The sequence below is a fragment of the Mizugakiibacter sp. genome (assembly GCF_039680435.1).
In the GTDB taxonomy this organism is placed as follows: Bacteria; Pseudomonadota; Gammaproteobacteria; order Xanthomonadales; family Rhodanobacteraceae; genus Mizugakiibacter.
In genome coordinates this window covers 1-43,560 of record NZ_JBDKSX010000109.1, presented here as the reverse complement: position 1 = coordinate 43,560, position 43,560 = coordinate 1, and the positions used below count along the sequence as shown (strand labels likewise).

Genomic DNA, 43,560 nt, shown 5'->3' with positions numbered 1-43,560 from the left:
GCTGCATCGCTTCGTTCGGCGGCGTTGCGCTGGTGGGCTGAAGCCCACCCTACATTCCGAGCGGTGGCGTCGCCGCCGCGCTCACATGTCGTGCTTGGCGACCTCGAAGCCGCGGCGCTTGTACTCGCTCCAGCGCGCGCGCGAACCTTCGCGCTCGGCGGGATCGGCGGCGACCACTTCCAGCACGCGCTCGTAGCGGCCCTCGGCGCAGGCGTCGCGCAGGTTGATCACCAGCGGACGGTCGAATGCGTCGAAGCCGGGCGGCACGATCAGCACCGCGGTGTCCGCATCGTCCTCGTCGCCGGCGATCTGGTGCGGGATGAAGGCGTCCTCGTCGAACGCCCACAGCAACTCGTCCAGCGCCTCGGCCTGCTCCAGCGAACGCACCAAAACCAGCATCGGCTGCTTCGCCGCCAGCGCCTTCTTGGCCAGCTCGCAAACCAGCCGCAGCGGCTCCGCGGCGAAGCGCGGCTTGGCGATCAGGTAGAAGTCGGCGCGCATAGGAGCGTGGAGACGGGAGACGTGAGAGATGCGGGGCAGCGGCGATCGGACGGGAGCCTACATCATCGTCGCGCCGGTTTCCGCGGTGACGACGCGTGCGGGGATGCGATGCTCCCCCGTCGCCCGTCGCCCGTCGCCCGTCGCCCGTCGCCCCTCTCCCGCTTCCCGACCTCAGCCGCAGCGATCGATCAGGAACTGCGCCAGCATCGGCACCGGGCGGCCGGTGGCGAGGCCCTTGCGGCCGTCTTCCCAGGCGGTGCCGGCGATGTCGAGGTGGGCCCAGCGCTGGCCTTCGGCGAAGCGCGCCAGGAAGCAGGCGGCGGTGATCGCGCCGGCCGGCTTGCCGCCGATGTTGGCGACGTCGGCGAAGCCGGATTCGAGCTGGGTCTGGTAGTCGTCCCACAGCGGCAGGCGCCAGCCGCGGTCGAGCGTGCGCTCGCCGGCGGCGAGCAACTGCTCGGCGAGGTCGTCGTGCTTGCTCATCAGGCCGCTGGCGTGCTTGCCCAGCGCGACCACGCAGGCGCCGGTCAGGGTCGCCGCGTCGACGATCGCCTGCGGCTGGAATTTCTGCGCGTAGCTCAGCGCGTCGCACAGGATCAGGCGGCCCTCGGCGTCGGTGTTCAGTACCTCGATGGTGATGCCGGACATGCTGGTGACGATGTCGCTGGGGCGGTAGGCGTTGCCGTCCGGCATGTTCTCCACCGACGGCACCACGCACACCAGGTTCAGCGGCAGCTTCAGCTCGGCCGCGGCGAGGAACGCGCCGAGCACGCCGGCGGCGCCGCACATGTCGAACTTCATCTCCTCCATGCCGGCGCCCGGCTTGAGGCTCAGGCCGCCGCTGTCGAAGGTGACGCCCTTGCCGACCAGCGCGTACGGCTTCTCGTCGGTCTTGCCGCCCTTCCACTGCAGCACGATCAGCTTCGGCGGGTTGGCCGAACCGCGCGCCACGCCGAGCAGCGCGCCCATGCCGAGTTTTTCCATGTCCGCGCGCTCGAGCACTTCCAGCGTCACGCCGGCGTGCGCGTCGGCGATCTTCTTCGCCTCGGCGGCGATGTGCGCCGGCGTGCAGATGTTCGGCGGCAGGTTGCCGAGTTCGCGCGCGAACTCGACGCCCTTGGCGATCGCCGCGGCTTGGGCGAGGCCGTCGCGGGCGTCGTCGCCGGCGATGAAGGCGACGTGCTCGAGGACGTTGCGCGCGCCGTTGTCCGCCTTCGGCTTGAGCGTCGCGGTGTACTTGTAGGCCGCGTGGTCGGCGGCGAGCGCGGCGGTGCGCACGCGCCAGGCGGCGTCGCGGCCGGGCACGTCGAGTGCGGTCAGCCACGAGGTCGCGCTCTTCACCGGCAGGCTCTTCAGCGCGCGCGCGGCCTCCAGGCTGATCTTCTGGAAGCGCGCGGCGTCGAACGTCTTCTGCTCGCCGAGGCCGACCACCAGCACGCGCGGCGCCTTCACCCCGGGCAGGCCGAACAGCGGCAGCGCGACGCCGGCCTTGGCGGTCAGGTCGCCGCTTTCGATCAGGCGTTTCAGCGCGCCCTGTGCGGCGCCGTCGATGCGCGCGGCGGCGCTGGACAGCACGCCGTGCTCGTACACGCCGACCACCGCGCAGGCGGTGTCGGCAAGCTCGGGGTGGGCGGAATCGAGGCTGAACTGCAGCGTCATGGGCATTTCCGGAATGAGGTCCGCCGCTGGCGGACAGGCTAGACTTGGCGCTTCGCCGCGCGCAGCGCGGCGAACCATGAAAGCGAAATACTAACGCATGCTGCGCATTCTCGACCGTTACCTGCTGCGCGAGCTCGGCCTCGGCATCCTCGCCGTGGGCGCCGTGCTGCTGCTGATCACCGTCGGCGGCACCTTCGCCGACGTGCTCGGCAAGGTCGCGGGCGGGCGCTATCCGGCCAGCGTGATGTTCCCGGTGCTCGGCCTGCGCATGGTCGACACGCTGACCTTCGTGGTGCCGCTGGCGGTGTTCCTCGGCGCGCTGCAGTCGCTGTCCCGGGTCTGGCGCGACAGCGAGATGCACGTGCTGGCCTCGTCCGGGTTCGGGCCGGGGGGGCTGCTGCGACCGGTCGGCCTGCTCGCGCTGCCGCTGGCGCTGGCGACCGCGCTGGTGTCGCTGTGGCTGGGGCCGTGGTCGGTGCGCACCGCGGACGCGCTGATCGAGCAAGCCAACCGCTCGGTCATCGCCGCGGGCCTCGAGCCCGGCCGCTTCGTCGAATTGCCCGGCAAGAGCGGCATCATCTTCGTCGACAGCATGAGCAACGACGGCACCAGGCTGGGCAAGCTGTTCGTCGAGAGCGAGCGCGCCGACGCCGACGGCAGCCAGCGCGTCGACATCGTCACCGCCAGGCGCGGCGAGCTGTACTACGAGAGCCAGGGCGGCAACCGCTTCCTCGCGCTGTTCGACGGCCACCGCTTCGAGGGCCGGCGCGGCCACGACGACTGGCGGCTGATGCGCTACGCGCGCAACGACCTCGCGCTGTCGCAGGACCAGGAGGACGTCGACGGCGACGATCCCGACCACGCGCTGCCCACGCCGGCGCTGTGGCGGCAGGACGAGCCCGGCGCGCATGCCGAGCTGGCCTGGCGCATCGGCGCGCCGTTCACCGGGCTGGTGCTGCTGGCGCTGGCGCTGCCGCTGGCGCGGCAGTCGCCGCGCGAGCCGCGCTACGGGCGCATGCTGGTCGCGATCCTCTGCTACTTCCTCTATTCCAACGTGCTGCTGCTGGCGCGCGCGGGCATCGTCAAGGGCCGACTCGACCCCGCGGTCGGGCTGTGGCCGGTGCACCTGGCGGTGTTCGCGGTCGCGGCGCTGATGCTCTGGCGCCAATACGCACCGCGCCGCGTGCGGGAGATTCGCTGATGGCGTTCGCGCTGCCGCGCCTGAAACAGGCCGACCGCCTGGTCGCCACCGGCGTGCTCGGCGCGCTGCTGCTGACCTGGGTGCTGCTGGTCGGCTTCGACAGCTTCACCCAGTTCGCGCGCCAGCTCGGCAGCATCGGCAAGAACGGCTACACGCTGGCGCAGGCGATCGGCTACATCGCGCTGACGGTGCCGCGGCGCTTCTACGAAATGTTCGGCAACGCCGCGCTGATCGGCGGCCTGCTCGGACTGGGCGGGCTCGCCGCCAGCGGCGAACTGACCGCGCTGCGCGCCGCCGGCATGTCCAAGCTGCGCATCGCCGCGGCCGGCGTCGGTACCGTCGCGGTGCTGGCGCTGGCGGTGGTGGCGCTCGGCGAGACGGTCGCGCCGGCCGGCCAGCAGCGCGCCGACGCGATCCAGTTGCAGGCGAAGGCGCGCAACCTCGGCGCATCCACGCGCACCGGCCTGTGGGCGCGCGACAACGGCAGCATCGTCAACGCCAAGGCCGCGCTGGCGCATCGCGAGCACGACCGCGTCAGCGTCGAGCTGGCCGAAGTGCGCATCTACGGCTTCGACACCGACGGCAACCTGACCGCGCTGACCACCGCGCGCCGCGCCGAGCATGCCGACGGCGTGTGGACGCTGTACGACGTCCGCGCCACCGCGTTCCACGACGGCGCCGCGCGCAGCGCGCAGGCGGCGCAGCGGCGCTGGGACTCGGGCCTCGATCCGCGCGTGCTGGCGCTGTCGGTCGCGCACCCCGAATACCTCCCCGTGCGCGACCTGCGCCGCAACATCCGCTACCTCGAGAGCAACGCCCAGAGCGCCGGCGCCTACGCCAACGCGCTGTGGGGGCGCGTGCTGTATCCGCTGAACGTGCTGGTGCTGGTGATGTGCGCGCTGCCGTTCGCGTTCGGCACGCTGCGCTCGGGCGGCCTCGGCAAGCGCGTGTTCATCGGCCTGCTGCTGAGCGTGGTGTGGTTCTTCCTGCAGAAGGCGCTGGTCAGCATGGGTGCGGTGTACGACGCGCCGCCGCTGTTGGCCAACCTGGCGCCGGCGCTGGTGCTGGCGGTGGCGGCGACGCTGTATTTCCGCAAGTTCGGTTGATCCCGCGCGAGGGACCGCAGGGTAGGCTTCAGCCCGCCGTCTCTCGCCCGTCGCCGGCACCGCGAATGCCACGGTGGGCCAAGGCCCGCCCGGCGATGGCCGTGTTTGTCAGCGCCGCAGTTCGACCGCGGTGCCGGCGAGGATGTCGTGCAGGGCGCGGCGCTGGCGGTCGATGAGCGCGACGGCGAAATCCAGCGCCCACGCCAGGGCCATCGCGACGAGCACGCCGCGCGCGTCGAGCGCGCGCCCCAGCGCCAGCAGCAGCAAGGGCGAGGCCGCCAGCGCGAAGCGCGCCAGCGCGCGGCCGGCGCCGAGCGCATCGCCGGCCGCGGTCACGCGCGTGCGCCACGGGCGCATGCCCAGCGTCTGCCCGCCGCGCGTCCACGACAGGGCGAAGTAGGTCGCGACCGCGGCGAGCTGCAGCGCGGGGTACCACCACGGCGCGGCGAGGTGCCCGCCCTGCGTCGCGATCAGCTCGCCGCCGGCGGCGAGCTGGCAGAGCAGGCCGATCGCCAGCACCAGCGCCAGCACGGCCACCAGGTCGTAGCCCAGCGCGGCGAGGCGGCGCCACAGCGGCGCGGGAACGGAGGTGGCGGGAGCGGCGGCGTTCATCGGGGGCTTCGGCGGGCTTGCGCCGCGGACGGCGGACGCGCCAGCATCGCCGGCGATGGAGACGCAAGCAAGCATCGACGCCGCCGACCGGGCCGACATCGACCTGTTCCTCGAGCGCGCCTGGTCCGAGGAGGGGCTGGCCGACCTGACCCTGGCCGCCTATCGCAGCGACCTCGAAGGCTTCGCACGCTGGCAGGCCGCGCGCGGGCGCAGCCTGGTCGACGCCGCGCGCGAGGACATCTTCCGCTACCTCGGCGAGCGCGGCGCCGCGCAGGTCAAGGCGCGCAGCAACGCGCGCCTGCTGAGCGCGCTGCGCCGCTACTACGCGCATCGCGCGCGCGTGCAGCCCGGCGCGGACAACCCGACCCTGCTGCTGCAGCCGCCCAAGCTGCCGCGCGGCCTGCCCAAGGCGCTCAGCGAGCGCGAGGTCGAGTCGCTGCTGCGCGCGCCGGACGACGCCACCCCGCTGGGCCTGCGCGACCGCACCATGTTCGAGCTGATGTACGCCTCCGGCCTGCGCGTCAGCGAGCTGGTCGGCTTGCCGCTGGCCGCGCTGAACCTGCGCCAGGGCGTGCTGCGCGTGACCGGCAAGGGCGGCAAGGAGCGGCTGGTGCCGGTCGGCGAGGTCGCGCAGGACTGGCTGCAGCGCTATCTCGCCGAGGCGCGGCCGACGCTGGCGCGCGGGCGCCTGCCGGCGGCGCTGTTCCTGTCGCGGCGCGGCGAGGGCATGACCCGGCAGATGGCGTGGTCGCTGGTGAAGAAGCACGCGCTGGCGGCCGGCATCGAATCGAAGCGCATCTCGCCGCACGTGCTGCGGCACTCGTTCGCCACCCACCTGCTGAACCACGGCGCCGACCTGCGCGTGCTGCAGATGCTGCTCGGGCACAGCTCGCTGTCGACCACGCAGATCTACACGCTGGTCGCCAAGGAAGGCCTCAAGCGCCTGCACGCGCAGCACCATCCGCGCGGCTGACCGCGCCGCGCGGCCGCGGGGCCGGCGCTCACGCCGCCAGACGCGCGCGCAGCAGCGGCTTCAGCAGCGCAAGCGCGGCGAGCAGCACGGCGCCGGCGGCGAGCGCGCCGCCCAGGCCGGCCGGCGGCGGCAGCGCGAAATGGAACAGCGCGCGCGCCGGCGCCCACGCCAAGGTCAGCGCGAGTAGCGCCGTGGCCGCGCCCAGCACCCACCACAGCGCGCGGTTGGGGCGCGCCAGCGTCGTGGTCAGCGCGCCGTCCAGCGAGCGGTTGCCGAGGATCAGCGCGACGTTGCAGGCGACCAGCGCGACGAACGCCAGCGCGCGCACCTGGCCGTCGACGAGTCCCGCGCGCAGCGCCGCCGCGTACACCGCGCCGACCAGCAGCAGCGCCAGCGCCCCCTGCAGCAGGCTCCACGCGAGCAGCACGGCGGAGAACAGCGGCGTCTCCGGCGCGCGCGGCGGGCGGCGCATGATGTCGTTCTCCTCGCGCTCGGCCTCGAACACGATCGAGCACGCCGGGTCGATCACCATCTCCAGGAACGCGATGTGCACCGGCGCCAGCACCAGCGGCGTGCCGGCCAGCAGCGGCAGCAGCGCCAGCCCGGCGATCGGCACGTGCACGGCGAGGATGTAGCCCATCGCCTTGCGCAGGTTGTCGTAGATGCGCCGGCCGAGCCGCACGGTGCGCACGATCGAGCCGAAGTCGTCGTCCAGCAGCACCAGGTCGGCGGCCTCGCGCGCCACGTCGGTGCCGCGTCCGCCCATCGCCACGCCGATATGCGCGGCCTTCAGCGACGGCGCGTCGTTGACGCCGTCGCCGGTCATCGCCACCACCTCGCCGTTGGCCTTCAGCGCCTCGACGATGCGCAGCTTCTGCTCCGGCATGATGCGCGCGAACACGCTGCACTCGCGGATGCGCTCGGTCAGCTCGAAGTCCTCCATGCGCTCGAGCTCGTCGCCGGTGATCGTGTGCGCCGCGTCGATGCCGGCCTCGGCGGCGATCGCGCGCGCGGTGGCCGGGTAGTCGCCGGTGATCATCGCCACGCGGATGCCGGCCGCGCGGCACTCGCGCACGGCGTCCGCCGCGCCGGGACGCAGCGGGTCGGCCAGGCCGACCAGGCCAACGAAGGCGAACGCGAAGTCGTGCTGCGAAGGCGGCCAGGCCTCGCCGCGGTGGCGCGCTTGCGCCACGCCGAGCACGCGCATGCCGCGGCGCGCCATGGCGTCGGCGTCGCGCAGCGCCGTGGCGGCCGCGTTCGCGTCGAGGTGGCACAGGTCGACGATCGCCTCCGGCGCGCCCTTGGCGGCGACCACGAACGTCTCCTCGTCCTCGGCGCGCCACGCCTGGGTCATCGCCAGCAGCCCGGCGTCCAGCGCGTACTCGCGCGCCAGCCGCCATTCGCCGTGCAGGTGCTCGGTGCCGGCCAGGCGCTCGCCGCCCAGCGCGTGCACGGCGCGCTCCATCGGGTCGAACGGATCCGGCACGCTGGCCAGGATCGCGTACTCGACCAGCGGGTGGAACGTTTCCGGCAGGTCGCCGTCGTCGAGCGGGGTGGGCCGGAACACCTCGCCGTCCACGCACAGCTCGGCGATGCGCATGCGGTTCTGGGTCAGCGTGCCGGTCTTGTCCGCGCACAGCACGGTGGCGGCGCCGAGCGTCTCGATGGTGGCCGCGCGCCGGGTCAGCACGCGTGCCTTCGAGATGCGCCACGCGCCCATCACCATGAACACGCTCAGCACCAGCGGGAATTCCTCCGGCAGCATCGACATGCCGAGCGCGATGCCGGCCAGCACCGCGTTCATCCAGCCGTCGCGCAAGAGGCCATACAGCAGCACGGCCAGCGTGCTGAGCGCGAGGCCGGTCAGGCCGAACGCGCGCACCACGTGGCGGGTCTGCCGGCTGAGCCGGGTCGGCGCGTGCTCGATGCGGCCCAGCGCGACGCCGATGCGGCCGATCTCGCTGCGCGCGCCGGTCGCGGTGACGCGCGCCAGGCCGTGGCCGCGCACCAGCAGCGTGCCGGAATAGACGAACGGCAGGTCGTCGCCGCCCGGCCGCGCGGCCGGCAGCTCCGCATCGGCGTCGGCGCTGCGCTTGCGCACCGGCGCGGATTCGCCGGTCAGCAGCGATTCGTCGGCGGCGAGTTCGTGGCCTTCCAGCACCCGCGCGTCGGCGGCGACGCGGTCGCCCTCGGCCAGCACCAGCAGGTCGCCGCGCACGACCTCGCGCCCGGCGATGCGCAGGCGCCGGCCCTCGCGCACCACCAGCGCGCGCGGGCTGGTCAGGTCGCGCAGCGCCTCCAGCACGCGCTCGCTGCGGTGCTCCTGCACGATCGCGATGCCGACCGAGAGGCAGGCGAACACCAGCAGCATCGCCGCCTCGCCGCGGTTGCCGAGGACGAGGTAGATCAGGCCGGCGGCGAGCAGCAGGCCGAACATCGGCTCGCGCACCACTTCCAGCACGATCCGCGGCAGCGAGCGCCGGCCGTCGCGCGGCAGTTCGTTGGGGCCTTCGTCGTGCAGGCGCGCGGCGGCCTCCCGGTCGGACAGGCCGGAGAGGTCGGGTGTCGAGAAGTCGTTCATGCGCTGCCTCCTTGGCGCGCGGTTGCGGCGGCGTCGCCGGCGCGGCCGGGCCGGCCGGACGCGGCCTGGCGCCGCGCCGCGACCGGCGTACGGGAAGCCGCCACGCGGCTCGGGTACACTTCCGCCTTGCCATGCCCCGGGTCGCACCGGCCGGGGCGTTCCTGCGAGGTCGTGCCGATGTCGAAATTCCTCCTTGCCGCTGCCCTGTGTGTGGCCGGCGCCGTGGCTGTCGCCGCCGCGGCGCAAGCGCCCGCGCCGACGAAGACGCCCGAGCAGACGGTCGCCGACGCGATCCACGCGATCGCGCCGAAGGTACAGGTCAGCGCGGTCGAGCAGGCCGGCTTGCCCGGGTTCTATCAGGTCGTTGCCGACGGACGTGTGATCTATGTCAGTACCGATGGCCGCTACCTGATCGAGGGCGACGTCTACGACCTCAAGACCCGTGCCAACATTTCCGAGGCGCGCACCGCGACGATGGTGAAGGCGGCGCTGGACGGGGTGCCGGCTTCCAAGCGGGTGATCTTCGCCCCGCAGGATCCGAAGTACCGCGTGGTCGTGTTCACCGATCCGGACTGCCCGTTCTGCCGCAAGCTGCACTCGCACATCCAGGACTTCATGAAGGCGGGGATCGCCGTCGAGTACCTCGCTTTCCCGCGCAGCGGCTTGCACACGCCGTCCTACGACAAGGCGGTGTCGGTGTGGTGCGCCAAGGACCCGCGCGACGCGCTGACCCGCGCCATGGCCGGCGAGAAGATCCCGGCGCTGACCTGCGACAACCCGGTGGCCGAGGAATACACGCTGGGCGCCAGGATCGACCTGCCCGGCACGCCGACCGTGTTCGGCGCCGACGGCCACATCCTCGGCGGCTACATGACCGCCGACGAGTTGCTGAAGAAGCTGCAGCAGGCCGACGCCATGCCGGCCAAGGCCGGCGGCTAGGGCCGCGGCCCGCGCCGCGGCGGCGCATCGGGTACCATATGGGGCTCCCATGAGCCCCCTTCGGCCCCCGGCATGATCGTCTTCGACGGCCAGAGCGCCCTTTCGCCGTTCCGTCTCGACCGCCTCAACGCCAGCCTCGCCGCCATCGAGCGCGGCGCGCGCGTGCGCGGCGCCTGGTTCACCTACTTCGTCGACGCGACGCAGGCGCCGGACGCCGCCGCGCGCGCGCGCCTGGTCGAGGTGCTGCAGGCGAAGCCGGCGGCGCCGGAGCCGGCCACGCTGTGGGTGGTGCCGCGCCTCGGCACGATCTCGCCGTGGTCGTCCAAGGCCACCGACATCCTGAAGGGCTGCGGCTTCGAGGTGAAGCGCGTCGAGCGCGGCGTGGCGTTCCTGCTCGCCGGCATGCCCGCCGCGGGCACGCCGGCGCACGCGGCGATCGCGCGCGCGCTGCACGATCCGATGACGCAGTCGGTGCTGGCTGCGCTGGCCGACGCCGAGCGCCTGTTCCTCGCCGGCAGCCCCGGGCCGCTGGGGCGCATCGCGCTGGGCGCCGACCCGGCGGCGGCGCTGGAAAGCGCCAACCGCGCGCTCGGCCTGGCGCTGGCGGCGGACGAGATCGCCTATCTCGCCGACGCCTACCGCGCGCTCGGCCGCGATCCGTCCGATGCCGAACTGATGATGTTCGCGCAGGCGAACTCCGAGCACTGCCGGCACAAGGTGTTCAACGCGAGCTGGACGGTGGACGGCGCGCCCGCGCCGGAATCGCTGTTCGCGATGATCAAGCACACCCACGCCAGCGCGCCCGCGCACACGCTGTCCGCCTACAAGGACAACGCCGCGGTGATCGAGGGCAGCGCCGGCCGGCGCTTCTTCGCCGATCCCGCCGACGGCGTCTGGCGCGCGCATGCGGAAACCATCGACTACGCGATCAAGGTCGAGACGCACAACCATCCGACCGCGATCGCGCCGTTCCCCGGCGCCTCCACCGGCGCCGGCGGCGAGATCCGCGACGAGGGCGCCACCGGCCGCGGCGGCAAGCCGAAGGCCGGGCTGAGCGGTTTCTGCGTGTCGCATCTGCGCATCCCCGGCCTGGCGCGGCCGTGGGAGGGCGAGCGCCCGCTGCCGCCGCGCATGGCCTCGGCGTTCGAGATCATGCGCGACGGCCCGCTCGGCGCCGCCGCCTTCAACAACGAGTTCGGCCGCCCCGCGCTGGGCGGCTACTTCCGCACCTTCGAGCAGGAAACCGGCGAGCCCGGCGTGCGCCGCGGCTACGACAAGCCGATCATGATCGCCGGTGGCCTGGCCAACCTGCGCCGCATGCATGTCGCCAAGGGCACGCTCGAACCGGGCGACCGGGTGGTCGTGCTGGGCGGCCCGGCGATGCTGATCGGCCTGGGCGGCGGCGCCGCCTCGTCGATGGCGTCGGGCACCAGCAGCGAGGACCTCGACTTCGCCTCGGTGCAGCGCGACAACCCGGAGATGCAGCGCCGCTGCCAGGAAGTGATCGACGCCTGCTGGGCGCGCGGCGAGGCCAACCCGATCGTCAGCATCCACGACGTCGGCGCCGGCGGCCTGTCCAACGCGATCCCCGAGATCCTGCACGACTCCGGCGTCGGCGGGCGCATCGACCTGAGCCGCATCCCCTGCGACGACCCGCACCTGTCGCCGATGCAGGTGTGGTGCAACGAATCGCAGGAGCGCTACGTGCTCGGCCTGCGCGCCGCCGACCTGCCGCTGTTCAAGGCGATCTGCGAGCGCGAGCGCTGCCCGTACGCGGTGGTCGGCACGGCCACCGCGGAACACGTGCTGCGGGTCGAGGATCCGCGCACGAGCACGGTCGTCATCGATCTGTCGCTGGACACGCTGTTCGGCAAGCCGCCGCGCATGCACCGCGACGCCACGCGCAAGAAGCCGCGCGTCGACCTGGTGCCGGATCTCTCCGGCATCACCCTCGACGAGGCCATCGCGCGCGTGCTGCGCCTGCCCGCGGTGGGCAGCAAGTCGTTCCTGATCACCATCGGCGACCGCACCGTCGGCGGCCTGTGCTCGCGCGACCCGATGGTCGGTCCGTGGCAGGTGCCGGTGGCCGACTGCGCGGTGACGCTGGCCGATTTCGAGGGCTATGCCGGCGAGGCGATGGCGATGGCCGAGCGCACGCCGGTGGCGCTGCTCGGCAGCGCCGACGCCGCAAGGCTCGCGGTCGGCGAGGCGATCACCAACCTCGCCGCCGCGCCGGTCGCCGACCTCGGCGAAGTGCGCCTGTCGGCGAACTGGATGGCCGCGGTCGGCCAGCCCGGCGAGGACGCCGCGCTGTACGACGCGGTGCAGGCGGTCGGCAAGGCGCTGTGCCCGGCGCTCGGCATCGCCATCCCGGTCGGCAAGGACTCGCTGTCGATGCAGGCCGTGTGGAACGACGGCGAGCGCGAGCAGCGCACGGTCGCGCCAGTGTCGCTGGTCGTCACCGCGTTCGCGCGCGTCGTCGACGCGCGCCGCGCGCTCACCCCGCAGCTGCGGCTCGACCAGGGCGAGTCCGAGCTTTGGCTGCTCGACCTCGGCGCCGGCCGCGACCGCCTCGGCGGCTCCGCGCTGACCCAGGCGTTCAACCGCGGCGGCGGCGTGCCGCCCGACCTCGACGATGCGCAGCGCCTGAAGGCGTTCTTCGCCGCGATCCAGCAGGCGAACCGCGACGGCCTGCTGCTGGCCTACCACGACCGCTCCGACGGCGGCGTGATCGTCAGCCTGCTGGAGATGGCCTTCGCCGGCCACGTCGGCCTGGAGATCCATCTCGACGGCTGGGCCGAGAATGCCCTGCACGCGCTGTTCAACGAGGAGCTGGGCGCGGTCGTGCAGGTGCGCACGCGCGACCACGACACGTTCGCCGCGCTGCTGGCGCAGCACGGCATCGGCGCGCTGGCGCACGTGGTCGGCCGGCCCAAGGAAAAGCTCGGCATCAAGCTGCGCCTCGGCGGCGATCCGATCGCGAAGTGGAACTGGACCCAGCTGATCACCGCGTGGAACGAAACCAGCCACGCCATGCAGCGCCGGCGCGACAACCCCGCCAGCGCGGACATGGAGCGCGTGTGGCGCACCGACGACGCCGATCCGGGACTCAGCCCCAGGCTCGCTTTCGATCCCGCCGAGGACGTCGCCGCGCCGTACGTCGGCAAGGGCGCGCGGCCGCGCGTCGCGGTGCTGCGCGACCAGGGCGTCAACGGCCAGGTCGAGATGGCGGCGGCCCTTGCCCGCGCCGGCTTCGAGGCGGTCGACGTGCACATGACCGACCTGCAGAGCGGCCGGCGCAACCTCGCCGACTTCGTCGGCTTCGCCGCGCCCGGCGGCTTCTCCTACGGCGACGTGCTCGGCGCCGGCCGCGGCTGGGCCACCTCGATCCTGTACAACGAGGCGCTGCGCACGCAGTTCGAGCTGTTCTTCGCCGATCCCGGGCGCTTCGCGCTGGGCGTGTGCAACGGCTGCCAGGCGTTGGCCGAACTGGCGCCGATCATCCCCGGCGCGGCGCACTGGCCGCGCTTCAAGCGCAACGCTTCCGAGCAGTACGAGGCGCGCCTGGTCACCGTCGAGGTGCTGGAGTCGCCGTCGATCCTCCTGCGCGGCATGGCGGGTTCGCGCATCCCGGTCGCGGTTTCGCACGGCGAGGGCCGCGTCGAGTTCGCGCACGACGCCAAGCCGACCAGGAGCGGCGCCTGCCTGCGCTATATCGACAACCGCGGCAAGCCGACCGAGAACTATCCGCTCAACCCGAACGGCTCGCCCGGCGGCTACACCGGCTTCACCGCCGCCGACGGTCGCGTCACCATCCTGATGCCGCATCCCGAGCGCGTCGCGCGCAGCGTGCAGATGAGCTGGCATCCCGACACCTGGGGCGAGGATTCGCCGTGGATGCGCATGTTCCGCAACGCGCGGGCGTGGGTGGGTTGAGCGCGGTCGCACAGCGCACCCCGGCGCGCCTGCGCGCGCTCGCCACGCTCGGCCTGCTGGCGCTGACCGCGGTGTGGGGCTCGACCTTCGTGCTGATCAAGGACGTGGTCGGGCGCATGCCGGTGGCGGATTTCCTCGCCGTGCGCTTCGCGATCGCGGCGGCGGCGATGGCGCTGCTGTTCGCGCGGCCGCTGCAGCGAATGTCGCGCCTGCAGGTCGGCCGCGCGCTGCTGCTCGGCACGGTCTACGGCGCCGGCCAGTTGCTGCAGACCTGGGGGCTGGCGCTGATCGCGCCCAGCGTCAGCGGCTTCGCCACCGGCATGTACGTGGTGTTCACGCCGATCCTCGCCACCGTGCTGCTGCGCCAGCGCATGGCCGGCGTCGTGTGGCTGGCCGTGCTGCTGGCCACCGCGGGCCTGGCGCTGCTGTCGCTGAACGGTTTCTCGGTGGACCTCGGCGTATGGCTGACGCTGGCCTCGGCGCTGCTGTACGCGCTGCACATCGTCGGCCTCGGCCAGTGGTCGCGGCCCGAGGAAGCGTTCGGCATGTCGGCGGTGCAGATGGTGGCGATCGCGCTGGTCTGCCTGCTCGCCACCGCGCCACGCGGCCCGGTGCTGCCGCCGGACCGCGCCGCCTGGATCGCCGTGCTGTACATGGCGCTGATCGCCGGCGCCGGCGCGATGCTGATGCAGACCTGGGCGCAGGCGCACCTGCCGGCGACCCGTGCCGCGATCGTGATGACCACCGAGCCGGTGTTCGCCGCCGCCTTCGCCGTCGCCTTCGGCAGCGACGTGCTGACCTGGCGCATGCTCGCCGGCGGCGCGCTGGTGCTGTCGGCGATGTACCTGGTCGAGCTGATGCCGCGCCGCCGCGACAAGGCCGACGCCGCACTCACCGCGGAGTCGGTGCATCACGAGATCTGAGCGCACGGCACGGCAGGAGCCTGCGTGCAGGCGCCCTGTTCCCCGCGCGGCGTCGTTGTAGGAGCCTGCGTGCAGGCGACCCCGGAACGTTTCGACCGGCGCCTGCGGCGCCGCCACCCTCACCCCGACCCTCTCCCGCCGGAGGCGGGAGAGGAGGGCAAGAATGGCGCGTCGCGTTCTTGCGTTACTTCGCGTGCGCGTCCTCGCCCTTTGGCATCGCTTCGCGCTTGGCGCCGAACGGGCTGTCGGGATACCACCGCGGCCACACGCCGCTCTTCGCCAGCCGTTCGCCCAGTTCGTAGTAGGCCTGCGTGTCCTCGAGGATGCCATCGAGATTCCAGTTCGGGTCGAACACGTCGTTCGGCGTGTGGTAGCGGTGCGCGGTGTAGTCCGCCGCCGCAGCCTTGCCGGCGGCCTCGCCGCCGTCCAGCAGGTCGAGGCCGGAGCTGGCCAGCATCGCCGGCACGCCGGCCTTGGCGAAGTTGAAGTGGTCGGAGCGGAAGTAGAAGCCGTTCTCCGGCGTAGTCTCGCCGGAGATCACGCGGTCCTGCGACTTCAGCACGTCGGCCAGCAGGTCCTCCAGCTGCGACTGGCCCTTGCCGATCACGGTCATGTCGCGCGCGCGGCCGACCGGCGGCAGCGCGTCGACGGCGAGGTCGGCGACGGTCTTGTCCAGCGGGAACACCGGCTTCGCCACGTAGTACTTCGAGCCGAGCAGGCCGGATTCCTCCAGCGTCGGCATGAAGAACAGCACGCTGCGTTCGGGCGGCGTCGGCTGGTGCGCGAAGGCGTCGGCGATCATCAACAGCATCGACAGGCCGGTGCCGTTGTCGACCGCGCCGCTGAACACCTGATGCCCCTCGCGCTTCGGATCCATGCCGAGGTGGTCCCAGTGCGCGGTGTAGATCACCGCCTCGTCGGGATGCGTGCTGCCCTTCACCATCGCCACCACGTTGTGCGACTCGAAGCGGCCGATGCGGTTCTTCAGCGTCAGCGAGGCGGTGGCCTGCAGCGGCACCGGCTTGAAGCCGCGCTGCGCGGCCTGTTTCTCCAGCGCGTCGAAGTCGAGGCCGGCGTCGGCGAACAGGCGCTTGGCGGCGTCGCGAGTCAGCCAGCCGGCCACCGGCAGGCGCGGCGCGGGATCGACGCTCGCGGGCAGGCCGAGCTGCGGGCCCGAGCCGCTGTTGACGACCACGCTCCACGGATAGCCCGCCGCGTCGTCGCTGGTGTGCACGACGAAGCAGGCGGCGGCGCCCTGGCGCGCGGCCTCCTCGTACTTGTACATCCAGCGGCCGTAGTAGGTCATGGCGCGGCCGTTGAACAGCTTGGGATCGCCGGTCGCGAAGCCGGGATCGTTGACCAGCACGATCACCGTCTTGCCCTTCACGTCGATGCCGGCGTAGTCGTTCCAGCCCCAGTTCGGCGCGATCGCGCCGTAGCCGAGGAACACGATCGACGAGTTCCTCAGGCTGACCGACGGTTTCGCCTGCAGCGTCTCCACCATCATGTCGGCGCGGTTGGCGAAGCGGTCGGATTTGCCCTTCGCCGTCACCGTCATCGCGACGTCGGTGTTGAGCAGTTCCGTGGAATCGGTCGGCACGGTCTGGAACCAGTCGCCGTGGTTGCCGGGCTCCAGGCCCATGCGCTTGAACTGCTCGACCAGCCAGGCGGTGGTCTTCTGTTCGCCTTCGGTGCCGGGCTTGCGGCCCTGGAAGTCGTCTGCGGCGAGCGTCCGGTCGTAGGCCCGGAACGCGTCGGCGCCGATCTGCGGCGCGAGCGCGACCGGCGCCGGCGGCGCGGGCGCCGCGGCGCTGGCGGCCGGTGGCGGCGTGGATGCGGCCGGCGGGGCGCTCTGCCGCTGGCAGGCGGCGAGGCCGAGGCCGGCGAGACAGGCGAGGGCGGTGGCGAGGCGGCGCATGATCGCTCTCCGGGGGGCGGGGGATCGTGCGGTTCTAGCGCCGGCGCGCGGTGCTGTCCAGCACGGCGACCGTCGACGCGGCATCCCATGGATGCCCGCGTGCGCGGGGATGGCGCCGGGGCGCCGTTCGCAGCGCGGTCAGATCTTCTTCGGCGGCGCCGCGGCGGGCGCGCTGCCCGGATACGCGATGCCGGCGCCGTCCGCGCCGATGTAGCGCACTGCGAGCTGCCAGTACTCGCCGGCCTTGCGCCAGACGTCCACCACGAAGTACGGGGCCGCTGCGTTCTTGTCGGTCGCCTGCGGGACGAGCGCGAAGCTCACCACCGCGGTGTCGCCGTAGTCGTGCACGGCGAAGCGTTCCTGCTCGGCGTCGGCAAGCGCGGGCGGCAGGTGCGCGAGCCAGTCGGCGCGCGGGGTGGGCGTGTCGGGCGCGCGGGCGTCGCGCTGTTCGAAATCCTCGGCCAGCAGCCGCTTGAGGCGGGCGGCATCGCGCGTGCGCAGGGCGTCGCCGAGGTCGCGCTCGAAGCCGGCGAACAGCATCGCCGCGCGGCTGACCGTGGGGATGCGCTGCGGGCCGGGCCCGGCGTCCGGTGCGGCGACGGTGGCGCAGGCGAGCAGCGCCGCCAGCGCGGCGCTGCGGGCACGGACGATGGTGCGCATGGTCGCGTTCCTTCCTCGATCGTGCGGGAGCCGCAGATGGCGACGCCGCGGCCGGTCCTGGTGGGACCGCGCCGCGGCGCCGGCGTTCGCTTCAGTCGATCACAGGTGCAGCGCGCAGTAGCCGCCGCCCGCGTTCACCCAGTTCTGCTGGATCAGGTAGTCCATGCCGCCCAGGTTCATGTTGGCCTTCGAGCCGTTGGCCACCGTGTATTCGGTGCCGAAGGTCCAGGCGCACTTGTCGGCGTTCTCCTGGCCGCGACGGTCGTACCACGCGTTCAGGTCCGGATCGGTGACGGCCTCTTCCAACTCGTGCGAGATGATGCTGGCCATGCCGTCCGCGCCGGCGTTGCCGTTCGGGCTGGTGGTCTGCGCCGCGCAGGACGACGGGCAGCGGTCCGGGTTGCCGATGAACGAGTACTTGATGTCGGAACCAAGGATCGAGCCGTGGGTGTGCCAGCCGCAGTACTGCGTGCAGAAGCCGGAGGTCTCGTTGACGTCCGCCGAGGTCAGCACGAAGTACACCGCGTTGGTGTCCTTCGGCAGCGCGCCCGAGCTGATCGCGTTGCTGACGATGGTCTGGATGTCGGCGTCGCCCAGCGCCGTGCCGAGCGAGTAGTTGTCGTTGGTCGCCTTGACGTAGTTGACGGCGTTGGAGACGTGGGTGTTGCTGCCGTCGTAGTAGGTGGTGTTGATGTTGAAGTAGGGCGAACCGCCCATCGACTGCGCCAGATTGGTCAGGATGGTGCCGGCGGTATTGCCGGACCAGTTGCCGTACCAGATGTAGTAGACGTTGGTGGTGCCGAGCATCACCGGACCGCCGTGATAGACGATGCCGTTGTTGGTGGTCTTGGCGCCGCCGGTCGACTTGGCGAACGCGGACGGATGCGCGAACGGCACGCCGTAGCCCTTGCCGGTCGGCGCCAGCTCCTGCTCGTCGCCGTGGGCCGCCTGCAGCACGGTGGCGGCGTGGGCGGATCCGAACAGGAACAGCGCGGACGCGAGACAGGAAACGAGAACAGTCTTGGTGAAACGCATGAGCCCCAACTCCCAGTGGTGGATGTGCAACGACGGGGTCAAGCCGAAACCGCTGCCAGCCGAGTGATGCCCGGCGTTCCCTTGGCGGTGCGGAGCACCGCTATCCGCGGCGATGGTGCCTGGCCGGCTCCACGCGTGTGCGTGGGGCACGGGCGTTGCCGCCGCGGATCCCCCTGGGAACGGCCGAAGTAGGTTCGCGTCCGTGATCTTTTGGTTATCGAATTCCGAAATTGGCTTCCGTCGCGCGGCGCCGCGCAGCGGCGGCGTGCGACGTCGACAGCAGTACGACTCCCCGCACCGGGTATAGGCCGGAAATCGGGCGGGCGGAGTAGGAATTTTTCGTAGGTCGGCGCCTGCCTGCACGCAACCGTGCCCTCACGGGGCGGGTGCTAGACTCGGCCGCCCGGGAGGCCGGCGCCGTCGGCGCGGGCGGTGCGGAGGACGGCGGGCGATGACCATCGACATGGTCGTGGACAAGGCGGAAGCGGGCGCGGGCGCCGACGAGGCGCGCGTGTGCGCGCGGCTGGTCGAGCGCGGGCGCCTGAAGGAGTCCGACCTGGCGCGCGCGCGCCGCGTCCACGAGGAATCGCCCGAGGGCACCCTGACCGCGCTGCTGACCCGCCTCGGCCTGGTGTCCGAGCGCGACATGGCGGAGACCTGGGCCGAACTGCTGGACCTGCCGCTCGTTTCCGCCAAGGACGCCCCCGAGGCGCCGCCCGAGCTGGCGTTGCCCGCGCGCTTCCTCAAGCAGCACCACGTGGTGCCGCTGGCCGAGCGCGACGGCACGCTGGAACTGCTGGTGGCCGACCCGGCCGATCCCTATCCCGCGCAGGCGGTGGCGCTGGCCGCCGGCAAGCCGGTGGCGCTGCGCGTCGGCGTGCGCGCCGAGATCGACGACCTGATCGAGCGCCACTACGGCCAGGGCCGCTCGGCGATGGGCACGATCGTCGAGAACCTTGCCGACGAGGGCGCGCGCGGCGAGGACGACATCGAGCACCTGCGCGACCTCGCCTCCGAGGCGCCGGTGATCCGCCTGGTCAACCTGCTGATCCAGCGCGCGGTCGAGCAGCGCGCCTCCGACATCCACATCGAGCCGTTCGAGAACCGCCTGAAGGTGCGTTACCGCATCGACGGCGTGCTGCACGAGGTGGAGTCGCCGCCGGCGGCCTCCACCGCGGCGGTGATCTCGCGCGTCAAGATCATGGCCAAGCTCAACATCGCCGAACGCCGCCTGCCGCAGGACGGCCGCATCATGCTGCGCGTGCAGGGCAAGGAGCTCGACCTGCGCGTGTCGACCATGCCGACCAGCTTCGGCGAGTCGGTGGTGATGCGCATCCTCGACCGCGGCAACGTGGTGTTCGACTTCGACGCGCTCGGCTTCACCGAGCCGCTGCTGTCGCGCTTCATCGAACTGCTGGAGCGGCCGAACGGCATCCTGCTGGTGACCGGCCCCACCGGCTCGGGCAAGACCACCACGCTGTACACCGCGCTGTCGCGCATCAACACGCCGGACGTCAAGATCATCACCGTCGAGGATCCGGTCGAGTACCAGCTCGAGGGCATCAACCAGATCCAGGTGAAGCCGCAGATCGGCCTGGACTTCGCCGGCGCCTTGCGCTCGATCGTGCGCCAGGACCCGGACACGATCATGATCGGCGAGATGCGCGATCTGGAAACCTGCCGCATCGCCATCCAGTCCGCGCTGACCGGCCACCTGGTGCTCTCCACGCTGCACACCAACAGCGCCGCCGGCGGCGTGACGCGCCTGCTCGACATGGGCGTGGAAGACTACCTGCTCGCCTCCACCGTCAACGGCATCCTCGCCCAGCGCCTGGTGCGCAGGCTCGATCCGGCCACCGCCGAGCCGTACGAGGCGCTGCCCGAGGTGATCGAGGAATTCCACCTCGACCGCTACACGAGCGAACGCCCGATCCGCCTGTGGCGGCCCGGCAGCTCCGCCGCCAACCCGACCGGCTACTACGGCCGCACCACGATCATGGAGCTGCTGGTGATGTCCGATCCGCTGCGCCGCCTGGTGATGCAGCGCGCCGACACCGGCCGCGTCGAGGCGCTGGCGCGCGAGGAAGGCATGCGCACGATGTACGAGGACGGCCTCGCCAAGGCGCTGTCCGGCGTCACCACGATCGAGGAAGTGCTGCGCGTGACGCAGGAGAACTGAGGTGGCGCTGTTTCGCTACCGCGCGGTCGACGCCGCCGGCGAGATCCACGACGGCGAGATGGACGCCTCTTCGGTCGAGGAGGTGGTCGCGCGGCTGCAGGACCAGGGCCAGATCCCGCTGGACGCAAGCGCCGGCGGCGCCGAGACGCACGGCACGCTGTCCGCGCTGTTCCGCCGCCAGCCGCTGGCCGGCGCGCAGCTCGCCCAGTTCACCCTGCAGTTGGCGACCCTGCTCGGCGCCGGCCAACCGCTGGACCGCGCGCTGCAATTGCTGATGGACCTGCCCGAGGGCGAGCGCGCGCAGCGCCTGATCGAGCGCGTGCGCGACCGCGTGCGCGGCGGCGCGCCGCTGTCCGACGCGCTGGAGGCCGAGCCCGGCGCGTTCCCGCGCCTGTACGTCAGCATGGTGCGCGCCGGCGAGACCGGCGGTTCGCTGGAGGAAACCCTCAAGCGCCTCGCCGAATACCTCGAACGCAGCCGCGCGCTGCGCGAGACGGTGGTCAACGCGCTGGTCTATCCCGCCTTCCTGCTGGTCGGCGTGCTCGGTTCGCTGGTGCTGCTGCTGGCCTACGTGGTGCCGCAGTTCGTGCCGATCTTCGCCGACATGAACGTCGAGATTCCTCTGGTGACGCGCGTCGTGATGGCGATCGGCACCACGCTGCGCGACTTCTGGTGGCTGCTGCTGTTGCTGCTGGCCGGCGCCGGCTACTGGCTGCGCGCGCGGCTGCGCGACCCGCAGACGCGGCGCGCCTGGGACGAGCGCCTGCTGCGCCGCCGCCTGGTCGGCCCGTTGGTGCTGAAGACCGAGACCGCGCGCCTGGCGCGCACGCTCGGCACCCTGCTGAAGAACGGCGTGTCGCTGCTGGCGGCGCTGGCGGTAGCGCGCAACGTGGTCGACAACCGCGCGCTCGCCGGCGCGCTTGATGCGGTCGCCGAGGAGGTCAAGGGCGGCGCCGGGCTCGGCCACGCGCTGACGCAGGCCGGATACTTCCCGCGCCTCGCGCTGTCCATGATCACGGTGGGCGAGGAATCGGGCACGCTCGACGCGATGCTGCTGAAAGTGGCCGACACCTTCGACCAGGAGGTGCGCAACGCCATCGACCGCCTGCTCGCCGCGCTGGTGCCGGCGCTGACCATCGTGATGGCGCTGCTGGTCGCCCTGATCATGCTGGCCGTGCTGCTGCCGCTGCTCAGCCTGACCGGCAGCATGGGTTGAGCGAGCGCGCGGACGCGCCCGCGCGGTGGCGAGAATCCGTAACCAGAACCGGCACGCCCGGTCGTTTCGTTTTCCGAGGAGATTCCCGATGCGTCTTGTTTCGTTCCGCTCCCGTCCGCGCCGCGCAGCCGGCTTCACGCTGATGGAAATGCTGGCGGTGATCGTGCTGCTCGGCATCGTCGCCGCGATCGTGGTCACCCAGGTCGGCAAGAACGTCGACAAGGGCAAGTACGGCGCCGGCAAGGCGCAGCTCGCCACGCTCGGCGTCAAGATCGAGAACTACGCGCTCGACAACGGCACGCCGCCGCAGCAGCTCGCCGACCTGGTCACGAAGCCGGCCGCCGCGCCGCATTGGAACGGCCCGTACGCCAAGGCGTCCGACCTGAACGATCCGTTCGGCCACCCGTTCGGCTACAAGTACCCCGGCGCGCACGGCAGCTTCGACGTGATCTTCTACGGCCAGGACGGCCAGCCCGGCGGCGACGGCCTGAACGCCGACGTGGGCAATTGGCAGTAAGCGGATGAGCGGGCGCCGGAGACCGGGGCGCGAAAACGCCGGGATCCGGGGGCCGCGTGCCGGCTTCGTGGCGGCGCAGCGGCTCCGTTCCGATGCGTGCGGCCGCGCGGCCGGATCGCGTGGCTTCACCCTGCTGGAGCTGCTCGCCGTGATCGTGCTGATCGGCATCGCCATCAGCGTCGCCGCGGTGGCGACCAGCCGCAGCCTGGCCGGCGCGCGCGTCGGCGCGGCCGGCCGCGATCTCGCCGCGGCGCTGCGCTGGACGCGCGCGCAGGCGATCGTGCAGCAGCGCGAGCAGGTGTTCGAACTCGACCTCGCCGCGCTGCGCTACAGCGTGCCCGGCCGCGATCCGGTGGCGCTGCCGCCGGGCATGCGCGTCGAGCTGACCACCGCCGCGCGCGAGCGCGTCGACGCGCACAGCGCCGGCATCCGCTTCTATCCCGACGGCAGCTCGACCGGCGGGCACATCACGCTGACCTCGGGCGCGCGCACCTGGCGCGTCGACGTCGGCTGGCTGACCGGCACGGTCAGCCTGGAGGACGGGGCGCCGCGCCCCGCGTCGTCATGATCGGGACTCGGGACTCCCGAAGGCCGGGACTCGGGACTCGGGACTCGGGACCCGGGTCCCGGCATTCCCGCGGCTTCAGCCTGCTCGAACTGGTCGCCGCGCTGGCGCTGTTCGCGCTGGCCTCGGCCGCGCTGTACGGCACGCTGGCGGCGTCGCTGCACGGCGGCCAGCGCGCCGCCGAAGTCAGCACGGCGACGCTGTGGGGCGAATCGCTGCTGGATACGCTGGGCATGGCCGCGCCGCTGCGGCCGGGCGTCAGCGAGGGGCGCTTCGATGCGCGCTACCGCTGGCGGCTGACGGTGGCGCCGTGGCGGCCGCCGGATGCCGCGGCATCGCCGCTGCCGCCGCCGGTCGCGCTGTACCGCGTGCAGCTCGACGTGAGCTGGGGCGCCGCCGGGTCGCCGCAGCAGATCCGCTTCAGCACCCTGCGCGCGCTGACTGCGCCGGCGGTCGGCGGCGCCGTGCCGGCGAGTGGGCCATGAGCGGCGCGCGCGCGCGTTCGCCGATGGCGCCGCCACGGCGCGCGCCTGATCGTGCCGCGACGGCGCGCGGCTTCACCCTGTTCGAAGTGCTGCTGGCGATCGCGCTGCTGGCGGTGCTGCTGGCCGGCGTCTGGGGCGGGCTGAGCGCGGCGACGCGCGCGGTGCGCTTCGGCGATGCGCGCGACGCGCGCCTCGACGCGATGCGCGCCACCCAGGATTTCCTGCGCCGCCAGTTGGCCCAGGCGCTGCCGCTGCCGTACGAGATCGACCCGCACGGCGGCCAGCCGGAAGTGTTCGACGGCGCGCCGACCAGCATGCGCTTCCTCGCGCCGCTGCCGGGCTACCTCGCGCGCGGCGGCCCGTACCTGCAGACGCTGAAGCTGGTGCGCGACGGCGACGCCTACGCGCTGACCCTCGACTACGCGCGCTGGAATGGCCCGGCCGCACGCGCGCCTGCTGCGGACGAGCCGCCGGAGGTGCTGCTCACCGGCATCCGCGGCGGCCGCTTCGCCTACCGCGGCATCGGCCGCGACGGCCGCATGGGCGAGTGGGTGCCGGCCTGGCCGCGCGCGACGCGGCCGCCGGCGCTGGTGCGCATCGAGCTGGACCTGGGCGAGCGCGGCCGCGTCGACTGGCCGGTGCTGGAGACGCCGCTGCGCCTCGGCCAGGGCGCGGTCGGGCCGGCGACGTTCAATTACGGGAAACGGCGATGAGGCGGACGCGCGGCATCGCGCTGCTGGTCGTGCTGTGGGCGGTCGCGCTCACCGCGATCCTGCTCGGCGGCTTCGCCGCGATGGCGCGCACCGAGGTGCTGCAGGCGCGCTACCAGCGCGATCACGCGGTGGCGCGCTATGCCGCCGAGGCCGGCCTGGCGCGCGCGGTGTACGCGCTGCGCGAGAACGACCCGGCGCGGCACTGGGTGGCGGACGGGCGCGCCTACGCGTTCCGCTTCGACGACGCCGAGGTGCGCATCGAGATTACCGACGAGGCCGGCAAGGTCGACCTCAACGCCGCCGATGCGCCGGCCCTGCGCCGCCTGTTCGCCGCGGCCGGCGCCGACCCCGCGCGCGTCGAGGCGCTGGCCGATGCGGTGCTGGACTGGCGCGACGTCGACGACCTGGCGCGCGCGCACGGCGCCGAAGCCGAAGCCTACCGGCGCGCACGCCTGGCGTACGGTCCGCGCAACGGCCCCTTCGTCACCCTCGACGAGCTGCGTCAGGTGCTGGGCATGGACCCCGCGCTGTACCGGCGCGTCGTCCCCGCGCTCACCCTGTGGTCGGGCCGCAACCTGCCCAACCCGACCTATGCGTCGGCGCTGGCGCTGCAGGCGCTGTCCGGCATCGATGCCGCGCGCGCCACCGGGCTGGTGACGGCGCGCCGCCAGCCGGATGCCGCCCGCCAGGGGCTGGCGCCGCTGCTGGGCGACCTGCCCGGCGCCTCCGCACTGATGGCGGCCGGCAGCAGCTTCACGCATAGTATTCGCGTGGAAGCGACGCTGCCCGACGGCGCACGCGCAATACTGCGCGCGACGTTGCGGCTGCAAGGGAGCTTGGCCGGCGCGCCGCCGTACGTGGTGCTGCGCTGGCAGGACGGGGAGGAAGGATGAAGGCCATACCGCTGGCGCTGGCGGAGCCGCTGGAGCGCGCGCGACAGGCATGGCGGCATTCGCCGCTGCCGCGCTTCTGCGCTTGGTGGGGCGGCGAACTCGCCGCATGCCTGCCGGCACGGCTGCGCGCCTGGCTGGCACGCGGGCCGGAGCTGCGCCTGCTCGAGGTCGCCGGCGACACCTTGAGCGTGGCCCGCGCCGACGATCCCGCGCCGCTGGCGCGCATCGACCTGGCCCAGCCGCCGGAAGCGCAGCGCGCCGCGCTGCGCGAGGCCTGCGCCGGCGTGGCCCCGCCCGACTTGCGCCTGGTGCTTTGCCTGCCGGCCGCGCAGGCCCTGCTGCGCCGCGTGACCCTGCCTGCCGCGACCGCGCAGCGGCTGCGCCAGGTGCTGGCGTTCGAGATGGACCGGCAGACGCCGTTCCGCGCCGACCAGGTCCATTACGACCAGCGCGTGCTCGACCTTGCCGCCGACGGCCGCACGCTGACCGCGGAATTCGCGCTGGCGCCGCGCGCCGCGCTCGATCCGCTGGTCGCGCGCGTCGAGGCGCTCGGCGCCGGCCTCGATGCGGTCGACCTGCGCGACGCCGACGGCGCGCGCCTCGGCTTCAACCTGCTGCCGGCGGACCGGCGCGCGGTGCGCCCGCATCCGCGCCGCCGGCTCAACTTCGCGCTGGCCGGCGTCGCGCTGCTGGTGCTGCTGCTGGCGATGGCGCAGTGGGTGGACAACCGCGGGCGCGCGCTGGAAAAGATGCGCGCGCAGGTCGAGGCGATGCGCGGCGACGCCGAGCAGGTGGCGCGGCTGCGCCGCACGCTCGACGATGGCGCCGCCGCCGCCGGCTTCCTCGCCGCGCGCAAGCGCGCCGCGCCGTCGATGCTGGAGCTGCTGTCCGACCTGAGCCAGCGCCTGCCGGCGACCACCTGGCTGGAGCGCTTCAGCGTCGACGCCGACGGCCGCATCGGCCTGCAGGGGCAGGCGGCGCAGGCGGCGGCGCTGATCGACCTGCTGAAAGGATCGCCAGTGCTGAGCGAGCCCAGCTTCCAGGGCGTGATCCAGCCCGACCCGCGCACCGGCAAGGAGCGTTTCTATCTCGTCGCCAAGCTGCGCCAACCTGCGGAGGCCGGTCGTGCGCCCGCTGCGTCCCGCTGAATCGCGCGCGCTCGCGCTGCTGCTGGCGCTGCTCGCGCTGGCGCTGGTCTACCTGCTGGCCGTGCACTGGTGGTTCGTCGCGCCGCAGCTCGGCATCGCGCAGGAGATGCGCGACCTGCGCGGGCAGCAGGCGCGCTACGCCGGCATCATCGCCCAGCGCGACGCGGTGCAGGCGCGGCTGAACGCGATGCAGCGCGGCGAGCGCGAGGATCGCGCGTTCCTGCCCGAAGCCGACCCCAACGCCGCCGCGGCCGCGCTGATGCAGCGCGCCATGGACGCGGTGCAGCGCCATGCCCGCGAGGGGCTCGGCTGCGACATGCCGCAGAAGATGCCGGTCTCGCGCGATCATGGCGACGAGCCGTATCGTCGGGTCAGCGTCAGCATCACGCTGCGTTGCGGAACCCAGCCGCTGACCGGCATCCTGTACGACCTGGAGGCCGGCATGCCGTACCTGTTCGTCGACGAACTGAGCGCCTACCGGCCGCCGGCCGCCGGCGGCGGCGAGGCTGCGCCGGCGCGGCTGGAAGTGCAGTTCGTGCTGTCCGGCTACATCCGCCAACCCGCTGCCGCCGCGCCGCCGTGAACGCCGCCGACCATGTCCGCCTGACCCCCGCGCTGGCCGTCGTCTGCGCGGCGCTGGCGCTGCTGCTGCTCGGGCTGTGGGCCGGGCTGGGCCGCGGCGTGCGCTGGTCGGCGCCGACCGCACCGCCGCCGCTGGCCGGCGCGGGCCAGGCCGCCGCCGCGGCGCCGCGGCTGGCCGGCGTCGACCGCTACGCCGCGATCTGGCAGCACCCGCTGTTCAGCGAGGACCGCCAGCCGGAGCCGCAGGCCGCCGGCGGCGGCGAGGCCGGGCCGGCGATCGGCCAACTGGTGCTGACCGGCGTGATGCTGACCCCGCAACTGCACGCGGCGCTGCTGCACGACGCCGCCGGCAACAAGAGCTACGTGGTTCGCGAAGGCAGCGCGCTGCCCGACGGCAGTTGGACCCTGCGCGAGCTGAAGCCGCGCGGCGCCACCTTCGTCAACGGCCGCGGCGAACGCGCCGAACTCGAACTGAAGGTGGCCCCGGTCAGCCCGCAGCGCGGCGCGCCGCCGCACGACGCGGGCGCCGCCGTGCCGGGCCCCGGGCCCGGCCCGGAGGCCGCGCCCGCGCAGAAACCCGAGCCGATGGGCGAGGGCGGCGTGCAGGTGCAGCAGGTCGCGCCCGCATCGAGCGCTTCGATGCCCGAGGCGCCTGCGCCGATTCCGCTGCGGCCGCAGGCGGACGCTTCCGCCGCCGAAACGCCCGACGCCGCCGCCGCGGCGCGCGTGCAGGCCCTGAAACAACGTATCGAAGAGCGTCGCCGCCGCATGGAACAGCGACCGCAACCGCAGAACGCCGATGGAGGCACGCCGTGAACCCGCCGCGTATCACCCGTATTGTCATCCTGGCGCTCGCCGTCGCTCTCGTCGGCTGCGCCACCACCCCGGGATCGACGGCGCGCGACTACTCGCTCGAGCGCGAGGCCGTCGCCGGCACCGGCGCCCATGCGCCAGTAGCGCCGGCTGCGGGCCCGCTGCGCGGCGAAGGCGCCGCCGAAGCGCGGCCCGGCGGCGCCGACGTGCGCCTCGGCAGCGGCCAGTTCGTCAACCCGCAGGCGGCACGGCCGCGGCGTGCGGTCGAGGCGGCCGGCGGCGGCCAGGTCGTGTTCAACTTCGAAAACCAGCCGATCCAGGCCGTGGTCAAGGCGGTCCTCGGCGACCTGCTCAAGGTCAACTACAGCATCGCGCCCGGCGTGCAGGGCAGCGTCACCTTCGCCACCGCGCAGCCGATCGGCGGCGACGAGGTGCTGCCGGTGCTGGAGATGCTGCTGTCCTGGACCGACAACGCGCTGGTGCGCCAGGACGGCCGCTACGTGGTGCTGCCGCTGAAGCAGGCCACCACCGGCTACCTGATCCCGGGCCTGGGCGCGGCGGCGCCGGCCGACGGCTTCGCCGCGCGGCTGTATCCGCTGCGCTACATCTCCGCCACCGAGATGCAGAAGCTGCTCAAGCCGTTCGCGCGGCCGGAGGCGTTCCTGCTGGTCGATGCGGCGCGCAACCTGCTGGTGATGGCCGGCACGCCGGCGGAACTGGCCAGCTACCAGCGCAGCGTGCAGATCTTCGACGTCGACTGGCTGCGCGGCATGTCGGTCGGCGTCTACAGCCTGCAGCACGCGCAGGTCGGCGACCTGATGCCGGAGCTGGAGAAGATGTTCGGCCCGAAGGGCGACACGCCGCTGGCCGGCATGCTGCGCTTCATCCCGATCGAGCGCACCAACGCGATCGTGGTGATCTCGCCGCAACCGGCCTACCTCGAGGAAATGCGCGAGTGGATCGCGCGCATCGACAACGGCGGCGGCAACGACGCGCAGCTCTACGTCTACGACGTCAAGAACGTCAAGGCGACCGACCTCGCCGGCTACCTCAACAGCATCTACAACGGCGCCGCGCCGCCGCAGCACGAGACGACCGCCGGTCGCGTCGGCCCGGGGCTGCAGGCGACCAGCATGGAAGGCGGCACCGACAGCCAGAAGCAGGGCATGGGCGCGATCGGCCAGCAGACCACGCTGCGCCAGCGCAGCACGGCCGCCGCGCCGGCGACGCCCGCCGCGGCCGCGGCGACGACGGGCGACAGCGGCATGAGCTTCACCGCGGTCGACGAGAACAACCAACTGCTGGTGCGCTGCCGGCCCGGGCAGTGGAGCGACATCCAGGCCGCGATCCGCCGCCTCGACAACGTGCCGCTGCAGGTGCAGATCGAAACGCGCATCCTCGAGGTGCAGCTCACCGGCGAGTTCCGCTTCGGCGTGCAGTGGTACCTCGGCGGCCTGGTCGGCAACACCGACCAGAGCGGCAACGCGCCGCCGAACGGCAACCAGTACGGCCGCCGCCACAGCGGTGCCGCCGGCCTCGGCGGCACCAAGTACAACTCCGCCGCTGACGCGCTGTTCTATTCGTTCATCAGCAAGGACGTGCAGGGCGTGCTGCGCGCGCTGGAATCGACCGGCAACACCAAGGTGCTGTCGGCGCCTTCGCTGGTGGTGCTGAACAACCAGGAGGCGACGATCCAGGTCGGCGACCGCATCCCGATCACGCAGACCTTCATCACCTCGACCACGGTCGGCACCACCAACGCCAGCGGCGCCACCACCGTGCCGGCGCAGGGCGAGGTGCAGTACCTCGACACCGGCGTGATCCTCGACGTGGTGCCGCGCGTCAATCCGGGCGGCCTGGTCTACCTCGACATCCAGCAGCAGGTGAGCACGCCGGGCACGCCCAACCTGCAGGGCAATCCGCCGATCTCGCAGCGTGCGATCAGCACCCAGGTCGCGGTGCAGAGCGGCGAGACGGTGCTGCTCGGCGGCTTGATCCAGCAGAACGAGCTGGTCAACGACAACGGCCTGCCGTGGGTCAGCCGCGTGCCGGTGGTCGGGCGCCTGTTCGGCACCACCGACCGCACGCGCAACCGCACCGAGCTGATCGTGCTGATCACGCCGCGGGTGATCACCAACAGCGCGGAGGCGCGCCAGGTCACCGACGAATACCAGCGCAAGTTCGAATCGCTGGCGCCGCTGCGCACCGAGATGGAGCGCCTGCGGCCGTCGGCGCCGCCGCCCGCCGCGCCGTCCGCGGCCGGCCCGCAGGACGGCGGGCCCTGAGCGCCGGCGACCCGGGCGACCGCCGCGCGCGCACGCCGCGGTTGCCCGCAGGCGAGGACGCCGGCGCGCCGCGGGTCAGCGTGATCGTGGTCGCGGCCGACAGCGGCCCGGCCCTGCTGGAGTGCGCGGCGCGCGCGCTGGCCGGCGGCGTCGCCGTCGAGTTCGTGCTGGTCGACAACGCCTCGGCCGACGGCATGCCGGAGGCGCTCGAGCGCGCGCACGCCGGCGACGCGCGCGTGCGCGTGCTGCGCAATGGCGCCAACCTCGGCTTCGGCGCGGCGGTCAACCGCGGCGCGGCGCAGGCGCGCGGCGAGGCGCTGCTGGTGCTCAACCCCGACTGCATGCTGGAGCGCGACACGCTGGCGCGCCTGCTGGCGGTGCTGGGCGCGCACCCCGATGCCGGCCCGATCGGCGCGGTGGTGTGCGACGCCGACGGCCGCCCCGATCCCGCCTCGCGGCGGCGCGATCCGCTGCTGCGCCGTGCGCTGATGACGCTGACCGGGCTGGCCGCGCGCGAAGCGCGCGACGCGCGCTTCGCCGGCGTCAACGTGCCGGGGCCGATGCCGCGGGGCGTCGAGCGCGAGGAGGCGGTCTCCGGCGCGCTGATGCTGCTGCCGCGGCGCGTGTTCGAGGCGCTGGGCGGCTTCGACGAGGGCTACTTCCTGCACTGCGAGGATCTCGACCTGTGCCGGCGCGCGCGCGATGCCGGCTACGCGGTGCTGCTCGCCGGCGACGTGCGCGTGCTGCACGGCAAGGGCGGTTCCAGCCGGCACCGGCCCGCGTTCGTCGCCTGGCACAAGCACCGCGGCATGTGGCGCTGGTTCCGCAAGTTCGATCCGTCCGCGCGCCATCCGCTGCCGGCGGGGCTGGTCTGGCTGGGACTGTGGGCGCACTACGCGCTGCTGCTGCCGCGCTATGCGTTCACGGCGTGGCGGCATCGCCGGCGCGCGGCGTGAGCGCCGTGCGCCGGCGGCCATGCTCGCCGCGTCCGCGGTTATCCTGATTCCCGTCCCTGCACGGAGGCTCCGATGAGCTCGTCCCCGTCCACCGTGCGCATGCACGGTTTCCGCTACTACGACCTGCTGGTTGGCGGCATGGTCGCCGTGCTGCTGTGTTCGAACCTGATCGGCCCGGCCAAGGTGTGCACGATCACCCTGCCGCTGCTCGGCGCGCTCAGCTTCGGCGCCGGCAACCTGTTCTTCCCGGTCAGCTACATCTTCGGCGACGTGCTGACCGAGGTGTACGGCTATGCGCGCGCGCGCCGCGCGATCTGGGCCGGCTTCGGCGCGCTGGTGTTCGCCACGCTGATGTCGCAGGCGATCATCCGCATGCCGCCCAGCCCGCTGGAGCCGTTCAACGCGCAGTTGCAGCCGGCGCTGGAGCTGGTGTTCGGCAATACCTGGCGGATCGCGCTGGCCTCGCTGGTCGCCTACTGGCTGGGCGACTTCGCCAACTCGTTCGTGCTGGCCAAGATGAAGCTGTGGACGCGCGGGCGCTGGCTGTGGACGCGCACGATCGGCTCGACCCTGGTCGGCCAGGGCATCGACAGCCTGACCTTCTACCCGATCGCCTTCATCGGCATCTGGGAAGGCCAGACCATCCTCAAGGTGATCGCTTTCAACTGGGCGATGAAGGTGCTGGTCGAGGTGGTGTTCACGCCGATCACCTATGCCGTGGTCGGCTTCCTCAAGGTGCGCGAGGGCGTCGATACCTACGACGAGCGCACCCGCTTCACCCCGTTCAGCCTGAAGGACGAGGGCGAGGTGCGCGCGCTGCGTTGAGGCGCCGCTTCAGCGGCAGCGGTTGATCGCGTCGCGCAGCGATTGCGCGGCGGCGCGCGCGGCGTCGGCGAAATCCTCGCCCTGCGAGGCGTACAGGATCGCGCGCGAGGAGCTGATCAGCAGGCCGGAGCCGGCCGCGGTGCGGCCGTTGCGCACCACCGCCTCGACGTCGCCGCCCTGCGCGCCGACGCCGGGCACCAGCAACGGCAGCTCGCCGACGATGCGGCGCACGTCGGCCAGTTCCCCGGGATAGGTCGCGCCGACCACCAGCAGGCAGTTGCCGTTCGCGTTCCATCCGCGCGCGACCGTCGCGGCGACGTGCTGGTACAGCCGGCGCTCGCCGCCCGCGGCGTCGCGCACGAGGAGGTCCTGCAGGTCGCGCGCGCCGGGGTTGGAGGTGCGGCACAGCAGCACCGCGCCCTTGTCGGCGCGGTCGAGGAACGGCTGCACCGAATCGCGGCCGAGGTAGGGGTTCAGCGTGACCGCGTCGGCGCCGTAGCGGTCGAATGCCTCCTGCGCGTAGTAGGCGGCGGTGCTGCCGATGTCGCCGCGCTTGGCGTCGAGGATCACCGGTACGCCCGGATGCTTCGCGTGGATGTGCGCGATCAGGCGCGCCAGCGCGTCTTCCGCGCCGCGCGCGGCGAAGTGCGCGATCTGCGGCTTGAACGCGCAGACCATATCGGCGGTGGCATCGACGATGTCGCGGCAGAACGCGAAGATCGCATCGGGCGCGTCGCGCAGGTGCGCCGGGAACCGCGCGGGCTCGGGGTCGAGGCCGACGCAGACCAGCGAGTCGTTGCGCGCCCAGGCCTGGGCCAATGTCTGCATGAAGCCCATCGCTACGCTCCCTCTGTTGCGGTCCGCTTCGGTCCGCCATCCCGGCTTGCGCCGGAATGACGAGGGGTTGCCACGCTTCCCCCGAGCCCCGAGTCCAAAGCCTCAGCCGATCTTCTTGTACCGCACCCGATGCGGCCTGGCCGCTTCCTCGCCGAGGCGGCGCTTCTTGTCGGCCTCGTATTCCTGGTAGTTGCCCTGGAAGAACTCGACGTGCGAGTCGCCCTCGAAGGCGAGGATGTGCGTGGCGATGCGGTCGAGGAACCAGCGGTCGTGCGAGATCACGATCGCGCAGCCGGGGAATTCCAGCAGCGCTTCTTCCAGCGCGCGCAGCGTCTCCACGTCGAGGTCGTTGGACGGCTCGTCGAGCAGCAGCACGTTGCCGCCGGCCATCAGCGTCTTCGCCAGGTGCAGGCGGCCGCGCTCGCCGCCGGAGAGCTGGCCGACGACCTTCTGCTGGTCGGCGCCCTTGAAGTTGAAGCGGCCGATGTAGGCGCGCGAGGGCGTCTCGTACTTGCCGACGGTGATGATGTCGGCGCCGCCGGAGATTTCCTGCCAGACCGTCTTGGCGCCGTCCAGCGCGTCGCGCGACTGGTCGACGTAGGCGAGCTTGACGGTGTGGCCCATCACGATCTCGCCGCTGTCCGGCTGTTCCTTGCCGGTGATCATGCGCATCAGCGTGGACTTGCCGGCGCCGTTCGGGCCGATCACGCCGACGATCGCGCCGGGCGGGATCTTGAACGACAGGTCGTCGATCAGCAGGCGGTCGCCGAACGCCTTGCCGACGTTCTTGAACTCGATCACCAGGTCGCCGAGGCGCTCGCCCGGCGGGATGTAGATCTCGTTGGTCTCGTTGCGCTTCTGGTAGTCGACCGCGTTCAGTTCCTCGAAGCGGGCCAGGCGCGCCTTGCCCTTGGACTGGCGGCCCTTGGCGGCGGAACGCACCCACTCCAGCTCGCGCTCGATGGCCTTCTGGCGCGCCTTCTCGCTGGCTTCTTCCTGCTTCAGGCGCTGGTCCTTCTGCTCCAGCCAGGAGCTGTAGTTGCCCTTCCACGGGATGCCGCGGCCGCGGTCCAGCTCGAGGATCCACTCGGCGGCGTTGTCGAGGAAGTAGCGGTCGTGGGTGACCGCGACGACCGTGCCCGGGAACTGCTGCAGGAACTGCTCCAGCCATTCCACCGATTCCGCGTCGAGGTGGTTGGTCGGCTCGTCCAGCAGCAGCATGTCCGGCTTGGACAGCAGCAGGCGGCACAGCGCCACGCGGCGCTTCTCGCCGCCGGAGAGGTTGGCGATCTTCGCGTCCCACGGCGGCAGGCGCAGCGCGTCGGCGGCGATCTCCAACTGGCGTTCCAGCGTATGCGCGTCGCCGGCGGCGAGGATGCCTTCCAGGCGCGCCTGCTCGGCGGCCAGCTTGTCGAAGTCGGCGCCTTCCTCGGCGTAGGCGGCGTACACCGCCTCCAGCTGCTTCTGCGCATCGAGGATCTCGGACACGCCTTCCTCGACGCACTCGCGCACGGTCTTGGCCGGGTCGAGCCGGGGTTCCTGCTCCAGGTAGCCGATCTTGATGCCGGGCTGCGGGCGCGCCTCGCCGTTGTACTCGCCATCGACGCCGGCCATGATGCGCAGCACCGTCGACTTGCCCGCGCCGTTCAGGCCCAGCAGGCCGATCTTGGCGCCGGGGAAGAAGCTCAGCGAGATGTCCTTGATGATCTCGCGCTTCGGGGGCACGACCTTGCTGACCCCGATCATGGTGTAGATGTACTGCATGGACGCTCCGGACGGTGGCGGTGCCGCCGCGCCTGACTGGGGGCGCGCAGCGGCGGAGACAAGCCCGGCATTATCGCCCAGCCGCCCGCGCTCTGCCACCGCGGCCTAGGCTTAAACCCGCGCCTGGACTATCATTTCCGCCTTGGTCCACCGCTCCCGCCGAGGTTCCGAATGTTCTCCAGCAGCATGCGCATCGCCGGCTACGACGGCGAATTGGCCCAGGCCATCGCCGACGAAGCCCGCCGCCAGGAAGACCACGTCGAGCTGATCGCCTCGGAGAACTACGCCAGCCCGCGCGTGCTGGAGGCGCAGGGCAGCGTGCTGACCAACAAGTACGCGGAAGGCTATCCGGGCAAGCGCTACTACGGCGGCTGCGAGTATGTCGACGTCGCCGAGCGCCTCGCCATCGAGCGCCTGAAGCAACTGTTCGACTGCGATTACGCCAACGTGCAGCCGCACTCCGGCTCGCAGGCCAACCAGGCGGTGTACTTCGCGCTGCTCAAGCCGGGCGACACCATCCTCGGCATGAGCCTGGCGCACGGCGGCCATCTCACCCACGGCGCCAAGGTCAACCTGTCCGGCAAGATCCTCAACGCCGTGCAGTACGGCGTCGATGCGAACGGCCTGGTCGACTACGCCGAGGTCGAGCGCCTCGCGCTCGAGCACAAGCCGAAGATGATCGTGGCCGGCTTCAGCGCGTACTCGCAGGTGATGGACTGGGCGCGCTTCCGCGCCATCGCCGACAAGGTCGGCGCCTACCTGTTCGTCGACATGGCGCACGTCGCCGGGCTGGTCGCCGCGGGCGTCTATCCCAGTCCGCTGCCGCACGCGCACGTGGTCACCTCGACCACGCACAAGACCCTGCGCGGCCCGCGCGGCGGCATCATCGTGGCCAGCCGCAAAGCAAGCGGCGGCGCCGGCGAGGAGATCGAGAAGAAGCTGCAGTCGATCGTGTTCCCCGGCATCCAGGGCGGCCCGCTGATGCACGTGATCGCGGCCAAGGCGGTCGCCTTCAAGGAGGCGCTGCAGCCGGAGTTCAAGGCCTACCAGGCGCAGGTCGTGAAGAACGCCAAGGCGATGGCGAAGGCGTTCATGGCGCGCGGCTACAAGATCGTCTCCGGCGGCACCGAGAACCACCTGATGCTGATCGACCTGATCGGCCGCAGCGTCACCGGCAAGGACGCGGAAGCCGCGCTCGGCAAGGCGCACATCACGGTCAACAAGAACGCCGTGCCGAACGACCCGCAGAAGCCGTTCGTCACCTCCGGCCTGCGCGTCGGCACCCCGGCCGTGACCACGCGCGGCTACAAGGAGGCGGACGTGACCGAGCTGGCGAACTGGATCTGCGACGTGCTGGACGCGCCCAACGACGACCAGGTGATCGCCGCCGTGCGCGGGAAGGTCACGGCGCAGTGCGCGCGGTTCCCGGTGTATGGCTGAGCGCGCGGGACCCGGGACGCGGGACGCGGGGCTCGGCAGAGCCACGCGTCGCCGGTGTCTCGGCCCGTTCGTGCGCAAACCCTTGCGTTGCCGCGCGAGCGCGCCACGCGCCGCACGCGGCCTGCCGTCCCCGGGCCCCGCGTCCCGGGTCCCGAGTCCCGGCCCTCGCTGATGCACTGCCCCTTCTGCCAGCACGAAGACACCCGCGTGATCGATTCGCGGCTGGCCGATGACGGCAGCACCGTGCGGCGCCGGCGCGAGTGCGAGAAGTGCGGCGAGCGCTTCAACACCTTCGAGACCGCCGAGCTGAAGCTGCCGGCGGTGATCAAGAGCGACGGCCGCCGCGAGGCGTTCGACGAGCACAAGCTGCGGGTCAGCTTCGAGCGCGCGCTGCAGAAGCGCCCGGTGGCCAGCGACGCGGTCGAGAACGCGGTGCATGCGGTGGTGCACGACCTGCGCACCAGCGGCGAGCGCGAGATTCCGTCGATGCATGTCGGCGAGCTGGTGATGCGCGAGCTGAAGCTGCTCGACCAGGTCGCCTACGTGCGCTTCGCCTCGGTGTATCGCCGCTTCGAGGACGTGCAGGCGTTCCGCGAGGAGATCGAGCGCCTCGAGCGCGACCTGCCGGCGATGGAGGGCCTGCAGTTGCCGCTGCTGGGCGAAGCGGCGCCGGGCAAGGGCAAGCGCTGAGCCGGATCGGGTCGGGTGAAAAGACGACGGGCGGGTTCGTGCGCCGTCCATCCCGGGGGGGGATGGGGCTACGGCCCCGGCCGCCGGGAGCGGATCGCGGCCGAAGCCGCGCCCACATCGCGAACCACATCGCCATGCCAACCTGCGGACCGAAATGCTGAGCGTGTTTTCCGCCCTCGACCATGCGCACATGGCGCGCGCGCTGCGCCTCGCCGGGCGCGGCCTGTTCACGACGCAGCCCAATCCGCGCGTCGGCTGCGTGCTGGCGCGCGGCGAGGAAGTCGTCGGCGAAGGCTGGCACGAACGCGCGGGCGAGCCGCACGCCGAGGCGCACGCGCTGCGCGCCGCCGGCGCACGCGCGCGCGGCGCCACCGCCTACGTCACCCTGGAGCCGTGCGCGCACCACGGCCGCACGCCGCCGTGCGCGGACGCGCTGGTCGAGGCCGGCGTGGCGCGCGTGGTGATCGCCGCCGAGGATCCGAATCCGCGTGTCGACGGCCGCGGCGTGGAGAGGCTGCGCGCGGCCGGCATCGCCGTCGCGTCCGGCCTGATGCGCGACGCCGCGCGCGAGATCAATCGCGGCTTTTTCTGCCGCCTCGAACGCGGCCGGCCGTGGCTGCGGATCAAGCTGGCGACGAGCCTGGACGGCCGCACCGCGCTGGCGAACGGCGAATCGAAATGGATCACCGGCGAAGCCGCGCGCGCCGACGTGCAGCGCTGGCGCGCGCGCAGTTCGGCGATCCTCACCGGCAGCGGCACGGTGCTCGCCGACGATCCGCACCTGACCGTGCGCCTGGCTGCCCTTGTTCCCCTCTCCCCAGCGGGGAGAGGGCAGGGTGAGGGGGGCGGACGCGGCGCGTCCGCCGATTCCACGGATACCGCACGAGAGGCCGCCTTCGCGGTGACTTTTCCTCACCCCAGCCCTCTCCCCGGCGGGGATAGGGAGGCAAGCGCCACGATGGCATTCGCGCCGCCGCTGCGCGTGGTGCTGGACCGCACGCTGCGCACGCCGGCGTCGGCACATGTACTCGACGCCAGCGCGCCTGCCCTGCTGCTGCACGCGCCGGATGCGGTGCGTCCCGCACGCCTCGCCGCTGTCGAGTGCGCACCGGTGGCAACGCGCGACGGCCGCCTCGACCTCGATGCCGCGCTGCGCCTGCTGGCCGCGCGCGAGGTCAACGAGGTGCAGGTCGAGGCCGGGCCGACCCTGGCCGGCGCGCTGTTCGCCGCCGGCCTGGTCGACGAACTGCTGCTCTATGTCGCGCCGGTGCTGCTCGGCGACCTGGCGCGACCGTTGCTGCACCTGCCGCCGCTTGCGGAAATGGCGGGGCGCAAGTCGTTGCGGGTCGTTGACCAACGCATGGTCGGCACCGACATCCGTCTGCTGCTGCGCCCGATGTGACGCCCGGCGGCTCAGGCATTGAAGTCGATGGCGAGCTTGCCGAAATGGCGGCCGGCGACCAAGTGCTCGAAGGCCGCGCGCAGCTGCGCAAAGCCGAAGACGCGGTCGATCTCCGGCTCCAGGCCGGTCGCTTCGATGGCCGCCACCATCCGTTCGTGCGCTTCCAGCGGGGCGACCGAAATCCCCTGCAGATGCACACGCTTGAGCACCACCTTGGACAGCGGCAGCGTCGCGTCCATCCCGCCGATCCAGCCGAGCACGGCGATGAAGCCGTGCATGCGCACGGCATCCAGCGACTGCGCCAGGGTGGCCGCGCCGATCGTCTCGATCACCGCATCCACGCCCGCGCCGCCCGTGGCCTCGCGCACCAGCGCACCCCACTGCGGGTGCTTCGAGTAATTGATGCCGACGTCGGCGCCCAGCGCCTTGGCGCGATCCAGCTTGTCGTCGCTGGACGAAATCATGATCGTCCGCGCGCCGCGCAACTTGGCGAACTGCAGCGCGAACAGCGAAACGCCGCCGGTGCCGAGCAGCAGCACTGTCTGGCCCGTGGTGATGCGGGCCAGCTCCAGCGCCTGCCAGGCGGTAAGCGCGGCGATCGGCAGGGTGGCCGCCTGCAAGCTGCTCAGGTGGCCGGGCGCGCGCGCGAGCGAATACTGGTCGAAGCAGGCGAGCTCGCGCATCACGCCCGGATACGGGGCGCCGATCTCGGCACCTTCCCATTCCGGGCGCATGGCGCCGGCGATCCAGCGCGACTTGTAGAACGTCGTGACGCCGTCGCCGGGCTTGAAGCGGGTCACCGCTTCGCCGACCTCCAGCACCGTGCCGGCGCCGTCGGACACCGGCACGATCGGCAGCTGTACGCCGCGATACAGCTGCCCGCTGACCAGCATGTAGTCGCGGAAGTTGAGCGAGGCTGCCTCCATGCGAACCAGCACCCCGTTCGGGCCGGGGCGTGGGGCGGACAGGTCGACCTGCTGCAGGTGATCGAGGCCGAAGGCGGAAAGCTCGATGGCACGCATGGCGTGGCTCCGTGGGGGGACGAAGCAGATGATCGGGCCGCGATCGAGCGGTGATAATCCACACCAATGGTCGAACTTCTATTCGCGCAATGAATCAATCCTTCGAACTCACGCCAACCCGCCTGCGCGAACTGCGGGCGTTCGCCGCCGCGGCGCGCAGGCTGAATTTCTCTCGGGCGGCGATCGAGGTCGGCTGCACCCCGTCGGTGCTCAGCCGGCGCATCGCCGCGCTGGAAGATGCGGTCGGCCAGCGCCTGTTCCTGCGCACCACGCGGCGCATGGCGCTGACCGCGCGCGGCGAGCTGCTGCTGGCGCAGTGGCAGCGCATGGAGGCGGCGATGATCGACATGGCCGCGGACCTGCGACCCACGGACGGGGCGCTGGCCGGCCGGCTGTGCGTGCACCTGCCGTCGAACTACGGCCGCAACCGGATTGCGCCGCTGCTGGCTGCCTTCATGCGCAAGCATCCCGGGGTGCGCATCGAGGCGGTTTACGACGACAGCTACGTTGACTTGGTCGCGGCCCGGGTGGACCTCGCGGTGCGCGTGGGCCGCCTCGCCGACGCGCAGCTGCGCGCGCGCCGGGTCGGCACGATGCGCATTTTTCTCTGCGCGTCGCCCGCCTATCTCGCGTCGGCGCCGCCCTTGCGCGGTCCCGCGGATCTGCGCGCGCACCGCTGCATCGCCTTCAGCGGCTACCGCACGGGTACGCTGTGGCCGTTCAGCCAGGGCCGCCGCCGGCGGTCGGTGCGGATCGACCCGGTATTGAGCTGCAACGACGCCCAGGCCATCCGCGATGCGCTGCTGGCCGGCGTGGGCATCGGCCAGCAGGGGGATTACATGGCCGATGCGCTGCTGGCCGAGGGCCGGCTGGTCGAGGTGCTGCCGGGCTGGCAATTGCCCGCGATGCCGGTGCACCTGCTGTGGCTGCCGGGTGCGGACCGCGCGCCGGCGGTGCGGGGGTTGATCGACCACCTGGCCGAGGCGCTGGCGCGGGCCTGAGCCGAATCGGGGTGCTAAACTGGCGCGGCCGGGCTTTCCGGCGATCGACGACGTCTTCAGGGCGGGGCGAAATTCCCCACCGGCGGTAGGTTTCCGGGGCGACCCGGCGACGAGCCCGCGAGCGCTTCCATGTCGATGGAAGGTCAGCAGATCCGGTGCGAAGCCGGAGCCGACGGTTGGATGCCGCGCGAGCGGCGTCCTCACAGTCCGGATGAAAGAAGACGGTCGGACGTGCGGCCCCGCGCCGCGCGTCGGCCTCATGCCTTGAGGCGTTCTCGCGGACGCTCGTGCGGAGAACGTTTCATGTCCCATCGCGTTTCCACGCAGCGCGTCGCCTCCCGGCGGGAGGCGCGCTGATGTTCACCGGCATCGTGCAGGCGGTCGGCCGCGTCGCGCGCCTGGAGGCGCGCGGCGGCGACGTGCGCCTGGGCGTCGAGGCGCCCGCGCTCGACTTCGCCGACGTGCGCCTCGGCGACAGCATCGCCGTGTCCGGCGTGTGCCTGACCGTGGTCGAACTGGACGGCACGCGCTTCGCCGCCGACGTCTCCAACGAGACGCTGGCGCTGACCACGCTCGGCAAGCTGAAGCCGGGCGATCCGGTGAACCTGGAGAAGGCGCTGCGCCTGGCCGACCGCCTCGGCGGGCATCTCGTCTCCGGCCACGTGGACGGCGTCGGCACGGTGATCGAGGTGCGACCGGACGCGCGCTCGCAGCGCTGGACATTCGAGGCGCCGGCGGCGCTGGCGCGTTACGTCGCGACCAAGGGCTCCATCTGCATCGACGGCGTCAGCCTCACCGTCAACGCGGTCGAAGGCCGCCGCTTCGGCGTCAACCTGATCCCGCACACGGTCGAGCACACCGCGTTCCGCGCGCGCCGCCCAGGCGATGCGGTCAACCTCGAGGTCGACCTGGTCGCGCGCTATGTCGAGCGCCTGCTGGGCGCGAGCGACGCGCCGAAGCTGGACGAGACGTTTCTCAGGCGCCACGGCTTTGCCCGAGGGGGAGATCGAGAAACGAGTGGATAGGCCCGGCAAACGAGGGAAAGCCGGCACCCCGCAATTCACCCCTCCTCGTTTCTCACTCCTCCCCACTCGTTTTTGCCTTCAGAGCATTGCGCCATGAGCTTCGACAGCATCCCGGACATCCTCGACGACCTCCGTGCCGGCCGCATGGTCGTGATCCTCGACGACGAGGACCGCGAGAACGAGGGCGACCTGATCATGGCGGCCGAGAAGGTGCGGCCCGAGGACATCAACTTCATGGCGCGCGAGGCGCGCGGCCTGATCTGCCTGGCGCTGACCGAGCAGCGCTGCCGCCAGCTCGGGTTGCGGCCGATGGTCAGCGACAACACCTCGCCGTACCACACCAACTTCACCGTCTCGATCGAGGCGGCGGAAGGCGTCACCACCGGCATCTCCGCCTACGACCGCGCGCACACGGTGCGCACCGCGGTGCGCCGCGACGCACGACCGGAGGATCTGACCCAGCCGGGGCACATCTTCCCGCTGACCGCGCAGCCGGGCGGCGTGCTGACCCGCGCCGGCCACACCGAGGCGGCCAGCGACCTCGCCGGCCTGGCCGGCTGCGAGCCAGCCGGCGTGCTGGTCGAGGTACTGCACGAGGACGGCAGCATGGCGCGCCGGCCGGAGCTGGAGGCGTTCGCGAAGAAGCACGGCCTCAGGATCGGCACCATCGCCGACCTGATCCGCTACCGCCTGGAGACCGAGCAGACCGTGCAGCGCGTGCACGCCGAGACCGTCGACACCGAGTTCGGCGCGTTCCGCCTGGTCGCCTACCGCGACCTGCTGAAGCGCGGCCTGCACTTCGCGCTGGTGCGCGGCACGATCGACGACGACGCGCCGGTGCTGGCGCGCGTGCACGTGCGCAACACGCTGTCCGACGTGCTGCACCTGCGCCGCGACGATCTCGGCCTGACCGTCACCGCGGCGCTGCGCCGCATCGCCGCCGAGGACCGCGGCGTGGTGGTGGTGCTGTCCGGCGAGGACACCGCCGAGGCGCTGCTCGGCCGCCTCGCGCGGCAGGCGCCGGCCGAGGACAAGGGCGCCGCGCAGCAGCAGTGGCGCCAGCTCGGCCTCGGCGCGCAGATCCTCGCCGATCTCGGCGCGCGCCGGCTGCGCGTGCTGGGCACGCCGCGCCGGCTGGTCGGCCTGGCCGGCTTCGGCCTCGAGGTGATCGAGCAGGTCGAGGCCTGAGCGGCGCCCGGCGCGCGGGGCGGCCGGAAAGCACTTCCGCGACAGTCTGTTAGACTGGCGCCCTTTTTCCCACGGACCGCCCGCCATGAAGGTCATCGAAGGCGATTTCGCCGCGCCCAAGGGTCGCTTCGCGCTGGTCGCGGCGCGCTTCAACGGCTTCATCGTCGAGTCGCTGGTGGCCGGCGCGCGCGATGCGCTGGTGCGCCACGGCGTGGCCGAGGACGCGATCGACCTGATCCGCGTGCCCGGCGCCTGGGAGCTCGCGCAGGCGGCCGAGCGCGTGGCCAAGTCCGGCCGGTATGCGGCGGTGGTCGCGCTGGGTTGCGTGATCCGCGGCGCCACCCCGCACTTCGACTTCGTCGCCGGCGAAGCCGCCAAGGGCCTGGCCCAGGCCGCGCACGCCTCCGGCGTGCCGGTCGCGTTCGGCGTGCTGACCACCGACACCATCGAGCAGGCGATCGAGCGCGCCGGCACCAAGGCCGGCAACAAGGGCGCCGACGCGGCGCTGGCCGCGCTCGAGATGGTCAACCTGTACGCGCGGCTGTGATGGAAGCGCGGCGTCCCGAAGGCATCGACCTGGCCGCGCGCTCGCGTGCGCGCCGGCGCGCGCTGCAGGCGCTGTACGCCTGGCAGATCGGCGGCAACACGATGACCGCGATCATCGACGAGTTCCGCCACGAGCAGGACATGGAGATCGCCGATCTCGAATACTTCGAGGACCTGCTGCGCGGCGTCGAGCGCCACTGCGCCGAGCTGGACGAGGGCCTGCGTCCGTTCCTCGACCGCGACATGCCGCAGGTGGATCCGATCGAGCGCGCGGTGCTGCGCCTCGCCGCCTACGAACTGAAGCATCGCCTGGACGTGCCCTACCGCGTGGTGCTGAACGAGGCCATCGAAACCACCAAGCGCTTCGGTTCCGAGCACGGCCACACCTACGTCAACGGCGTGCTCGACAAGCTGGCCGCGCAGTGGCGCGAGGTCGAGTACCGCGGCGGCGGACGCTGAGCGGCGGCGCCGTCGGCGTGCGGAACCTGCGGGAGCGCGACATGCGCCCGCGGGCGCGGCAGGGAGCCGGGTCGCCGGATGATTTCTTTTCCTTTTCCCGTTGGCGGGAGAGGGGCGCTGGTGCCGCGCGGATTCGCAGTCGGCACGCTTGCCGGTATCGTGCGGGGCGCCGCATGTCTGCGAGGGTGGTTGATTGGGCGAGTTCGATCTGATCGAGGCGATCCGGGCGCGCGCCGCGCAGGGCCGCGAGGACGTGCGCCTCGGCATCGGCGACGACGCCGCGCTGGTCGCGCCGCCGGCAGGGCACGAGCTGGCGATCTGCGTCGACACGCTGGTCGAGGGCGTGCATTTCCCGCCCGGCACCGCGCCCGAGGATCTCGGCTGGAAGGCGCTGGCGGTGAACCTGTCCGACCTCGCCGCGATGGGCGCGACGCCGGCCTGGGCGCTGCTGGCGCTGACCCTGCCCGCCGCCGACGCGCGCTACGTCGAGCGCTTCGCCGACGGCTTCGCGCAGCTCGCGCGCGCACACAAGCTCGCGCTGATCGGCGGCGACACCACGCAGGGCCCGCTCAGCGTCACCGTGACCGCGCTCGGCTTCGTGCCGGAAGGCTGCGCGCTGCGCCGCGCCGGCGCGCGGCCGGGCGACGCGGTGTTCGTGACCGGCACGCTGGGCGACGCCGCCGCCGGCTTGCGCTGCCTCGATCGCGCCGATCCGCGCGCGGACCGCCTGCTGAACGCGCCGCCGGGCACGCGCGAGCACTTGCTGGCGCGACTGAACCGGCCGGCGCCGCGCGTCGCCGCCGGGCTCGCGCTGCGCGGCGCGGCGTCGGCGTGCATCGACGTCTCCGACGGCCTGCTCGCCGACCTCGGCCACGTCTGCACGGCGAGCGGCGTGGGCGCGGAAATCGACGCTTCCACCCTGCCGATGTCCTCCGCGCTGCTGACCCTGTTCGACGACGACGCGC

The 43,560-nt window shown here is 72.4% G+C and carries 38 protein-coding genes and 1 riboswitch; of the genes, 28 read left to right on the top strand and 10 right to left on the bottom strand.

What is annotated here, in order from left to right:
• Positions 1 to 81: 81 nt before the first annotated feature.
• Together ABFC67_RS11835 and ABFC67_RS11830 are read right to left on the bottom strand one after the other, a co-directional pair.
• The gene (locus ABFC67_RS11835; RefSeq protein WP_346738233.1) at positions 82 to 501 is read right to left on the bottom strand and encodes a DNA polymerase III subunit chi; all 420 of its coding nucleotides are present in this window, start codon (positions 499 to 501) and stop codon (positions 82 to 84) included.
• A gap of 171 nt (positions 502 to 672) precedes the next feature.
• Positions 673 to 2,160, bottom strand: coding sequence for a leucyl aminopeptidase (locus ABFC67_RS11830; protein ID WP_346738232.1), 1,488 nt, complete (start codon positions 2,158 to 2,160; stop codon positions 673 to 675).
• Between the two features lie 97 nt (positions 2,161 to 2,257).
• Between ABFC67_RS11830 and lptF the strand changes: the two genes are divergently transcribed.
• Together lptF and lptG are read left to right on the top strand one after the other, a co-directional pair.
• Positions 2,258 to 3,361, top strand: a complete 1,104-nt coding sequence (gene lptF, locus ABFC67_RS11825) for an LPS export ABC transporter permease LptF (RefSeq protein ID WP_346738231.1) — start codon at positions 2,258 to 2,260, stop codon at positions 3,359 to 3,361.
• Positions 3,361 to 4,467 (top strand): LPS export ABC transporter permease LptG, encoded by a 1,107-nt coding sequence (lptG, locus tag ABFC67_RS11820; RefSeq protein WP_346738230.1) that lies wholly within the window; start codon positions 3,361 to 3,363, stop codon positions 4,465 to 4,467. Before lptF ends, lptG begins: the two co-directional genes overlap by 1 nt.
• A gap of 108 nt (positions 4,468 to 4,575) precedes the next feature.
• Here the strand turns inward: lptG and ABFC67_RS11815 are convergent, their stop codons facing one another.
• Complete coding sequence (locus tag ABFC67_RS11815; protein ID WP_346738229.1) at positions 4,576 to 5,079, bottom strand: RDD family protein; 504 nt, start codon at positions 5,077 to 5,079, stop codon at positions 4,576 to 4,578.
• A 55-nt stretch (positions 5,080 to 5,134) separates the two neighbouring features.
• On the opposite strand from ABFC67_RS11815, the gene xerD reads away from it, so the two are divergent.
• Positions 5,135 to 6,052, top strand: coding sequence for a site-specific tyrosine recombinase XerD (gene xerD / locus ABFC67_RS11810; protein ID WP_346738228.1), 918 nt, complete (start codon positions 5,135 to 5,137; stop codon positions 6,050 to 6,052).
• A 28-nt stretch (positions 6,053 to 6,080) separates the two neighbouring features.
• Here xerD and ABFC67_RS11805 read toward each other — a convergent pair whose 3' ends face one another.
• Positions 6,081 to 8,633 carry a cation-translocating P-type ATPase gene (locus ABFC67_RS11805; RefSeq protein ID WP_346738227.1) on the bottom strand — a complete coding sequence of 851 codons (2,553 nt, stop codon included), beginning with the start codon at positions 8,631 to 8,633 and terminating at the stop codon, positions 6,081 to 6,083.
• Between the two features lie 177 nt (positions 8,634 to 8,810).
• Between ABFC67_RS11805 and ABFC67_RS11800 the strand changes: the two genes are divergently transcribed.
• From ABFC67_RS11800 to ABFC67_RS11790, 3 genes are all read left to right on the top strand, one after another.
• The gene (locus tag ABFC67_RS11800) at positions 8,811 to 9,572 is read left to right on the top strand and encodes a DsbC family protein (protein WP_346738226.1); all 762 of its coding nucleotides are present in this window, start codon (positions 8,811 to 8,813) and stop codon (positions 9,570 to 9,572) included.
• Between the two features lie 72 nt (positions 9,573 to 9,644).
• Positions 9,645 to 13,508 carry a phosphoribosylformylglycinamidine synthase gene (gene purL / locus ABFC67_RS11795; RefSeq protein ID WP_346738225.1) on the top strand — a complete coding sequence of 1,288 codons (3,864 nt, stop codon included), beginning with the start codon at positions 9,645 to 9,647 and terminating at the stop codon, positions 13,506 to 13,508.
• Positions 13,505 to 14,431, top strand: coding sequence for a DMT family transporter (locus ABFC67_RS11790; RefSeq protein WP_346738224.1), 927 nt, complete (start codon positions 13,505 to 13,507; stop codon positions 14,429 to 14,431). Before purL ends, ABFC67_RS11790 begins: the two co-directional genes overlap by 4 nt.
• A gap of 184 nt (positions 14,432 to 14,615) precedes the next feature.
• Here ABFC67_RS11790 and ABFC67_RS11785 read toward each other — a convergent pair whose 3' ends face one another.
• The 3 genes from ABFC67_RS11785 to ABFC67_RS11775 all read right to left on the bottom strand — a co-directional run bounded on the left by ABFC67_RS11785 (position 14,616) and on the right by ABFC67_RS11775 (position 18,044).
• Positions 14,616 to 16,349 (bottom strand): M28 family metallopeptidase, encoded by a 1,734-nt coding sequence (locus tag ABFC67_RS11785; RefSeq protein WP_346738223.1) that lies wholly within the window; start codon positions 16,347 to 16,349, stop codon positions 14,616 to 14,618.
• A 138-nt stretch (positions 16,350 to 16,487) separates the two neighbouring features.
• Positions 16,488 to 17,009: a nuclear transport factor 2 family protein gene (locus tag ABFC67_RS11780; RefSeq protein WP_346738222.1), complete on the bottom strand. Its 522-nt coding sequence runs from the start codon at positions 17,007 to 17,009 to the stop codon at positions 16,488 to 16,490.
• 99 nt (positions 17,010 to 17,108) lie between these two features.
• Entirely contained in the window at positions 17,109 to 18,044 is a 936-nt protein-coding gene (locus tag ABFC67_RS11775) for a hypothetical protein (RefSeq protein WP_346738221.1), read from the bottom strand.
• A 463-nt stretch (positions 18,045 to 18,507) separates the two neighbouring features.
• Here ABFC67_RS11775 and gspE point away from each other — a divergent pair, with 463 nt between their 5' ends.
• From gspE to ABFC67_RS11710, 13 genes are all read left to right on the top strand, one after another.
• A complete protein-coding gene (gspE, locus tag ABFC67_RS11770) occupies positions 18,508 to 20,223 on the top strand; it encodes a type II secretion system ATPase GspE (RefSeq protein WP_346738234.1) in 1,716 nt (571 codons plus the stop codon).
• A gap of 1 nt (position 20,224) precedes the next feature.
• Positions 20,225 to 21,439 carry a type II secretion system inner membrane protein GspF gene (gspF, locus tag ABFC67_RS11765; protein ID WP_346738220.1) on the top strand — a complete coding sequence of 405 codons (1,215 nt, stop codon included), beginning with the start codon at positions 20,225 to 20,227 and terminating at the stop codon, positions 21,437 to 21,439.
• An 88-nt stretch (positions 21,440 to 21,527) separates the two neighbouring features.
• Complete coding sequence (gspG, locus tag ABFC67_RS11760) at positions 21,528 to 21,956, top strand: type II secretion system major pseudopilin GspG (protein ID WP_346738219.1); 429 nt, start codon at positions 21,528 to 21,530, stop codon at positions 21,954 to 21,956.
• A 67-nt stretch (positions 21,957 to 22,023) separates the two neighbouring features.
• Positions 22,024 to 22,524: a GspH/FimT family pseudopilin gene (locus tag ABFC67_RS11755; protein ID WP_346738218.1), complete on the top strand. Its 501-nt coding sequence runs from the start codon at positions 22,024 to 22,026 to the stop codon at positions 22,522 to 22,524.
• On the top strand, positions 22,521 to 23,006 hold the full coding sequence (locus ABFC67_RS11750; RefSeq protein WP_346738217.1) for a prepilin-type N-terminal cleavage/methylation domain-containing protein: 486 nt from the start codon (positions 22,521 to 22,523) through the stop codon (positions 23,004 to 23,006). The genes ABFC67_RS11755 and ABFC67_RS11750 overlap by 4 nt, the downstream gene beginning before the upstream one ends.
• Positions 23,003 to 23,719, top strand: coding sequence for a prepilin-type N-terminal cleavage/methylation domain-containing protein (locus ABFC67_RS11745; protein ID WP_346738216.1), 717 nt, complete (start codon positions 23,003 to 23,005; stop codon positions 23,717 to 23,719). The genes ABFC67_RS11750 and ABFC67_RS11745 overlap by 4 nt, the downstream gene beginning before the upstream one ends.
• Entirely contained in the window at positions 23,716 to 24,612 is an 897-nt protein-coding gene (locus tag ABFC67_RS11740) for a type II secretion system protein GspK (protein ID WP_346738215.1), read from the top strand. The genes ABFC67_RS11745 and ABFC67_RS11740 overlap by 4 nt, the downstream gene beginning before the upstream one ends.
• Positions 24,609 to 25,760, top strand: a complete 1,152-nt coding sequence (locus ABFC67_RS11735) for a PilN domain-containing protein (RefSeq protein WP_346738214.1) — start codon at positions 24,609 to 24,611, stop codon at positions 25,758 to 25,760. Before ABFC67_RS11740 ends, ABFC67_RS11735 begins: the two co-directional genes overlap by 4 nt.
• Positions 25,738 to 26,343 carry a type II secretion system protein GspM gene (gene gspM / locus ABFC67_RS11730; RefSeq protein WP_346738213.1) on the top strand — a complete coding sequence of 202 codons (606 nt, stop codon included), beginning with the start codon at positions 25,738 to 25,740 and terminating at the stop codon, positions 26,341 to 26,343. Before ABFC67_RS11735 ends, gspM begins: the two co-directional genes overlap by 23 nt.
• Positions 26,340 to 27,158 carry a hypothetical protein gene (locus ABFC67_RS11725; RefSeq protein ID WP_346738212.1) on the top strand — a complete coding sequence of 273 codons (819 nt, stop codon included), beginning with the start codon at positions 26,340 to 26,342 and terminating at the stop codon, positions 27,156 to 27,158. Before gspM ends, ABFC67_RS11725 begins: the two co-directional genes overlap by 4 nt.
• Complete coding sequence (gene gspD, locus ABFC67_RS11720) at positions 27,155 to 29,440, top strand: type II secretion system secretin GspD (RefSeq protein WP_346738211.1); 2,286 nt, start codon at positions 27,155 to 27,157, stop codon at positions 29,438 to 29,440. Before ABFC67_RS11725 ends, gspD begins: the two co-directional genes overlap by 4 nt.
• Positions 29,441 to 29,481: 41 nt before the next feature.
• Entirely contained in the window at positions 29,482 to 30,396 is a 915-nt protein-coding gene (locus tag ABFC67_RS11715) for a glycosyltransferase family 2 protein (RefSeq protein ID WP_346738210.1), read from the top strand.
• A 72-nt stretch (positions 30,397 to 30,468) separates the two neighbouring features.
• Positions 30,469 to 31,221, top strand: coding sequence for a queuosine precursor transporter (locus tag ABFC67_RS11710; protein ID WP_346738209.1), 753 nt, complete (start codon positions 30,469 to 30,471; stop codon positions 31,219 to 31,221).
• Between the two features lie 9 nt (positions 31,222 to 31,230).
• On the opposite strand, the gene pyrF is transcribed toward ABFC67_RS11710, so the two are convergent.
• Both pyrF and ettA read right to left on the bottom strand, forming a co-directional pair.
• Entirely contained in the window at positions 31,231 to 32,058 is an 828-nt protein-coding gene (gene pyrF, locus ABFC67_RS11705; protein ID WP_346738208.1) for an orotidine-5'-phosphate decarboxylase, read from the bottom strand.
• A 102-nt stretch (positions 32,059 to 32,160) separates the two neighbouring features.
• Complete coding sequence (gene ettA, locus ABFC67_RS11700) at positions 32,161 to 33,822, bottom strand: energy-dependent translational throttle protein EttA (protein ID WP_346738207.1); 1,662 nt, start codon at positions 33,820 to 33,822, stop codon at positions 32,161 to 32,163.
• A 171-nt stretch (positions 33,823 to 33,993) separates the two neighbouring features.
• Here ettA and glyA point away from each other — a divergent pair, with 171 nt between their 5' ends.
• From glyA to ribD, 3 genes are all read left to right on the top strand, one after another.
• A complete protein-coding gene (gene glyA / locus ABFC67_RS11695; protein ID WP_346738206.1) occupies positions 33,994 to 35,262 on the top strand; it encodes a serine hydroxymethyltransferase in 1,269 nt (422 codons plus the stop codon).
• A gap of 171 nt (positions 35,263 to 35,433) precedes the next feature.
• Positions 35,434 to 35,952 (top strand): transcriptional regulator NrdR, encoded by a 519-nt coding sequence (nrdR, locus tag ABFC67_RS11690; RefSeq protein WP_346738205.1) that lies wholly within the window; start codon positions 35,434 to 35,436, stop codon positions 35,950 to 35,952.
• A gap of 154 nt (positions 35,953 to 36,106) precedes the next feature.
• The gene (ribD, locus tag ABFC67_RS11685; RefSeq protein WP_346738204.1) at positions 36,107 to 37,354 is read left to right on the top strand and encodes a bifunctional diaminohydroxyphosphoribosylaminopyrimidine deaminase/5-amino-6-(5-phosphoribosylamino)uracil reductase RibD; all 1,248 of its coding nucleotides are present in this window, start codon (positions 36,107 to 36,109) and stop codon (positions 37,352 to 37,354) included.
• 11 nt (positions 37,355 to 37,365) lie between these two features.
• On the opposite strand, the gene ABFC67_RS11680 is transcribed toward ribD, so the two are convergent.
• Complete coding sequence (locus tag ABFC67_RS11680; RefSeq protein WP_346738203.1) at positions 37,366 to 38,376, bottom strand: NAD(P)-dependent alcohol dehydrogenase; 1,011 nt, start codon at positions 38,374 to 38,376, stop codon at positions 37,366 to 37,368.
• Positions 38,377 to 38,465: 89 nt separating this feature from the next.
• Between ABFC67_RS11680 and ABFC67_RS11675 the strand changes: the two genes are divergently transcribed.
• The 6 genes from ABFC67_RS11675 to thiL all read left to right on the top strand — a co-directional run.
• On the top strand, positions 38,466 to 39,377 hold the full coding sequence (locus ABFC67_RS11675) for a LysR family transcriptional regulator (RefSeq protein ID WP_346738202.1): 912 nt from the start codon (positions 38,466 to 38,468) through the stop codon (positions 39,375 to 39,377).
• Between the two features lie 48 nt (positions 39,378 to 39,425).
• Positions 39,426 to 39,604, top strand: a riboswitch (FMN riboswitch).
• A gap of 129 nt (positions 39,605 to 39,733) precedes the next feature.
• Positions 39,734 to 40,402 carry a riboflavin synthase gene (locus tag ABFC67_RS11670; RefSeq protein WP_346738201.1) on the top strand — a complete coding sequence of 223 codons (669 nt, stop codon included), beginning with the start codon at positions 39,734 to 39,736 and terminating at the stop codon, positions 40,400 to 40,402.
• A 93-nt stretch (positions 40,403 to 40,495) separates the two neighbouring features.
• A complete protein-coding gene (gene ribB, locus ABFC67_RS11665) occupies positions 40,496 to 41,590 on the top strand; it encodes a 3,4-dihydroxy-2-butanone-4-phosphate synthase (protein ID WP_346738200.1) in 1,095 nt (364 codons plus the stop codon).
• An 85-nt stretch (positions 41,591 to 41,675) separates the two neighbouring features.
• Complete coding sequence (ribE, locus tag ABFC67_RS11660; RefSeq protein WP_346738199.1) at positions 41,676 to 42,137, top strand: 6,7-dimethyl-8-ribityllumazine synthase; 462 nt, start codon at positions 41,676 to 41,678, stop codon at positions 42,135 to 42,137.
• Positions 42,137 to 42,595 carry a transcription antitermination factor NusB gene (gene nusB, locus ABFC67_RS11655; RefSeq protein ID WP_346738198.1) on the top strand — a complete coding sequence of 153 codons (459 nt, stop codon included), beginning with the start codon at positions 42,137 to 42,139 and terminating at the stop codon, positions 42,593 to 42,595. Before ribE ends, nusB begins: the two co-directional genes overlap by 1 nt.
• Before the next feature lie 193 nt (positions 42,596 to 42,788).
• Positions 42,789 to 43,560: thiamine-phosphate kinase (gene thiL / locus ABFC67_RS11650; protein WP_346738197.1), on the top strand; the 772-nt coding region annotated here is incomplete at its 3' end.

Coding starts and splice junctions, on each gene's coding strand:
- lptG (WP_346738230.1), top strand. CDS start 3,361: ATGGCGTTCGCGCTGCCGCGCCTGAAACAGGCCGACCGCCTGGTCGCC.
- ABFC67_RS11800 (WP_346738226.1), top strand. CDS start 8,811: ATGTCGAAATTCCTCCTTGCCGCTGCCCTGTGTGTGGCCGGCGCCGTG.
- purL (WP_346738225.1), top strand. CDS start 9,645: ATGATCGTCTTCGACGGCCAGAGCGCCCTTTCGCCGTTCCGTCTCGAC.
- ABFC67_RS11780 (WP_346738222.1), bottom strand. CDS start 17,009: ATGCGCACCATCGTCCGTGCCCGCAGCGCCGCGCTGGCGGCGCTGCTC.
- ribD (WP_346738204.1), top strand. CDS start 36,107: ATGCTGAGCGTGTTTTCCGCCCTCGACCATGCGCACATGGCGCGCGCG.
- ABFC67_RS11805 (WP_346738227.1), bottom strand. CDS start 8,633: ATGAACGACTTCTCGACACCCGACCTCTCCGGCCTGTCCGACCGGGAG.
- ettA (WP_346738207.1), bottom strand. CDS start 33,822: ATGCAGTACATCTACACCATGATCGGGGTCAGCAAGGTCGTGCCCCCG.
- ABFC67_RS11775 (WP_346738221.1), bottom strand. CDS start 18,044: ATGCGTTTCACCAAGACTGTTCTCGTTTCCTGTCTCGCGTCCGCGCTG.
- ABFC67_RS11835 (WP_346738233.1), bottom strand. CDS start 501: ATGCGCGCCGACTTCTACCTGATCGCCAAGCCGCGCTTCGCCGCGGAG.
- ABFC67_RS11735 (WP_346738214.1), top strand. CDS start 24,609: ATGAAGGCCATACCGCTGGCGCTGGCGGAGCCGCTGGAGCGCGCGCGA.
- gspE (WP_346738234.1), top strand. CDS start 18,508: ATGGTCGTGGACAAGGCGGAAGCGGGCGCGGGCGCCGACGAGGCGCGC.
- ABFC67_RS11740 (WP_346738215.1), top strand. CDS start 23,716: ATGAGGCGGACGCGCGGCATCGCGCTGCTGGTCGTGCTGTGGGCGGTC.
- nrdR (WP_346738205.1), top strand. CDS start 35,434: ATGCACTGCCCCTTCTGCCAGCACGAAGACACCCGCGTGATCGATTCG.
- ABFC67_RS11670 (WP_346738201.1), top strand. CDS start 39,734: ATGTTCACCGGCATCGTGCAGGCGGTCGGCCGCGTCGCGCGCCTGGAG.
- ABFC67_RS11745 (WP_346738216.1), top strand. CDS start 23,003: ATGAGCGGCGCGCGCGCGCGTTCGCCGATGGCGCCGCCACGGCGCGCG.
- lptF (WP_346738231.1), top strand. CDS start 2,258: ATGCTGCGCATTCTCGACCGTTACCTGCTGCGCGAGCTCGGCCTCGGC.
- ribB (WP_346738200.1), top strand. CDS start 40,496: ATGAGCTTCGACAGCATCCCGGACATCCTCGACGACCTCCGTGCCGGC.
- ABFC67_RS11675 (WP_346738202.1), top strand. CDS start 38,466: ATGAATCAATCCTTCGAACTCACGCCAACCCGCCTGCGCGAACTGCGG.
- ABFC67_RS11785 (WP_346738223.1), bottom strand. CDS start 16,349: ATGCGCCGCCTCGCCACCGCCCTCGCCTGTCTCGCCGGCCTCGGCCTC.
- ribE (WP_346738199.1), top strand. CDS start 41,676: ATGAAGGTCATCGAAGGCGATTTCGCCGCGCCCAAGGGTCGCTTCGCG.
- ABFC67_RS11680 (WP_346738203.1), bottom strand. CDS start 38,376: ATGCGTGCCATCGAGCTTTCCGCCTTCGGCCTCGATCACCTGCAGCAG.
- ABFC67_RS11815 (WP_346738229.1), bottom strand. CDS start 5,079: ATGAACGCCGCCGCTCCCGCCACCTCCGTTCCCGCGCCGCTGTGGCGC.
- ABFC67_RS11830 (WP_346738232.1), bottom strand. CDS start 2,160: ATGACGCTGCAGTTCAGCCTCGATTCCGCCCACCCCGAGCTTGCCGAC.
- nusB (WP_346738198.1), top strand. CDS start 42,137: ATGGAAGCGCGGCGTCCCGAAGGCATCGACCTGGCCGCGCGCTCGCGT.
- gspG (WP_346738219.1), top strand. CDS start 21,528: ATGCGTCTTGTTTCGTTCCGCTCCCGTCCGCGCCGCGCAGCCGGCTTC.
- pyrF (WP_346738208.1), bottom strand. CDS start 32,058: ATGGGCTTCATGCAGACATTGGCCCAGGCCTGGGCGCGCAACGACTCG.
- ABFC67_RS11710 (WP_346738209.1), top strand. CDS start 30,469: ATGAGCTCGTCCCCGTCCACCGTGCGCATGCACGGTTTCCGCTACTAC.
- ABFC67_RS11750 (WP_346738217.1), top strand. CDS start 22,521: ATGATCGGGACTCGGGACTCCCGAAGGCCGGGACTCGGGACTCGGGAC.
- xerD (WP_346738228.1), top strand. CDS start 5,135: ATGGAGACGCAAGCAAGCATCGACGCCGCCGACCGGGCCGACATCGAC.
- glyA (WP_346738206.1), top strand. CDS start 33,994: ATGTTCTCCAGCAGCATGCGCATCGCCGGCTACGACGGCGAATTGGCC.